53 protein-coding genes and 1 pseudogene (1 of these 54 only partly in view) are annotated in these 55,859 nt (G+C 62.0%); 20 read left to right on the top strand and 34 right to left on the bottom strand.

Features of this window, described 5'->3' with window-relative positions:
• Positions 1-455 precede the first annotated feature (455 nt).
• The 5 genes from AC1D1N_RS06460 to AC1D1N_RS06440 form a co-directional block, all read right to left on the bottom strand.
• On the bottom strand, positions 456-761 hold the full coding sequence (locus tag AC1D1N_RS06460; protein ID WP_477347309.1) for a hypothetical protein: 306 nt from the start codon (positions 759-761) through the stop codon (positions 456-458).
• 475 nt (positions 762-1,236) lie between these two features.
• Entirely contained in the window at positions 1,237-1,500 is a 264-nt protein-coding gene (locus tag AC1D1N_RS06455) for a hypothetical protein (RefSeq protein ID WP_477347307.1), read from the bottom strand.
• A gap of 199 nt (positions 1,501-1,699) precedes the next feature.
• Entirely contained in the window at positions 1,700-2,365 is a 666-nt protein-coding gene (locus AC1D1N_RS06450; RefSeq protein WP_477347306.1) for an SOS response-associated peptidase, read from the bottom strand.
• 28 nt (positions 2,366-2,393) lie between these two features.
• Entirely contained in the window at positions 2,394-2,681 is a 288-nt protein-coding gene (locus AC1D1N_RS06445; RefSeq protein ID WP_477347304.1) for a hypothetical protein, read from the bottom strand.
• A gap of 535 nt (positions 2,682-3,216) precedes the next feature.
• On the bottom strand, positions 3,217-3,420 hold the full coding sequence (locus AC1D1N_RS06440) for a CsbD family protein (RefSeq protein ID WP_112564507.1): 204 nt from the start codon (positions 3,418-3,420) through the stop codon (positions 3,217-3,219).
• A 1,040-nt stretch (positions 3,421-4,460) separates the two neighbouring features.
• Here AC1D1N_RS06440 and AC1D1N_RS06435 point away from each other — a divergent pair.
• Positions 4,461-4,745, top strand: coding sequence for an aldehyde dehydrogenase family protein (locus tag AC1D1N_RS06435; protein ID WP_112564509.1), 285 nt, complete (start codon positions 4,461-4,463; stop codon positions 4,743-4,745).
• A gap of 1,430 nt (positions 4,746-6,175) precedes the next feature.
• Here the strand turns inward: AC1D1N_RS06435 and AC1D1N_RS06430 are convergent.
• Positions 6,176-6,952, bottom strand: coding sequence for an AAA family ATPase (locus AC1D1N_RS06430; protein ID WP_477347302.1), 777 nt, complete (start codon positions 6,950-6,952; stop codon positions 6,176-6,178).
• Between the two features lie 106 nt (positions 6,953-7,058).
• Here AC1D1N_RS06430 and AC1D1N_RS06425 point away from each other — a divergent pair, with 106 nt between their 5' ends.
• Positions 7,059-7,505, top strand: a complete 447-nt coding sequence (locus tag AC1D1N_RS06425) for a hypothetical protein (RefSeq protein WP_477347300.1) — start codon at positions 7,059-7,061, stop codon at positions 7,503-7,505.
• Positions 7,506-7,757: 252 nt separating this feature from the next.
• Here AC1D1N_RS06425 and AC1D1N_RS06420 read toward each other — a convergent pair whose 3' ends face one another.
• The gene (locus AC1D1N_RS06420; protein ID WP_477347298.1) at positions 7,758-7,979 is read right to left on the bottom strand and encodes a hypothetical protein; all 222 of its coding nucleotides are present in this window, start codon (positions 7,977-7,979) and stop codon (positions 7,758-7,760) included.
• 1,384 nt (positions 7,980-9,363) lie between these two features.
• Here AC1D1N_RS06420 and AC1D1N_RS06415 point away from each other — a divergent pair.
• Positions 9,364-9,744: pseudogene (locus tag AC1D1N_RS06415) on the top strand (ATP-dependent DNA ligase); the annotation flags it as partial.
• A gap of 74 nt (positions 9,745-9,818) precedes the next feature.
• Here AC1D1N_RS06415 and AC1D1N_RS06410 read toward each other — a convergent pair.
• Complete coding sequence (locus AC1D1N_RS06410; RefSeq protein ID WP_477347296.1) at positions 9,819-10,595, bottom strand: hypothetical protein; 777 nt, start codon at positions 10,593-10,595, stop codon at positions 9,819-9,821.
• Positions 10,588-11,097 (bottom strand): SOS response-associated peptidase, encoded by a 510-nt coding sequence (locus AC1D1N_RS06405; RefSeq protein ID WP_477347294.1) that lies wholly within the window; start codon positions 11,095-11,097, stop codon positions 10,588-10,590. Before AC1D1N_RS06405 ends, AC1D1N_RS06410 begins: the two co-directional genes overlap by 8 nt.
• Before the next feature lie 513 nt (positions 11,098-11,610).
• Here AC1D1N_RS06405 and AC1D1N_RS06400 point away from each other — a divergent pair.
• From AC1D1N_RS06400 to AC1D1N_RS06390, 3 genes are read left to right on the top strand one after another with little or no spacing between them, the layout of a single operon-like run.
• Positions 11,611-11,985: a DUF2147 domain-containing protein gene (locus AC1D1N_RS06400; protein ID WP_477347292.1), complete on the top strand. Its 375-nt coding sequence runs from the start codon at positions 11,611-11,613 to the stop codon at positions 11,983-11,985.
• A 13-nt stretch (positions 11,986-11,998) separates the two neighbouring features.
• The gene (locus tag AC1D1N_RS06395) at positions 11,999-13,471 is read left to right on the top strand and encodes a cryptochrome/photolyase family protein (RefSeq protein ID WP_477347290.1); all 1,473 of its coding nucleotides are present in this window, start codon (positions 11,999-12,001) and stop codon (positions 13,469-13,471) included.
• On the top strand, positions 13,468-13,878 hold the full coding sequence (locus AC1D1N_RS06390; protein WP_477347288.1) for a DUF2177 family protein: 411 nt from the start codon (positions 13,468-13,470) through the stop codon (positions 13,876-13,878). The genes AC1D1N_RS06395 and AC1D1N_RS06390 overlap by 4 nt, the downstream gene beginning before the upstream one ends.
• On the opposite strand, the gene AC1D1N_RS06385 is transcribed toward AC1D1N_RS06390, so the two are convergent.
• From AC1D1N_RS06385 to AC1D1N_RS06365, 5 genes are read right to left on the bottom strand one after another with little or no spacing between them, the layout of a single operon-like run.
• Entirely contained in the window at positions 13,817-14,449 is a 633-nt protein-coding gene (locus AC1D1N_RS06385; RefSeq protein WP_477347286.1) for a hypothetical protein, read from the bottom strand. The genes AC1D1N_RS06390 and AC1D1N_RS06385 overlap by 62 nt on opposite strands.
• Before the next feature lies 1 nt (position 14,450).
• Complete coding sequence (locus AC1D1N_RS06380; RefSeq protein ID WP_477347284.1) at positions 14,451-15,479, bottom strand: SAM-dependent methyltransferase; 1,029 nt, start codon at positions 15,477-15,479, stop codon at positions 14,451-14,453.
• A gap of 2 nt (positions 15,480-15,481) precedes the next feature.
• Positions 15,482-16,306: a DUF1295 domain-containing protein gene (locus AC1D1N_RS06375; protein ID WP_477347282.1), complete on the bottom strand. Its 825-nt coding sequence runs from the start codon at positions 16,304-16,306 to the stop codon at positions 15,482-15,484.
• Between the two features lie 8 nt (positions 16,307-16,314).
• Positions 16,315-16,959: a ChrR family anti-sigma-E factor gene (locus AC1D1N_RS06370; RefSeq protein ID WP_477347280.1), complete on the bottom strand. Its 645-nt coding sequence runs from the start codon at positions 16,957-16,959 to the stop codon at positions 16,315-16,317.
• Positions 16,956-17,537: a sigma-70 family RNA polymerase sigma factor gene (locus AC1D1N_RS06365; RefSeq protein WP_477347278.1), complete on the bottom strand. Its 582-nt coding sequence runs from the start codon at positions 17,535-17,537 to the stop codon at positions 16,956-16,958. The genes AC1D1N_RS06370 and AC1D1N_RS06365 overlap by 4 nt, the downstream gene beginning before the upstream one ends.
• A gap of 219 nt (positions 17,538-17,756) precedes the next feature.
• Between AC1D1N_RS06365 and AC1D1N_RS06360 the strand changes: the two genes are divergently transcribed.
• The 6 genes from AC1D1N_RS06360 (at position 17,757) to AC1D1N_RS06335 (ending at position 23,167) form a co-directional block, all read left to right on the top strand.
• On the top strand, positions 17,757-19,106 hold the full coding sequence (locus tag AC1D1N_RS06360) for an NAD(P)/FAD-dependent oxidoreductase (protein WP_477347276.1): 1,350 nt from the start codon (positions 17,757-17,759) through the stop codon (positions 19,104-19,106).
• Entirely contained in the window at positions 19,103-19,996 is an 894-nt protein-coding gene (locus AC1D1N_RS06355) for a DUF1365 domain-containing protein (RefSeq protein WP_477347389.1), read from the top strand. The genes AC1D1N_RS06360 and AC1D1N_RS06355 overlap by 4 nt, the downstream gene beginning before the upstream one ends.
• Positions 19,997-20,482 (top strand): TspO/MBR family protein, encoded by a 486-nt coding sequence (locus tag AC1D1N_RS06350; protein ID WP_477345362.1) that lies wholly within the window; start codon positions 19,997-19,999, stop codon positions 20,480-20,482. It begins immediately after the preceding gene.
• Positions 20,483-21,021: 539 nt separating this feature from the next.
• Positions 21,022-21,183, top strand: coding sequence for a hypothetical protein (locus tag AC1D1N_RS06345; protein WP_477347274.1), 162 nt, complete (start codon positions 21,022-21,024; stop codon positions 21,181-21,183).
• A gap of 125 nt (positions 21,184-21,308) precedes the next feature.
• Positions 21,309-21,875 (top strand): OsmC family protein, encoded by a 567-nt coding sequence (locus tag AC1D1N_RS06340; RefSeq protein WP_436257741.1) that lies wholly within the window; start codon positions 21,309-21,311, stop codon positions 21,873-21,875.
• Complete coding sequence (locus tag AC1D1N_RS06335) at positions 21,875-23,167, top strand: NAD(P)-binding domain-containing protein (protein WP_477347271.1); 1,293 nt, start codon at positions 21,875-21,877, stop codon at positions 23,165-23,167. Before AC1D1N_RS06340 ends, AC1D1N_RS06335 begins: the two co-directional genes overlap by 1 nt.
• 20 nt (positions 23,168-23,187) lie before the next feature.
• Here the strand turns inward: AC1D1N_RS06335 and AC1D1N_RS06330 are convergent, their stop codons facing one another.
• The 13 genes from AC1D1N_RS06330 to puuE all read right to left on the bottom strand — a co-directional run bounded on the left by AC1D1N_RS06330 (position 23,188) and on the right by puuE (position 37,755).
• Entirely contained in the window at positions 23,188-24,606 is a 1,419-nt protein-coding gene (locus AC1D1N_RS06330; RefSeq protein ID WP_477347269.1) for a S8 family serine peptidase, read from the bottom strand.
• A complete protein-coding gene (locus AC1D1N_RS06325; RefSeq protein ID WP_477347387.1) occupies positions 24,596-25,264 on the bottom strand; it encodes an anti-sigma factor in 669 nt (222 codons plus the stop codon). The genes AC1D1N_RS06330 and AC1D1N_RS06325 overlap by 11 nt, the downstream gene beginning before the upstream one ends.
• A gap of 14 nt (positions 25,265-25,278) precedes the next feature.
• Complete coding sequence (locus tag AC1D1N_RS06320) at positions 25,279-25,845, bottom strand: sigma-70 family RNA polymerase sigma factor (RefSeq protein WP_352555779.1); 567 nt, start codon at positions 25,843-25,845, stop codon at positions 25,279-25,281.
• Positions 25,846-26,132: 287 nt separating this feature from the next.
• A complete protein-coding gene (locus AC1D1N_RS06315) occupies positions 26,133-26,972 on the bottom strand; it encodes an alkaline phosphatase family protein (protein ID WP_477347267.1) in 840 nt (279 codons plus the stop codon).
• Between the two features lie 95 nt (positions 26,973-27,067).
• Positions 27,068-28,723, bottom strand: a complete 1,656-nt coding sequence (locus AC1D1N_RS06310) for an ABC transporter ATP-binding protein (RefSeq protein WP_112562026.1) — start codon at positions 28,721-28,723, stop codon at positions 27,068-27,070.
• Positions 28,723-29,547 (bottom strand): ABC transporter permease, encoded by an 825-nt coding sequence (locus tag AC1D1N_RS06305; RefSeq protein WP_112562025.1) that lies wholly within the window; start codon positions 29,545-29,547, stop codon positions 28,723-28,725. The genes AC1D1N_RS06310 and AC1D1N_RS06305 overlap by 1 nt, the downstream gene beginning before the upstream one ends.
• Positions 29,548-29,557: 10 nt before the next feature.
• Positions 29,558-30,517 (bottom strand): ABC transporter permease, encoded by a 960-nt coding sequence (locus tag AC1D1N_RS06300; protein ID WP_112562024.1) that lies wholly within the window; start codon positions 30,515-30,517, stop codon positions 29,558-29,560.
• Between the two features lie 16 nt (positions 30,518-30,533).
• Positions 30,534-32,120, bottom strand: coding sequence for an ABC transporter substrate-binding protein (locus AC1D1N_RS06295; RefSeq protein ID WP_436257736.1), 1,587 nt, complete (start codon positions 32,118-32,120; stop codon positions 30,534-30,536).
• Between the two features lie 154 nt (positions 32,121-32,274).
• Positions 32,275-34,260 carry a CocE/NonD family hydrolase gene (locus AC1D1N_RS06290; protein ID WP_477347264.1) on the bottom strand — a complete coding sequence of 662 codons (1,986 nt, stop codon included), beginning with the start codon at positions 34,258-34,260 and terminating at the stop codon, positions 32,275-32,277.
• A 96-nt stretch (positions 34,261-34,356) separates the two neighbouring features.
• The gene (locus tag AC1D1N_RS06285; protein ID WP_436257734.1) at positions 34,357-34,950 is read right to left on the bottom strand and encodes a nucleoside deaminase; all 594 of its coding nucleotides are present in this window, start codon (positions 34,948-34,950) and stop codon (positions 34,357-34,359) included.
• Between the two features lie 5 nt (positions 34,951-34,955).
• Positions 34,956-35,456: an ureidoglycolate lyase gene (locus tag AC1D1N_RS06280; RefSeq protein WP_112562020.1), complete on the bottom strand. Its 501-nt coding sequence runs from the start codon at positions 35,454-35,456 to the stop codon at positions 34,956-34,958.
• Entirely contained in the window at positions 35,453-36,310 is an 858-nt protein-coding gene (locus AC1D1N_RS06275; protein ID WP_436257733.1) for a bifunctional allantoicase/(S)-ureidoglycine aminohydrolase, read from the bottom strand. The genes AC1D1N_RS06280 and AC1D1N_RS06275 overlap by 4 nt, the downstream gene beginning before the upstream one ends.
• A gap of 26 nt (positions 36,311-36,336) precedes the next feature.
• Positions 36,337-37,755: an allantoinase PuuE gene (gene puuE, locus AC1D1N_RS06270; RefSeq protein ID WP_477347261.1), complete on the bottom strand. Its 1,419-nt coding sequence runs from the start codon at positions 37,753-37,755 to the stop codon at positions 36,337-36,339.
• A 199-nt stretch (positions 37,756-37,954) separates the two neighbouring features.
• Between puuE and uraH the strand changes: the two genes are divergently transcribed.
• The 4 genes from uraH to xdhC all read left to right on the top strand — a co-directional run bounded on the left by uraH (position 37,955) and on the right by xdhC (position 43,247).
• The gene (gene uraH / locus AC1D1N_RS06265) at positions 37,955-38,329 is read left to right on the top strand and encodes a hydroxyisourate hydrolase (protein ID WP_192255027.1); all 375 of its coding nucleotides are present in this window, start codon (positions 37,955-37,957) and stop codon (positions 38,327-38,329) included.
• Between the two features lie 3 nt (positions 38,330-38,332).
• Entirely contained in the window at positions 38,333-39,814 is a 1,482-nt protein-coding gene (gene xdhA, locus AC1D1N_RS06260) for a xanthine dehydrogenase small subunit (RefSeq protein ID WP_477347259.1), read from the top strand.
• On the top strand, positions 39,814-42,174 hold the full coding sequence (gene xdhB, locus AC1D1N_RS06255; RefSeq protein ID WP_477347257.1) for a xanthine dehydrogenase molybdopterin binding subunit: 2,361 nt from the start codon (positions 39,814-39,816) through the stop codon (positions 42,172-42,174). The genes xdhA and xdhB overlap by 1 nt, the downstream gene beginning before the upstream one ends.
• Before the next feature lie 62 nt (positions 42,175-42,236).
• Positions 42,237-43,247, top strand: coding sequence for a xanthine dehydrogenase accessory protein XdhC (xdhC, locus tag AC1D1N_RS06250; protein ID WP_477347256.1), 1,011 nt, complete (start codon positions 42,237-42,239; stop codon positions 43,245-43,247).
• 13 nt (positions 43,248-43,260) lie between these two features.
• On the opposite strand, the gene AC1D1N_RS06245 is transcribed toward xdhC, so the two are convergent.
• The 3 genes from AC1D1N_RS06245 to AC1D1N_RS06235 all read right to left on the bottom strand — a co-directional run bounded on the left by AC1D1N_RS06245 (position 43,261) and on the right by AC1D1N_RS06235 (position 46,490).
• Positions 43,261-44,511 carry an LLM class flavin-dependent oxidoreductase gene (locus AC1D1N_RS06245; RefSeq protein ID WP_477347254.1) on the bottom strand — a complete coding sequence of 417 codons (1,251 nt, stop codon included), beginning with the start codon at positions 44,509-44,511 and terminating at the stop codon, positions 43,261-43,263.
• Positions 44,508-45,452: an LLM class flavin-dependent oxidoreductase gene (locus AC1D1N_RS06240; RefSeq protein WP_477347252.1), complete on the bottom strand. Its 945-nt coding sequence runs from the start codon at positions 45,450-45,452 to the stop codon at positions 44,508-44,510. The genes AC1D1N_RS06245 and AC1D1N_RS06240 overlap by 4 nt, the downstream gene beginning before the upstream one ends.
• A gap of 117 nt (positions 45,453-45,569) precedes the next feature.
• Positions 45,570-46,490: a LysR family transcriptional regulator gene (locus tag AC1D1N_RS06235; RefSeq protein WP_436257726.1), complete on the bottom strand. Its 921-nt coding sequence runs from the start codon at positions 46,488-46,490 to the stop codon at positions 45,570-45,572.
• 141 nt (positions 46,491-46,631) lie between these two features.
• Here AC1D1N_RS06235 and AC1D1N_RS06230 point away from each other — a divergent pair, with 141 nt between their 5' ends.
• The 4 genes from AC1D1N_RS06230 to AC1D1N_RS06215 all read left to right on the top strand — a co-directional run bounded on the left by AC1D1N_RS06230 (position 46,632) and on the right by AC1D1N_RS06215 (position 51,271).
• Positions 46,632-47,849 carry a urate hydroxylase PuuD gene (locus AC1D1N_RS06230; RefSeq protein WP_436257725.1) on the top strand — a complete coding sequence of 406 codons (1,218 nt, stop codon included), beginning with the start codon at positions 46,632-46,634 and terminating at the stop codon, positions 47,847-47,849.
• 2 nt (positions 47,850-47,851) lie between these two features.
• On the top strand, positions 47,852-49,168 hold the full coding sequence (gene guaD, locus AC1D1N_RS06225; RefSeq protein WP_477347249.1) for a guanine deaminase: 1,317 nt from the start codon (positions 47,852-47,854) through the stop codon (positions 49,166-49,168).
• A 343-nt stretch (positions 49,169-49,511) separates the two neighbouring features.
• Positions 49,512-50,009 (top strand): heme-degrading domain-containing protein, encoded by a 498-nt coding sequence (locus AC1D1N_RS06220; protein WP_112567441.1) that lies wholly within the window; start codon positions 49,512-49,514, stop codon positions 50,007-50,009.
• Entirely contained in the window at positions 50,006-51,271 is a 1,266-nt protein-coding gene (locus AC1D1N_RS06215) for a glycerate kinase type-2 family protein (protein ID WP_477347247.1), read from the top strand. The genes AC1D1N_RS06220 and AC1D1N_RS06215 overlap by 4 nt, the downstream gene beginning before the upstream one ends.
• 227 nt (positions 51,272-51,498) lie before the next feature.
• Here AC1D1N_RS06215 and AC1D1N_RS06210 read toward each other — a convergent pair whose 3' ends face one another.
• The 4 genes from AC1D1N_RS06210 to AC1D1N_RS06195 all read right to left on the bottom strand — a co-directional run.
• Positions 51,499-52,959 (bottom strand): UdgX family uracil-DNA binding protein, encoded by a 1,461-nt coding sequence (locus AC1D1N_RS06210; RefSeq protein ID WP_477347385.1) that lies wholly within the window; start codon positions 52,957-52,959, stop codon positions 51,499-51,501.
• A 2-nt stretch (positions 52,960-52,961) separates the two neighbouring features.
• Positions 52,962-54,197 carry a putative DNA modification/repair radical SAM protein gene (locus AC1D1N_RS06205; RefSeq protein ID WP_477347245.1) on the bottom strand — a complete coding sequence of 412 codons (1,236 nt, stop codon included), beginning with the start codon at positions 54,195-54,197 and terminating at the stop codon, positions 52,962-52,964.
• Between the two features lie 87 nt (positions 54,198-54,284).
• Positions 54,285-55,670 (bottom strand): glutamine synthetase family protein, encoded by a 1,386-nt coding sequence (locus AC1D1N_RS06200; RefSeq protein WP_477347243.1) that lies wholly within the window; start codon positions 55,668-55,670, stop codon positions 54,285-54,287.
• Positions 55,671-55,732: 62 nt separating this feature from the next.
• Positions 55,733-55,859, bottom strand: partial view of an aspartate aminotransferase family protein gene (locus tag AC1D1N_RS06195; RefSeq protein WP_477347241.1) — the 3' end only. Its footprint extends 1,256 nt past the window's final position; the window shows 127 of its 1,383 coding nt (coding positions 1,257-1,383); the start codon falls outside the window, past its right edge — the gene reads right to left on this strand; its stop codon occupies positions 55,733-55,735.

The following is a 55,859-nucleotide window of genomic DNA, read 5'->3' as shown; positions in this document are numbered from 1 at the left end:
CGACGTTCGTTAGCAAAGTCTTAAGTACGGCAGCGACGTGCGAAGTGTTTCGAAAAGAGACGCTAGTGCGGCATGCAGCTTGCTTCCTGCGAACCGCCAGGAGGCAAACCACATGGTACTTTCACGAGATCGGAACGATGACGATATGATCGTCCAATGCCCTAACTGCAAGCGAATGATGATCCGAAAAGGTCGCCTGATCAAAAGCGCCAAGTCTCTGACATGTGAGGGTTGCGGCAATGAGATCCGCCTGACTTATTCGTACAAAATGGCAATCTTTGAAAACCGCAGGCCACCATCATAGTTTTGTCCGGCCGAATTGCCAAAAGCTCGACGGTTTTGGCTGGAACAGGAAAGTGACGGACGCAAGGGGGGAACCTCGGGTGGCAGGCGCCGGCCAAAAGGTACGCGGAGTCAAAACAAGTAGTTGCAGTGAATGAAAATGGCCGGCGCCATCATGGGATGCGGCCAACCGGCTCGTCGCAGCGGTAGAGTGGGCAGTGGCCATCACGGCTCTGGACATAGGCCGACATCGGCACCTGCGGCCAGTCGCACTCGTTGCCGAACTGCCTGACATAGCGGTCATAGGTGTTCGGGCCGGTGGTCAGAACCACGGCGTGGCGGCTCTGGATCATCTGTTGAAGCTCTCCGCAACTCATCTTGCGCGTATCCGGCCGGGCGTTGGCTAAGCCGGTCGCGGCAAACATGATCGCTGCCGTCACCGAAATAATTCGGTGCGTGGAAATTCGGTGGATGGACATGGGCGTCACCCTCGAACTGATATGTCACGCGAAACTCGCATCCCGGCCGGCGGTTCGGCAACAGCCAGCGGGCTACATTTTTGCGGCGCAAGGCGATTGTATATTCGACAGACCCGGCCGATTAAACGTCTCAGAGGGATATTGGCTCTTCTGAGATGCTGGCGGACGGGCGGCCTAGGCTCGCTTTTAGTCACTTCCGTAAGCGGCGAATGAATTCTCATTCATGGGCTTTTCGTGTGGCCACGGCGACATGGTCAATAGCTCCATCGCCACGTTCTGCGGGACATGAAACGCGCGAAGCAGGGAAAACATCGGAGACCTCTCTTGTGAAGTTCGGTCAATCTCACCTCAGCCAACAGCCACCGCCACCCGTTTCCTGCTAACAGCCGGGGCGCTACTCTGCCGTAGGCGGCCTTACCGGCCCTGTACCGTTCCACTGGATGAATACGGCCTTGGCGGTGATGGTCTCGATGGATCATTCCATATCTGGAACATCGCCACTGACAAAGAGGGTGGTAGGCGGACCATAGTCGCCCAGCGCAGGATCGGCGTCGCGGCTCCACGCGATGACGCCTGCGTGTTTGCCAGCCAATGCCTTGGCAGTTCGTGTTGCGCGTTCCTCGCTCTGCTGGTCGATAGGGCCGAAAGCGGTGAAGAGTTCGCCGTCGTCGGCGCGGTCAAAGGCAACGACGACGATTAGCTTTGGCTTGCTCGTGGTGGGCAAAACGTTGTCGGACATCGTTTCTCCAATAGGGATCGCTGACCGTCTCCGCGATGGGTGCAGAACCAATGCGGCGCCTGCTTTGGCTTAGCGAAGCCCCATCCGCTTCCTTGCCGCATCCCCATCCTCGCAGAAATGATGCTGAATTCCCGGCGCGGTGACGTGCTCCTGCCTGGGCAGTGTGATTTCGTCGCTCATAGCAGCTTGATCGGTTCGATCAGCCCTGATCGTTTGGCTGCTTGTTGATGGCAGCCGCATTGACCTCCCGGCCGACCCGGTAGAACTGTAACTGCCCATTGATGTCATGGCTGAGTATATCCTTCAGGTCGCCGGCTGGCGTTTGGGGATCGAGCCAGGCGTCATAGTAGGTGGGATCAAGAATGAGCGGCTGCCGGTCGTGGACCTGGCTGACGGGCGCCGCAGACGGTTCAGTGATGATCGTACAACTCGTGACGTCCAGATTTGAATTGTAGGACCATAGCCCGGCGAATGAGAATGGCGCGTGGCCGGGCTGGAAAAAGTGCCAAGGGTCTCGCTTCTTGTCAGCTGGTGATATCGTCCACTCGTAGTACCCGTCGGCGGGGATGAGACAACGCTTTGACTTGAAGGCGTCGCGGAAGGCTGGTGTGGAGTCGACGCCTTCAATCCTGGCGTTGAACATCGCGGCCTTGGGCATTTCCTTCGCCCAGAACGGCACCAGCCACCAGCGGCCGGTCCGAAGCTTGTGGTTGCCGTCATCGCCGGCGGTGATGAACGGCACCTCATCGGTAGGCGCTATGTTGTAGCGTGGAGCGTCATTGCGGCCGACCTCAGCCGGCGCCGTCAGCCGGTAGAGGCGGTGGATTTCCGACCACGATAAATATCGGGTGTAGCGACCGCACATGGCGTTGCCCTAATTTAACAGCCCCGCGCTAATTCACAGTCCCGCGCGCCAGGTTGGCATAGGCTGTCTTGAATTCGCGCTCGATCTGGCCTTGCACGATCCGGGACAATTCCATTGCCTCTTCCTCATCGGGCATGAGGCTGACGATCAGATCGGTCATAATCCAGCCGGTCGCAAAGATGGCGCCGTCCGGCGTGAGCTTGTTCGAGATTTTGCACGCCTTCTTGGCCGCTTTCTCGATTTCCGAACGGTCGCGCATGATGTTGGAAGTAAGTTCGTCCTGCCGTCCTTCAGCGGGGTAAAGCACCTCAATCATAACTATTTCTCCCGTTCGCTGTGGCACCAGCCAGCGCTGCTTCGATGCCTCGACCCGCCTCCTGTGGCTATCCTGCCAACAGTGAACAAAATAAGAACAAAAGAGTCAACCCCGCCTTGACGAGATGGGAAAATGCTCCCCACTTCCAGGTATGCCGGAGCAACCAGAAAAGTGGCCGAAGGGCGTCCCTTGGACGTTATTGCATGCCCACGACGCCGGGCAGGTAGCACGCATCCGGTGCGGGCATTGCAACATCAAGCGGTTCTACAAACCGAAAGAGTTGTGCGAGGTGATCGGCAACGTTTCGATTGATCAGGTGCGAGCAAAGGTTCGTTGCGAAAAATGCGGCCGCAATGAATCAATGACCGCGGAGCTGTTCCACCCGGTGGGGCAAGAGCAAGTGATGATCCGGTACCGGCGCCTGGTTGAGATTCGATGGGAGCGGCGGGTGATCTGGAGAGATGAGTGAATTAACAGAAAGGGCGCCCATATCGGCCGCCCTTTGAAATTACAGGTCTTGAATAGAGATCCGGATCTACCAACCTTGCATCGAGTACCAGTCATCGACGTCCCTCCGGACCCGGTCCTTCTCAATACCGTACCTCTCTTGAATCTTTCCTTCGAGCTGATCTCGCTTGCCGGCAATGCGGTCCAGATCGTCGTCAGTCAGCTTGCCCCACTGCTCCTTGACCTTGCCCTTGACCTGCTTCCAGTTACCTTCAACGCGGTTCCAATCCATGGCCGTGGCCTCCTTGGTTACACAGCAGTTGAAACGCCGGCAGCCCGGCTAGGTTCCGCTGGGAGAATCGTGGCTTGACGGAACATTAGCCGCCGCTGATGGTTGAGGCCTGCGGCGGGTGGTGCCTCCATCGCTCGCCGAAGATCGGGCCTCCGATCGGACCGCGTCCTTCCCGAAGAGGCGCGGGCTTTCAAGCTCGCCCAAGGAGCCCCGAATGACCGACAACGCGACCGCATCAGGCCTTTACCGTTGTCCAGGAAATCCGCCATTTGCATGTATCATGGAGGGTTCCAGAGGTAGTTATGTCACCCAGGACACTTATCGTGCGGCGAAGCACAAGCCCGACTTTGACGCGTTGCCGTGGGAGGCCGACTATAGGGCGGCTAACCAGAAGGCCTAGCCTGGTGGGTGCAATTCTCGTTCGGTTGAAAGCGCTGCCAGCGGGATGTGACGAGAATGTTCGGATCGGCTACGCGGACAAGCTCGTCTTTTTGAACAGCATTGGCAGAGGCGAAATGAGATCGCCAGAGCCACGCGCTAAGTTCTGGTTCCTCGAAGGGTTGCGATAGGTCGTAAGGACTAGTTGATCCAATGTAAGCTTCAGCTAATCGTCGACGAGAATTGCAACCTCGTTATCCATTGATGAAAGCTTCTCTCCCGCTGGCTCGAACCAGCGGACTTTTTTATGCATGGCCGGAACGTCCCGTCACCAAGATTGTTGTGACTCACCGGCACATGCTCCCTCAGCGTTTGCCGGTGACCAAGATGAATCCATCATGGTCGGCCCGCGCCGCCTTGACCGAACACGCGGGCCATTCAGTTTTAAAGCCCGTTGGCTTCGATCCGAGGGCTTGTCGCCACCTAACGATCGAACACCGCCGGGGCTGATAGTTGCGCGCTAGTCCCTCGAAGCGGAGGCTCGATGCATATCGGAAGCGAGTGCTACAATTTCAGGTTCTGTTGGAAACCTTTTCTCCTAGTCGACATTGCATTAGCACGGCTGCATTTAAGCAGTCTAACGTCGATCAGGAGGAATTTTCATGAACTCGAAAATGCTCGTTCTGGGCGCATCGCTCGCTCTTATGACCGGCTCGGCTTTCGCCGGAAGTTCCACCGGCACTTCTGCGCTGGATGATCCGGCGAAAATGTCGCCCTTCTTCACCGACGCCGGCATGAAGACCATGAAGTCGGAAGCGGACGCCAAAGCCGCGTGGACGGCCATGAGTGCGGACGACCGGGCCGCCATCCTGAAGGAGTGTGCCGACGAAGCCGTCGCGAAGTCGCACGCAGATTTCTGCAAGATGGCAACGCAGATGGGCAAATAGGCCAACTCAAAAGTCAAGCCCGCTGGCTCGCGCCGGCGGGCTTTTTTTTTTGGTCTGGTTGGAACATCGGACGCGCTCTTGCAGTTGGTTTCTTGCGGTGGGCTGAACGGCTTTCTTGTCCACTGCAGATCGCCCTCCGTGGACGATCGAGGCCCGCTGCCGTCTAACCCCTCAAGGTCCGGCAGCGGGTTTTTTGATGAGCGGACAGGACTACCCCAACTGGCCCGCTGCCACTTCCTGGCGCGAGATTTTTGTGTGCTCCAGGAACCGCACGACGACCGCAAAGTTAATGAGACCGCGGACCGAAGCCTCCGCATCGGCACTGTTTGCGTATTGGGAGTTGCAATGCCTATTTCAGATGACATGCGAGACGAGGATTTGGAATTTGAATGCCCAAACTGCGGCTGTCTGATCGTCAAGAAGGGCTCTTGGCTTAAAGTTATTTCCGCTTTCACCTGCAGCCAATGCGAGACAAGGGTGCGGATTGGGTACCCTGCCAAAGTTGCGCTTTTCGAACGAAAGAAGAAGAGTTCTGATCGGCCCGTCTGATAGACGTCAGTGGGGCTGGCGATTTCGCGCTCGGCCTTCCGCGGCGCGCGTTCGGGGCTGGAAGCCTCAACAATGCGCCAGGTCGGGAGCGTATTCGAGGTCATCCTCCAGGCAATCCAGAACCGTGCAGGCGGATGGGCTTAGGATGATAATCACGGCGGCACGGCAGGGCAGCGCTGGATTTGTGGATTGAGGTGGATCTGTGACCAGCGTCTGGGTCGCATACTGTTTCGTCGGCATCGTGGTGGCACTGGTGGTGTTATGGTCGATGAGGTTGTAGCGGCTCGGATGATCCCGGCTTAGCGGTGAAAGAAGGACCCAGCGAGTGATGGGCTTCACTGTCATCTGGTATGGAAGACAGGGCACTGTGGGCACGGAAATGTTCTATGCCGACAAAGCGGCAAGGGAACACGCTATCGCGATGTTTCCAGACCCGGTAGGGCGATGATGGAATCGGCGCAAAGCCTCGCGAAACGTCCACGGGTCAATGCTCGCAGCGTTCGCCATTTCTGCGGCGTTAGTCGGTTCGGTCATGCCAATCCCAATGCTCTGCGGTAAGCACATAGGGCGAATGCTCGCGGCTTCAAATTACCGAGGGGGTATGGCCGGTGCGGCCTGGGGCTCTCCTTGGGGGTGCAGGCCGCACCGGTCACTGCGGGTTATGATTGGATCGTCCCTCCCGCAGTGCCTAGGCTATAGGCACATTAGTAATGACTCAATTACGACTGAAGTCCCTACCCAGCCGTAGGCGGCCGAACCGACCCTGTGCTGTTTCCACTGACGAACTCAGCCTTCTTCCCGGTGATGGTCAGATTCGATTTCAACCGCTGCACGAGGACTACAGGCTGGCACGAGAAGCGCAGAAGCAGGTCGAGTTAGACCTATACCGGCAACGTGTCGAGAAAGACAACATAGAGCCGCCAGGAGGCGCACAGCGCCCATACGGTGCTGACTGGAGCCAAGACTCGCTTGATGACCTTATCGAAATAATGAGGGTCGACGCTGTTGACTTGTAGCAGGGGCCATCCGTCCTCGCGCAAGCACTCTCCGATCTCCCTTGAGATATCGGCCTGCTTCAAGCCCCTGTCCACGCCAAGCTCGAACAGGAGGACCTCGAGGAGCGGTTGCCGACCATGCCGATCCATAAGACGGCGGCGCAACGTTTCCTGTGGGGCGTCGATCTGGATAAGGAGGTCCGGTCGCGGCAGGAACGCCAGGCAGTGACGGACCATGTCAATGCTTCGCGTTCGCGCCAGCAAAACCAGCGCACACAAAGCCTGGATTAGACCTTCTTCAAAAATGAAGTAATCTTCTGATTCCTGCGCTTTACGCCAGGACTCGCACAGTAGGGCAATGTCTACCTTCATGCGCCATGACCATGTGCGGCTTCGTAGAGGGATTGATGCTAGAAGCCGCGCCGCGACACTGTCCTTTGGCAAGGTCGATAACAAGACAGGAGCGGAGGTGGCAATCTTTCTGCCAATACGCCCAAAGGCATGGCGCGTCTCCGGGCCGTCATCCTGGGCCGACCAATATTCAATCCGGCGGTACCCGTTCACTGTCTTCACGTTGATGCCGTGTTCCGCCATCCCCCGGCAGAGGCTGCGAAGAAGTGTGGTCTTGCCTGCACCAGGCGGCCCAAATAACTCGATGATCATGAATGCCCAAAAGTCCCCGAAGCTTTAGAAAACTAACGCCTATTCGGGGCCGAGCAACTACGACTGAAGTCCCTATCAACCGCGCAAAGGTCTGACGCTGGAAACAATGGACGTGGTCATTCAGTTGGAAATTAGCCGATCGTTAGTCCCTTCATCGTCAGTGAAGTGTTCACCCACCTGCAGCATTGGCGTGGCGGTGATCCTTGATGGGTTTCGTGACCTGCCTGCTGGCAGAATGATGATTTTCCCGCCTGCCCAAAGAATGATCTTGGTCGCAAGTTTGAGAGGAGTGCCAACAATGGACGAGCATTTGCAGGGCAGAATTATTGCCCTTGAACTTTTCATGCGGTCGGAACTTGTGGCCATATCGATGAGCCAGAAAGACCCTGTCAGCCACCTTCTAGCGCTGAAGACCGCTTTGCTTGCCGACTTCCATACATTCGGTCCTGTAGACGCATATAGCCAGAGCGTATTGGACGAAGCACAGGAAGCTCTAATCCACACCTTCCAACAGGCCGAAGTGCGATTGAGGCATGCCAGCCCGCAGCAATGAGAGGAAGCCCGCCTCTTGAGGGCGCAATCGACGAGCTTCCCTTCCCAGACGCTCGGTGAGGGGACCAAGCCAATCAAAACTTCGATGAAAGAGACAAGTTCCAAGGCGGACGAAAAAAGCATCGGCCATCCCTTTGGCGTACATCGCAACTTATGGCTGCACTTTGGAACAGCCGGTTGCGGTACGAAAAACCTGGAGGAACGCCGGTCCCTTCTGCAACCTTTTTTGAGTCGCAACTCGATCAAATTGAAATCATATGGACGGACCGATCCACCGAATAAACGACGCCATTTTGCCTGTGATGGTCTCAATCGATTTCAACAGCGGTCCGTGGACCTCACGAAGGGCGCGGTAGTGCTCGCTGTGGTACGCCAGGAGGGGACCGACGATGCTTTTGTGCAGCGCCTCTGCTGCCACGAGGAAGCGGTCAATCTCGTCCTGCGAAAGCTGTTTTGAAGGTTTGGTCCTGGCCATTGGCGATCTTCGTTGAAGGGTTCGCCGCAACGAGGACGATATTCCTATGTGGCCGAGCGGATGGCAAGCGGTCTAATATTTGGTGCTATGCCGGCATGCTAGACAGTGGAAAACGCCGCCGAGAGGCGAACAGTGAGTTGCGGAAAACGCAACTCTGACGGTGACGGCGTTCTGCCATAACCCGGTCTGTCACTATAAGCAGGCGCTGGACCTTGCGACGCTTCGCAACCGCTTCGGCCCAGATGCGCCGGCAATGGAATGGGATATCAGACCCAAGCTTCGATGCAAGAAATGCAAGGGCAGCGATGTCGGACTGATCTACACGCCAGACACCAGCCTGAACGCCTACGGCGAGGCCAAGGACGGGACTGTCAGAGCCCGCATTTCTTGTATTTGCGGGCACCAACCATCACGCGAAAGTGCTCAGAGTCATCGCCAACACCGTCGTATCAAAGCTCTCAAGGTGGGTTGCGTCGATGATACGGAATGATAGTGAAAACGGGCTTCTCTTGTGCCTCTCTCTGCCGGCGGCGCCACGTTCTACGCGTCCCCAAAAAGAAAGACCCGCCGACCAAAGTCAGCGGGCCATCTCCCTCATACCTGCGCTCGGATTCCAAGGATTGGCCCCCGCCAACAAACCCGGCGCCCCAGCCAACAACCCGGCGCCCCAGCGCTGACGAAGGTTATATTAGCTTGCCAAAAACTTCGCTGTAGCGAACTGGCAACAGTGGCCAGAATTCGCTGATTGCGCCCTTTGCAACTGCTCAATCGCTCCCTGCCGGATCTAACCTCTTCGTCGAGTGGAGAAGGGGTTGGGCCGATAGACCTTAAGGAGGACTAATTGCCCCAAATGTAAGCTTCAGCTAAACTATCTTGCGACGAGAGAATTCAAACCCTTACCCTCGTCAACCTTAGGCCCGCTGCCCCTTGGCGGGCTTTTTTGTTTTCCCAACCTCGTTGAATTCCCCTTTTAGAAACCACGTGCCGTAACCGTTAATTCAACCATTTCTGGTATTTAGATGTGTGTGGAAGCGGCTCCGACACACTGGGCTGGGTAGGGCGTAGCCTGCCGGAGCCGCCTGCGCAGTCGGTTTGGTGATTTGACCGCGCCGTCCTATTTTGGGACAGCGCGGTCAATGATCCGTTAAAATTTTCCGGAACTAATCAAGCGCATGCTAATTAACTCGCCGGGTTGTGGGTGTGTTGATGCTGCGTTTGAAATTCGTCGAGCCTTTGTTGCCGACCCTTGTCGAGAAGCCTCCCGAAGGCGACGACTGGATTCACGAAGTCAAGTTCGACGGTTATCGATCGCAGATTGTGAAAGGATGCCGGCGGGGTCCGCGTCTTCACCCGACGTGGCCTCGACTGGACGTCGAAATACCGCGACATAGCGAAGGCTGCCGGCGAACTCGATGAGGTGCAAAGCGCCATCATTGACGGAGAGATCATCGTTCTAAACGATGCCGGGTTGTCCGACTTCGCTGCGCTGCGCAAGGCGATTACCCAGCGGCAGCATGATCTGTATTTCGTCGCCTTCGACCTTCTGCACCTCAACGGCCACGATTTGCGAGACATGCCGCTGGAAGACCGGCGCGAGATACTGGCCGCGATGATACCAGAAGGGCGCCGCATCCAATTCAGCCAGTCCATGCCAGGCGAGGCCGCGGCAATCTTCGCGGGGCCCCAGCTGAAAGATTACCCTGGAACAGCGCAAGGCTGGTTAGCGATATCGAACTTGTCCCGCGCAAGAGTGGCCGGAAATTGATTGCAGGCCTTCTCAGGCGCCGACGCTCTGGGTGATGCAACGTCGACCGCTGAACGATGGAATGGCCAGCCATGCTAGCGCAGCAGTCCTTCGTCTTCGAACGCGTCCCAGCCCTTCAACTCAGGCGAGGGGGAGTCATCTTTCGGTTTCCTGGAAACGTGAACCTTCGTTCCGATGCCTTTGCCCGCCCGCGTAAGCGCTGCTTTCCCGGCACCGCGTCGCCTGTTCTCTGCAACCTCCTGTGCATCCTCGTCCCGCCAAACGCTTGGGAGATCTCGGTCAAGGATGTCCTCGATGTGCTTTGGATCGAAGATATGAAAGGTAACAGCCTTCGATCTCCCGCGCATCTTCACAGTGCGCGTGCCGATGCTTTGCAGTCGACCGTCTTTCAGCCATTTGTGCCGCTCGCGCGCAGAGATCGTGAGGACATCCTCTGCCTCGCGGGGAAGCACCGGCAGCGCTTCGATGCCCTCAAGCGCCATGGAGATCTTGGTCGAGGCAGCCTTGAACTCGTCTGCATCGTCTTCGCCCATGCACAATGCGATGCGACCAGTCTCAGCTTTGACGTGTTTCCGCACCGCAAACGGCAGACGGGCGCGTAATTCGCGTTCGATCCCCTTCATGCGTACCGACGAGCCGAGTGTCACTGCAGGCGATAATGGCCACTCGGCAATGAGTGCAGGTGATGGTGTTGTGCTTCGTTCTGGCGTCTTCGCATTCGCTTGGCGATGCCGGAATTTATGAAGAAGCAACCTGGCACCTGCTTGCGTCAATGCCTTAAGCGTCGGTACCATGCGTTTCCGGATGCTATTGCGCGCTTGCAGTTTCGTCTTTTTCTCCTGTTTAGCCAATGAATACCTCAGGGGCGGGATCGGGCTGAGCCTTATCCGCTTCCTTCTCGTACGGTTTTGACGCCAGTGAACCGGCTGGAAGCGCCTTCAAAAGCTCGGTCTCGGTTTTGTACGGTGTATTCAATCCGCCCAGCCCTCCGGACGCAGCACCACAATCTGCCGATTGTGGATGGGTACAACGTCTGGTCCCGGCTCCGTCGTCAGCATTGTGAATGTGGGTGGCTTGAGGCAGCGCTTTACTGTTGCCGAGATTGCGGCCCTCGGAGCGGAAGTTGAAGATAGGTCCACCTTTAGGGCCGGATGGCGGAAAGGCAAAGGTCATCCGCGTGAGTTCGATCATATCGCCGGCAGCGCGCATGATCGGGGCGGGATCGTTGATTCGAATGTCGTCCGCCATCGACAAATCCAGGTCGGTCTGATGGCTGGGAATGTCGAGCGCAGGCGATTGCATCATCCGGCAATATTCGGCCCGGGCGATATGCTGCTCGTAGTCATTGCACATGGTTTCCCTATTCGTTTGAGAGAATTCATTGCGTAACATAGTGCACCTTCGGCTGCCCGGTACTGCGGTACGAGATGTCTACCGCTCGATGGGGTCGGCCGCCTTACCATTCACACCAGGGTATGAATGCGTGACGCAACCCACCGGCGACACGTCAGCGAAACATCTGGGTTTGGCATCGACTATTTGTGACAAAGGTGCCGTCGAGACTAGCCCTCGGAGTGGCATGCGATTGTTCGGGTGATGAGGTGCACGTTGGGCTTAAGCGAATATCCGCTTTGCACCTCATCCCGGCCGTTGAAGGCAGCTGCGCCGTTGCCAGAAAGCGGACATCATTGGTAACTGAGCTGGACGTCGCCATACCGAAGCGGTCATTGCGGATGTCTACGTGAACGGACCTGCCAATTGTGCCCCGATGCGTTGTGGCGGGGCGTTTGGCCGCTTCCGCAGATCAAGTGATCCGCGCACACCGTCGCGACGTAGAATGCAGTAAGGCGCACGGAGACCTTGCCGATGAAAGGGATAACTGCATTCGCAGTGGCCACGCTTGTTTCAGCAATGGCGCATGCCGACGTTCTATCCGACGCGCGCGGTGTGTGGTTGAGGGACGACGGCAATGCGCGCGTCAAGATTGCTCCTTGCGGAGAGAAACTGTGCGCAACCAATCTCTGGATCAGGGATACCAGTAAAGGCGAAGACGTTGGCGACAAGCTGATCATGACGCTCAAGCCGAATTCCGGCAGCACGTTGAAGGGGACCGCCTATGACCCCAAGCGAAAGCTCACATTTTCGATGACCCTACGGGTTGCCGGCAAAGGGTTGACGACGCGAGGCTGTGTCATCGGCGGAGTGATCTGCAAAAATACCAGTTGGACGCCGGCAAAGTGAATCGGGCCGCACAATGAATGGCAGGTCAGGTTCGGCGCCGACCATTGTACTGTTTCGACGTGACCTCCGCGTTAGCGACAACGCCGCCCTTGCGGCTGCGGCCGACCGCAATGGACCTGTTCTGGCGCTCTTCATTCTTGACGAAGACATACAGCGAACTAGGCCGATGGGGGCAGCAAGCCGCTGGTGGCTACACCATTCGCTGGTCGCGCTAAGGCAGAGCCTGGAAGTTTCCGGCGTGAAGCTTGTTTTTGCTCGGGGCAGAACACGAGATGTCGTCGCCACGGCCATTGCGGCGAGCGGTGCGGATTGTGTGTACTGGAATCGTCGTTACCAGCCGGCTGAAGCGGCAGTAGACTCGGCGCTGAAGACGAAACTTCGCGAAGCCGGGCTGATCGCGCAAAGCTTCGATGGCGCGCTGCTCCACGAGCCCTCCCTGCTCAAGACTGGCTCAGGCGGATACTACAAAGTCTACACCCCTTTTTGGAAGGCACTGTATAACGGGAGCGCCCTACGCGATCCGATCGATGCCCCGAAATCAATCAACGGCTGGGAGGGCAAGTTCGACGGCCTGTCCCTGCACGACCTCGACCTCCTTCCCAAAACGCTTGATTGGGCGGAAGGGCTTGCAGATCGATGGACCCCTGGCGAAGCCGGTGCTCGGCAACGACTGCAAGCCTTCAACCACGAGGATTTGGCTGACTACGAAAACCCACGCGATATACCCTCCATTCGGGGCACCTCGCGCCTCTCACCCCATTTAGCGTTCGGCGAAGTCACGCCAGTTCAAATATTCGCCGCACTGCAGCGATCGGACGAGGCCGGCGCGACGCAATTCCGCAAGGAAATCGGCTGGCGAGAATTCTCCTATCATCTTCTATTTCACAATCCTCACCTGCACGATCACAGCTTCCGCCCCGAATTCCAGGGGTTCACGTGGCGCCGCGACCGCGGAGCGACAAAGGCCTGGCAGACCGGGATGACGGGTTACCCGATCGTAGATGCAGGCATGCGCGAACTTTGGCGAACTGGGTGGATGCACAACCGCGTGCGCATGATCACCGCCTCCTTTCTTATCAAGGATCTGATGATCGACTGGCGGGAAGGGGAGAGATGGTTCTGGGACACTCTTGTCGACGCGGACCCGGCGAACAATCCCGCAAGTTGGCAGTGGGTAGCCGGATCAGGCGCGGATGCCGCGCCCTTCTTTCGAATCTTCAACCCTGTCCTTCAGGGCGAAAAGTTCGACCCGCATGGCGGCTATGTACGCCGCTATGTTCCGGAGATCGCTGGCTTGCCCGACCGCTACATCCACCGGCCGTGGGAGGCGCCAGCTGCCTTGCTAGCACACGCGAAAATAGAGCTCGGCAAGACTTACCCAAATCCGATCATTGATCATGGCGCCGCACGAGACCGGGCATTGATCCTTTACCAGTCCATAAAAGACAAGGCCAAGATATCGAGTGCAAAGGAAACAGCTTCATGATCCGCTACGCGGTCGCCTATGCAACCACCCTGGTCGCCTTCCTTGCCATTGATGCAGTCTGGCTAACCACGATGTCGCAGCGCCTCTACCGCCGCTATCTCGCGGACATATTGGTGGACGACGTCAATCTCGCGCCGGCTGCCCTGTTCTATCTGATCTACATCGGGGGCATCATCGTCTTTGCTACCGCGCCGGCGTTCTCGACCGGCAAGTGGACGACGGCGGCAGTCTATGGCGCGCTCTATGGGTTCTTCGCCTATGCGACCTACGATCTTACCAACCAGGCAACCGTACGCGGCTGGCCGACTATCATCACGGTGGCCGATATTTGCTGGGGTTCTCTGCTCAGCGCGGTGGCGGCGGTTCTTGGTTTTCTGCTGACCCGCTATTTTCTGCGCGGCGCCTGATGTCGGGCTCCTCAGACTTTGCGACGGCGCCCGACAAAAGCAAGCCGACAAACACGATCAATGTCGCGGCGCTCAAGGCGTTGAGCCCGACCATGCCGCTATTGTCGGCAGCGCTATAGTCGGCCAGTGGCTGACCAAAGACGCGCTCAGGTATGAAGTAGGCCGCAGCGCAGAGCGCAACGACAGCCATCCCGACTGGCCGTTCGCAAGGCCTGAACAAAGCAGCGCCGATCAACGCGCAAGGAACGAGGAATATCTCGACCCCCGACCCGATACCGAACGCCTTGGTGCTGAGGATGCCATTGGCGATGCCTGTCAGCGGCAGCATGAGGCGCCCGGCGAGCGGATATTGCCTGGCAACTGCTGGAACGGCGAGAAAGAAGGGCGTCGACACAAAAGTGAGAAATGACGGCGCGACTTTATCGGCGCCGACCACCGCCCATAGATAGAGAGGGTAGAAGGGCTGGTTCCAGGCGACAACGAGCGCAATCCAGTTAGCGGCAGCTGTCAGCGGATCGTCATGCGCGGCATAGGCGGCGATCCGCTGCCAAAGGCGCGCGAGCCCTGGCATGTCAGCCGGCCGGCCGGAGCAGGTAGTGGCTAACGCCCCACTCCTTGCCCCCGGCATGGCCGAACAGGCCCTCGGTGGCGAAGTAGAACAGCCGCCAGCGCCGACGCCAGAGCGACACATCAGCGCCGTAGACAGACGAAAGGATGGCGTCGATCGGGCCGCGGTTCGCGTCGAAGCGCGCGAGCCAGTCGCGGGCAGTGCGTGCGTATTGCAAACCGCTCCAACGCCAATCGCGCTCGATCGAGAAGCAATCCGGGAATTGGCTGATAAGGTTGTGGCTCGGCATGATGCCACCCGTGAAGAAGTGCTGAGCGATCCAGTCGGCTTCATCGTGATGATTGAAGCGGTAAGGGCTATGGCGATGGTTGAAGATGTGGACGAACAGCCGACCTTCGGGCTGGAGCCAGGTTCGGATACGGTCGAGCAGGTCGCGCCAGTTAGACATGTGCTCGAACATTTCAACCGATACCACGCGGTCGAACCGCGCTGGCGGCTGGAATTCATTCATGTCAGCGGTGATGACCTCGATATTGCGCAGCCCGAGTGCTGCCGCCTCCGCCTGAATGTAAAGTCGTTGCGGCGTCGAATTCGACACCGCCACGATTCGGGCCGAAGGAAAACGCTGCGCCATGAACAGCGTCAGCGAACCCCAGCCGCAGCCGAGTTCGAGGATCGACTGACCGTCGCGAAGCCCTGCATGGTCAACGGTCTGCTCCAGCGCGGCGATCTCCGCCTCGGCCAATGTCTCCCTCCCCGTCGGATACAGGCAGCAAGAATATTTGCGGCGGGGACCAAGCGTCAGCGCGAAAAACGCCGGCGGCAGCTCGTAATGCTGCTCGTTCGCTGCTGCCGTGTGCTCGGCTATGGAGCGGCCAGCCATGTCTTTGGCAAAGCGCCCGTCGTCGACTGAGGGCCCCGCCGCCAGCCGCCGCCGTGTCCGACCGACGAGAACCTCAATGCCGTAGCGGGTGGCGGCGTCTGGCAACGGCGCGCGCTCGACAGCGCGGATTGCGGATGCGATCAGGCTCATCCTCATCTCCTCCAATCGGCGGCAGCCGCCCTTGGTGGGCCTGGCCAGAACGCATTGACGCGCGTCTGGTAGCGGCGAAAAGGCTCGCCACGCGAGCGCAGCATATGAGCCTCAAGCGGCGGGATGCCCGATACATGGACAAGCAGCCAGTACATCAGGACAGGGCCGGCCAGCGTGATCCATCCCCATGCATAGCCACCTGAAGGATCGATGCCGATCACCACATAGGAGAGCCATGCCAGCCATTCGAAGAAATAGTTGGGGTGGCGCGACAGGTGCCAAAGGCCCACATCGCAGACCCGGCTTTTGTTGGCGGGGTCCGCTCGAAAGGCCTTCAACTGGCGGTCGGCCGTCGCCTCGCCGCCTACCGCCAGCAGCATTAGCATTACACCGGCCCAATCATTTGCACCGAAGGCGTAGGCGGGATTGTAGGCAGCGGCTACAATCGACAGCACAAGCAGGAAAGCGGCCGCGGCCTGGACCTGCAGAAACCAAAACAACCTGGCGCGGAAGCTGGAGCCCCATTGTTCCTTCAGCTGACGGTAGCGCGGATCGTCGTGGCCGCTGCGTGCGGTCCGGTTGGCGATATGGAGGCCTAGCCTCAGCGACCAGGCGAGTGCGAGAATGGCGACCAGCCACTGCCGATGCACTGAGCTGTCACCGGTCGAAACGAGAAGTGCCGCCAAAGCGCCGAAGATGCCGACGGCGAATGACCAGATCGCGTCGATCCACCCCGACCGATCCGTTCTCAGTGCAATAGACCACGCCGCCACCATGGTCACCGAAAGACAGATAGCAGCAAGGACGAGGGGGGTAGCGACGCTCATGGAACGTCTCAGCCGCCAAGCAGAGGTTGGATCAATCGTCCAAAGAAGCCACGCAGCCTCATCTGCCCCTCAAGCGCGGCGATGCATATACACTCCCCGCTCTCGTCTACGACCGGCTGATGCTGAACCTCATCGTCAGCCTCATCCAGGTCGCCAGGACCGTAGCGGCCACGCGCGTCGGAAAGCGAGCCCTTCAGCACTTGAGTGTACTCGTAGCCGGAATGGCTATGCTCCGGCATCCTGCGCCCGGCCGCCACCTTCAGCAGCATGACATTTGCTCCAGCATCTTGCGGGACCGTCACCCGGCTCCAGCGCACTCCGGGACCGATCCAGCGCCATGGACCAACGCCGCACCCATCCAGAGCCGCAGGCAGGCGGATGCCGATATCGGCGCGCGGCGGCCTTGGATGCTCCTCCGGCCTTTCGCCGTCGACCTCGATCCTCGCCATCTGCTGGTCCAAGGCATCTTCGCTCATCGCTTGCGGTTCTATTTCGTCGAGGAAAAAGCCGCCTGTGGCTTCGAATTGCGCAATTCGTTCGGCACAGACCGGGCAACCGCCGATATGAACCGCCACAACGATTCGCGGTCCGGCCTCCAGGGCGCCACTGGCTTGGCGGAGCAACGTCTCGTCGCTTGGATGATGATTGATCATTTGAGGTCGTCCAGGATCAGGCGAAGGCGGCTGAGTGCCAGCCGCACGCGCGATTTAACGGTACCGAGCGGGATGCGAAGCTGGCTCGCTATTTCCGATTGAGGTTTGTCGCCGAAGAATGACAGCCGCAGGATATCGGCCTGTTCGGGAGACAACAGGGCAACCGCAGAGCGCACGCGTTCTTCGCGCTCTGTGGCGATCACAGCCGCCTCACCCGAAACCGGGCTGTCGGGCTCGTCCGAGGGGTCGAAAGCGCTGGCAACGGCCGCAGGTCGGCTTTCCCGGCGTAGCCGATCGATCCGCACGTTGCGGCCGATCGTAAATATCCACGTCGAGACCCCGGCGCGCGCCGGATCGTAGTATGAGGCCTTCTTCCAGACCAGCAGCATAGTCTCCTGCGCGATGTCCTCGGCGCTGGAAACCGCCATGCCGGATCGCATCATAAAGGCCTTTAGTCGCGGGGCGTAGAAGCCAAAGAGTAAGGCAAAAGCCGAGCGATCGCGTCGCTCCGCTACCGCGGAGAGCAGACGCTTGGCTTCCTCGGCCGACAGCGACTCCGTATCAGTGCGCATGGTCATCGCTATTTCGATCCTCGTGCGATCGAACGTACGCGAAACCGTGCCGGCAATGAACTCGTATCTCGATGCATACATGCGCCCTGATACGCGCTGCCAGGGCGTTCGGATCACAAGGTCCGCGGCATTCCACCCGACTGTGATCCATGCCGCCCGCGGCCGCGTAGAAGTTGAAGTTAGGATAGGAGGGCAACCCCTTCCACTGGAAACTGGAGCGTGCGTATGACGGCAGCGGGCAAACGCCTGGTCACGGATCGTCCGATGGACATAGCGGTCGTCGGCAGTGGGATATCCGGACTGTCGGCGGCGTGGCTGCTTTCGCAGCGCCACAACGTATCGTTGTTCGAGGCAGATACTCGGCTTGGCGGCCACAGCAACACTGTCAATGCCGGCGGAACCCAGGTGGACACCGGATTCATCGTCTACAATGAGGTAACCTATCCCAATCTGACGGCTCTTTTTGCCCATATAGGTGTGCGCACCAAGCCATCCGAGATGTCCTTTGCGGTTTCGCTGGACGGCGGCCGCCTGGAATATTCCGGGACCGGGTTGGGCGGTCTTCTTGCACATCCCGGCAACGTCACACGCCTACGGTTCTGGCAGATGCTCAGGGAGTTGCTTCGATTCTATCGCGAAGCGCCCTACGACATTTCACGGATCGGCGAGAGCAGCCTTGCCGAGTATCTGGATGCCAAAGGCTATGGTGCAGCATTTCGCGAGGACCACCTGTACCCGATGGCAGCCGCGATCTGGTCGACGCCGGCGGCTGAAGTCGGGAACTACCCGGCCGCCGCCTTTATCCGGTTCTGCGACAATCACGGCTTGCTGAAGTTTGCCGGCCGGCCGATGTGGCGGACGGTTGATGGCGGCAGTCGCAATTACGTCGAGAATTTGGCTGGTCGATTTACCGGCCGGATATTCCTGGGGCGTCGCGTGCGTTGCATTGCGCGGAACTCGGGAGCGGTATGGCTCACCGATATTGACGGCGTCGAGCAACGCTTCGACCAGGTGGTGGTAGCGACCCATGCCAATCAGGCGCTGGCCATGCTTCCCGACGCGAGCCATGAGGAGAAGCAGTTGCTGGGTAGCTTTGGCTACAGTCGAAACGAGGCCGTGCTGCACTCGGATCCCCGCCTCATGCCGCGCAGGAAGCGGGCCTGGTCGAGCTGGAATTACCTTGCCGAAACACGCGGTGAAACCCGCCAGCTCTCGGTCACATATTGGATGAACAGGCTGCAGTCCCTGCCTGACCAACTGCCGCTGTTTGTCACCCTCAACCCCGCTATGGAACCCGAGGCTCGCGCGGTAAAACATAGCGTGATCTACGAGCACCCGGCATTCGACACCTCCGCGATGCGCGCCCAGAAGAAACTTTGGTCGCTCCAAGGGGTCCGCAACACCTGGTTCTGCGGCGCCTATTTCGGTGCCGGTTTTCACGAGGACGGACTGCAGTCCGGCCTTGCCGTGGCCGAGGAGCTGGGTGGCATGCGGCGCCCTTGGGATGTGGTCGACGAATCGGGCAGGATCCACCTTTCGGCAGCCGTTGAGCGGCCTGATCTGGCAGCCGCCTGATGCCAGATGTTCAATCAGCCCTTTATACCGGCAGGGTCATGCACCAGCGCCTGAAACCGCGCCGGCACAGGCTGTCCTACCGTATGTTCTTTCTGCTGCTTGACCTTGATGAGATCGACAGTCTAGCTGCAAGGCTATGGCTCTTCTCGCGCAACCGGTTCAATTTTTTGAGCTTTGCCGACCGGGACCACGGCGACGGTTCCGGCGGCGCGCTCAAGGCCTATGTCGAGCGCCAACTGAACATGGCCGGAATCGAGATCGACGGCGGTGCTGTGCGGCTTCTGTCGATGCCGCGGATGCTGGGCTATGCCTTTAATCCGCTCAGCGTCTATTTCTGCTACCGCTGGCAGGGCGATCTCGCCGCCATCCTCTATGAGGTGAACAATACGTTTGGGCAGCGCCACACGTATCTCATCCCTGTCGAGGATTGCGAACGCCAAGGCGTGGTCGAGCAGCATTGTGTCAAGCGCTTCTATGTCTCGCCTTTCATTGGCATGGGCATCCAATATCGCTTCCGGATCGGCCTGCCCGATGAGGCCGTGTCGCTTCACATAACCGGCAGCGACGGTCAGGGACCTCTGATCGTCGCCAGTTTCTCGGGCAAGCGGCATCCGCTCAGCGACGCGAGGCTGGCGGCTACCTTCTTGGCTTACCCTCTTCTGACGCTGAAGGTCATCGTCGGCATTCACTGGGAGGCGTTGCTTCTCTGGGCAAAGGGAATGCGCCCGCACGAGCGCTCGCATCCCCCGCACCAGCCCGTCACACTTGTCGCCGTGGAGAGGCGGGGGAGATCGGAGCAGATCCCATCGAGCACAGAAAAGCCAAATGCGCATGGCCGACTTCCCCGAGCCGGTCGACCTTGGAGGGCGATGGGCCATAAAGCCGGGTAGATGGACATTGCTTCGATCATCGGACTCGCCTGCTTCATTGCCGCCTGTTTCCTCGCGGCGCTCATGGGCGCGTTGTTTCGCCCCGGCGAATGGTACGAGCGACTGAAGAAGCCGTCGTGGAGGCCCCCGAACAGGCTTTTCGCGCCGGTATGGACGGTCCTCTATCTGATGATAGCGGTTGCCGGGTGGATGATCTGGCGGAAGGCCGGCTTCGCCGGCGCCGGCTTGCCCGTGGCGGTCTATGCATTGCAGCTCATTCTCAACGCCGCGTGGTCGCCGCTCTTCTTCGGTCTGCACCGCCCCGATCTCGGCTTCGTTGATATCGTTCTGGTCTGGATTTCCATCATCGCGACCATCATGCTTTTCTACCCTATCCACTTTGTCGCCGCGCTGCTGCTCGTGCCTTACCTTGTGTGGGTTACGTTCGCCACTGCGCTGAATTTCGCCGTGTGGCGTCTGAATTCGGTTGCGTCGCCGCCAGCATAACCGGGCGTCGAAGATATCGCGCCACCCACCCCCGCCGACTACCCACCCGTTCACCACAAGCTGGTGCCCGGCGCTCTTTTGAAAGGGCCGACATCGGAAGAGATTCACCCACCGTAAGCCTCGTGCACCGCTTGCCCGTACGAATCCACACATAATCTAACGCCAGCGGATACTCCGCCCGGAAGGTCTGACGATGAAGTCGAGTTCACGGGTCGTAACGGCGCCAAATCTCCCCGACATCCCCTAGCGCTGATGGTCACTTTCAAGCGTTCACGGATGACCTACGAAGTGAATGAACAAGAGGTTCAATCTTCGACCCGGCTCTCGCTCTTTTGGCGTTGGCGGGCTGCGAGACTACCGCATCGATCGACACCTGCGATCGAACCTCTGACAGCATAAATGTTTCGAGATGTGCGACCTCTGTTACCAAACGACAGTTTCGGTGCAACCTTGCAGATACAAATGTGGAGCATTTAACAGACCGTTGAGCGGCTGCGTTGGCATAGCCCGAGACACCGAAAGCTCTACAGGAGAAGAACATGTCAGTGTTTGAAACGGTCGCGCGCTATGGGGCGGCCATCAAAAACGCCCGTGAAGCACGAAAGTCCGAACGCGTTCTGAACAGCCTGCCGATGGAAATTCAAAAGGACATTGGCTGGCCGGTTACACCGCGCCAAAAAAGGCTCTCATCCGACAGCTGAGGCCGGTTCTCTGAGCGAAGCCAGGCGATCCCACGCCCACTCCCATGCTGCGTACAACCCGTCCGTGGGAAGACAATGCGTCCGCTGAAAAGTTGGACCCTCATTCATCAACAGGAGTAAGACCTATGAACAAGCACACGGAAATCGCAACCAATGGTGTCAACGTGGCCGCCTTGCTTGGCGCCCGCGAGGCGCTGAAGGATGCCCCCGAGGCCGCCCGCTTCAAGTGGCGCGCGACGAGCGAATGGGTCAAGGGGACCCACAACCGAGCCACAGTCGACGGATTCTTCGGCCTGGGCGCAGAACAGCAGCATCGCCAGACCTACAAGTTCGAGTCCGATCACCCGGAAATCTTTGCGTCCGAGGACAAGGGTGCGACACCCGTCGAATTTGTGCTGGTCGGCCTGGCCGGCTGCCTGACCGCGGGCATCGCGGCTGTTGCGCAAAATCGCAACATCCAGCTCCATTCGGTCAAGGCCACGCTCGAAGCCGGCATGAATATCCAGGGCATCCTCGGCATCGATCCGGACGTGCGCAACGGCTTCGACGGCATCAAAGTGCACTACGACATCGACGCGGACGCCAGCGCGGAAGACATCGCCGCTCTCGTCGCGCAGTCGCAGAAGCGCTCGGCCGTCTTTGACGTGATCACCAACCCGACCGATGTAACGGTCACCTCGAGCAAATCCTGATGAGCGAAAGCGCATCGCGCGGGATCGCCGGCACCGTTGACGTCGTCGTCATCGGTGCCGGTCACTCAGGCCTGGCGATGAGCTATCTGCTGGGCCAGCACTCGCTCAGACATGTGGTTCTCGAGCGAGGCGAAGTCGCGAATAGCTGGCGCACGGAACGCTGGGATTCGCTGCGCTTGCTCACGCCCAACTGGATGGCGCGGCTCCCCGACTACCCATACCAGGGCGACGACCCGGACGGCTACATGAGCGCCGGGCAGATCGCCGATTTCATTTCCGACTACGCCACATACACATCAGCACCGGTTCTAACGCGCACCGCAGTCAACAGAGTTGAGCAGAGCAGCCACGGCTTTCGGGTGGAAACCCAAAATGGGGGCTGGCTGTGCCGAGCCGTGGTGCTCGCCACGGGTGCCTTCAACAAGCCGGTTGTTCCGCGACTGGCCGAGGCCATTCCAGCCGCCATCGAACAACTCTCGGCTCACTCCTACCGCAATCCCGGGCAGCTTGTCCCTGGCGGGGTGCTGGTGGTTGGGGCATCGGCGACAGGTCTGCAATTGGCGCAGGAGATCCAGCTCAGCGGCCGGCCTGTCACGCTCGCGGTGGGCGAACACGTCCGGCTGCCGCGCATCTATCGAGGTCGCGATATTCAATGGTGGATGCTTGCGACGGGCGTGCTCGACCAGCGCATCGAAGAGGCTGACGACCCCGACCGCGCCCGAAGAGTCCCGTCGCCGCAGCTTGTCGGCACATCAGACCGGACCACGCTCGACCTCAATGTCCTGCAGGGGCAAGGCGTTAAAATCGTCGGACGCCTGATGGGCATTCGCGACGCAACAGCCCAGTTTTCAGGAACGCTTCGCAACGTCTGCGCGCTTGCCGACCTGAAGATGAACCGGCTGCTCGCATCGATCGACGAATGGGCAGAGGCGAATGCACCGTCCGGCGTTGGTCCCATCGAGCGCTTTGCCCCCACTGCAATCGACGCGGCGCCGCAACTGAAGCTCAAACTCGGCGAAGACGTTCGCACGGTGCTATGGGCCACCGGTTTTCGGCCGGATTTTTCATGGCTGGATTTGCCGATCTTCGATCGCAAGGGCGACCTGAAGCACGATCGAGGCGTTGCTGACGTTCCAGGGGTCTATGTTGTGGGCCTGCCATATCTGCGTCGCCGGAAATCGAGCTTCATTCACGGCGCCGAAGACGACGCGCGGGAACTAACCGCGCATCTGACCGACTATCTCGACAGGACGATCAAGCGTGAGATGCCACTGCGCGCTGTTGCCACTTGAAGGGGACCGCGCCGCAAAACTCACTGCTTCGCCGCTTCGGCCGCCTTGAGGTCCAGCAGCCCATAGCCGAAATCCTTGTCGCGGCCCTTCGGGCCGAGATCCCGGGCGGTGGCGGCCAACGCCTTTTCGATGTCGTCGGCCGAGCGCTCGGGCGCGGCGTGGATCAAATTGGCGATGGCGCCGGAGACGATCGCGGCGGCAAACGAGGTGCCGGTGACCACGTCCGAGCCGGCGCCGCTCGGCGCCACCATCTCGACGCCGGGCGCCGAGATGAAGACGTAGGCGCCGCGATTGGCCTGCGGCATCAGCCCGTCCTTGGCGTCGGTGGCGGTCACCGCGATGACGCCGAGATAGGCGGCGGGGTAGCCATAGGGCGCTTTCGGCCCGTTGTTGCCGGCCGCCGCAACCAGGATGATGCCAAGCCCGCGCGCATTGCGGCAAGCGGTGGCGAGCAAATCGTTCTTGGGGCCGACGAAGCTCATGTTGATGATGCTGACATTCTGCTCCGCCGCCCAGTCGAGCGCCGAAAGGATGACATCCATGGTCGACCTGCCGTCCTCGAAGGCGCGCGCATGATAGATCCTGGCCCCGGGCGCCATGCCTTCGAGCGCGCCGACACCGGCGATCAGCCCATCGACCGAGGTGCCATGGTCGCGCTTTTCGATCGGCACTTCCGGCATGGCGTCGAACTGGTCGGCAATGACGCCGGACAGCGCCGGATTGGTGTCGTCGATGCCGGTGTCGATGACGGCGACGCGCACGTTCTCGCCGCTGGCTTGCTTGTTGTCGAGCTGGATGCGCTCGAAGGCATAGTTGACGATGCCGGCCGCCTGCTGCAGCGAATAGATATGGTTTGGTTCGCGCCGCTGGGTGCGGCCGTCGGCGGCCAGCTGCGCCAGCACGGTGCCGACCGGGCGGCCGTCGGGAATGCCGAAGCGCACCAGCGTGGTGCCGAGCAGCCGCGACTGGCGCTGCGAGCGCACTTCGAGGCCGAAGGAGGCGGCGATTTGCTGAACGGCGCCGGCGTCACCATCGACAGTCACCAGCACCTCGTCGGGCACGAACGCGCCGGCGATGGCACGCCGCGGCGCGGTCGCGACAAGATCGGTCGGCGAAACGATGGGCCCACCGGCTGGTGGCCCGGCCTGCGTGTCGGCAGGCGGCGCTGACGGCCGTGGCGTCGGCACCGGCGCCGCGGCGGCAGGCGGATTGGGAAACAGGTCGACGATCAGCGCCGGAAGGACAACAGCGCCCTGACCGCCTGCTCCGCCACCCTTGTCGTCCTTGGGGCAGTCGGCTGTCGCCGCACCGGTCGTGTCGGTGCAGTCGGTCTTTGTGCGGCCGGCATTGGAGTCGTTGGTCTGCGCTAAAGCGGGCACGGCGACGATTGTCATCGCCGCCGCAAGGACTGCAAATCGAATGACCGCCTTAGCTGCCATCAACCGGTTTCCTTCCCTCGATCACAGTCTCAGCGAAAGGCTGGGCCGCAATAAGGCCGAGCAACTTGGTATAGTCTGCTCCGGTCTTGGCCGGGAGGGCAATGCGGAAGACGCCCGAAGCGGTCGGCCCGCCGGCGATCTTCAGCCCGTTCTGGTCGAGGAAGGCGGCGATGTCGGACATCCTGGCCTCCGGCTTGAACTTAACCAGCGCGAACGGCAGTTTCGCCAGCTCGTCCTCGGCCCCGGCTATCTCGAAATCATTGCCCTTGCCGCCGGTGTGCACGTAGGACTGCACCACCACCAGCGCCAGCAAGACAGCGGCCGCCGCCCAGGCGACACCGACCGGCACCGCCATGAAGCGATCGAGCGCCTGGGCCAGCCAGGACCGGCCTGCCGGCGCGCGTGCCGGCCCGGCCTCCGCATCGAGGGCCTCGGCAAAGCGGCTGAGCGCATCGGCCGGCGGCCGGATCGCTTCATTGGCGGCAGTGGTGCCGGAGAATTCGGCCTCGGCCTCGCCAAGCGCCGCCATCGCCGCCGGATCGGCCGCCAGCCATTCCTCGACGGCTTCGAGGTCAGAACCTTCCAGCGAGCCGTTCAGGTAGAACGGCAGCAACGTTTCCATTTCGTCGCGGCGCGACATCTTTTCAGCGGCGCTCATATCTTCAGGATTGCTCATGGCCACCCCCTATCGTAACCGGCGGCCTTCAGGGCTTCGCCGAGTTTCTTGCGGGCGTAGAACATTCGGGTCTTGACGGTGGCGACGGGGATGTTGAGCACCTCGCCGATCTCCGTCACCGACTGTCCGTGGTAATAGGCAAGGTCGATCACCGAGCGGTGTTCTTCCGGCAAGGCATCGACGAAGCGCCGCAAGGCGGCGCCCTTGTCTTCCTTCATGGTCGCGACTTCCGGCGTGTCGGCGCTGTCAGGGACCTGCGCCGCATCGTCATCGTCGATCCAGTCTTCCTTTTTCTTGCGTAGCATCGACAGTGCCTTGAAGCGGGCGATGCCGAGCAGCCAGGTCGAGACTTCCGAGCGTCCCTCGAAGCCGGGCGCCTGGCGCCACAGCTCAAGAAAGACCTCGTTTGCGATATCGTCGGCCATCATTTCCGATCCCGTCTGGCGCGCCACGAAGCGGTAGACCCGCGCGTGGTGACGCATGAACAGCAGCCGAACAGCGGCACGGTCGCCCTTCGCGACCCGGTCAACAAGCGCGCGATCAGTCTCGGTCGCTGCCGTCATGGCCGGTCGAGCCGCCTGGCTCCTGTCTGCTCTGTCGCCGATCGGTCCAAAAAGGTTCATCCTTCCGCCAAGGAATTTTGGCGAAGCTAGCCGAAGAGAGGGAGTGTTGCCAGAGCGTCTCCCTTCTCCCCGTCACTATACGGGGAGAAGGTGCCGGCAGGCGGATGAGGGGCGGCATCGGCGCATGTTGTTGATACCGAACGTTCGCGCTGCCCCTCACCCTTACCCTCTCCCCGTATAGTGACGGGGAGAGGGGGTCGCGAACGTTGGCTCAGCGACCGCCTCCGTCACCCCAAAAATGCCTTCGCCTTCATCGTATCCGGCACCGGCACACCCAGCCGCTTCAGCACCGTTGGCGCTAGCTGCAGCTGATCGAGCAAAGTGTCCGCATCCGGTCCATTGCCTTGCCCAAAATAATACAGCGCGAAATCCTGCATTTCGTCGTCATGGCCGCCATGATGGCCGCGGTCGGTCTGGCCGTGGTCGGCGGTGACGATCACCTCGTAGCCGGCTTGCCGCCAGCCCGGCAGGAAGGCGGCCAGCATGCCGTCCATGGCATAGCAGGCATGGTCCATTTCGTGGCAGTCATGGCCGAAGCGGTGGCCCATCGAATCCAGCGTGCAGGTGTGCAGGATGCCGTAGTCGATATCATGGCGCCGGGTCAGCATGGTCAGCGTCGCAAACAGGTCGACGTCGCTTGGGGTCATCTGGTTGCGCAAGTTGTAGCCAGTCATGGTGTGGAAGCGGCCATGCGTGATCGGCCCGTCCGGCTCGTCATATTCCATGTCCTCGACCAGATCGAACGGATAGGAGCGGAAGAATTCGGACCAGTAGGAGTGCGTCACCGCCCCGGTCTTGCCGCCGGCCTTGCTGACCTCGGAGAAAATGTCCGGCTTGTTGACCAGAAAACGGTTCTCGTTGGACAGGATGCCGTGTTCCTGCGGCGTGACCCCGGTGTGGATCGAGGCATAGCAGCAGGCCGAGGTCGACGGCAGCACCGAGCGCATCTTCCAAACCTTCGCCTCGCCCGATTGCACCCAGCCCTCGAGATTGCCCATCAGCCGGCGCCAGTTCCGGTAGGGCACGCCATCGAGGACGATGAGGAGAAGCTTGGTCTTGAGCGCCATCGGCGGCTCCATGCGGTCTTGCGGGAGAGGTCAGCATCCGGGGCGGCCGGCCAGGCCAAGCCCCAGATGTCTTGAGAGAGGCGGAAGCCGGCCGCCTAGTTGCCCGCGCTCGCCATGCGGCGTCCCTTGATCGCCTTTTCCAGCCAGCCGATCTCCATCTCGGGGACGGAGGACAGGAGCAGATCGGTATAGGCGTCGAAGGGCGGCGTCAGCACCTTGCTCTTGGCGCCATAGCGCACCACCTCGCCGCGATACATCACCGCGATCGAATCGGCGATCGACTTCACCGTCGCCAGATCGTGGGTGATGAAGAGGTAGGCGACCTTCTCGTGCTGCTGCAGGTTGAGCAGCAGCTTGAGGATGCCGTTGGCCACCAGCGGGTCGAGTGCCGATGTCACCTCGTCGCAGATGATCAGCTTCGGCTTGGCGGCAAGCGAGCGGGCGATGCAGACGCGCTGCTTCTGGCCGCCGGACAGTTCGGCCGGATAGCGGTCGAGGAAGCCTTTGCCCATCTCGATCTCGTCGAGCAGTTCGGCGACGCGCTTGTCGCGTTCGCGGCCGCGTATGCCGAAATAGAACTCGAGCGGCCGGCCGATGATGGTGCCGACGGTCTGGCGCGGGTTCATCGCCACGTCGGCCATCTGGTAGATCATCTGCAATTGCCGCAGATCCTCCTTCGGCCGGTCGGCAAGCCGGTTGGCAAGCGGCCTGCCGTCGAAGGTGACGGTGCCTTCCTCAGGTGGCAAAAGCCCGGTGATGGCGCGCGCCAGCGTCGACTTGCCGGAGCCGGATTCACCGACGACGGCCAGCGTCTGGCCCGGATAGATGTCGACCGAGACGTTCTTCAGCACCTTGACGTTGCTGCCGCCATAAGCGGCGGTGACGTTCTTGACCGACAGGAACGGCGTCGCGCCGGGCTTCTGCTCGGCGTGCTCGATCTCATGCACCGAAACCAGCGCATTGGTGTATTCCTGGCGCGGTTCCTTGATGATCTGACGGGTGCCGCCCCATTCGACCAGCCTGCCGTGGCGCAGCACCATGATCTCGTCAGAGACCTGGGCGACGACGGCAAGGTCGTGGGTGATGTAGAGCGCCGCGACATGGGTGTCGCGAATGGCGTCCTTGATTGCCGCCAGCACGTCGATCTGCGTCGTGACGTCCAGCGCGGTGGTCGGCTCGTCGAAGACGATCAGGTCGGGCTCCGAGCACAGCGCCATCGCCGTCATGACGCGCTGCAGCTGGCCGCCGGAGACCTGGTGCGGAAAGCGTTCGCCGATGGTTTCGGGGTTAGGCAGGCTGAGTTTCTTGAACAGCGCCACGGCACGTTTCTCGGCCTCGGCCCGTGTCGCCGTGCCGTGCAGCAGCGTGGCTTCCACCACCTGGTCCATCAGCTTGTGCGCCGGATTGAAGGCGGCGGCGGCCGATTGCGCGACGTAGCAGACCTCGCGGCCGCGCAGCTTGCGGAAGCCTTCCTTGCCGCCCTTGAGGATATCGCGGCCGTTGAGCAGCACCTCGCCGCCGGTGATGCGCACGCCGCCGCGGCCATAGCCCATCGACGACAGGCCGATGGTCGACTTGCCGGCGCCGGACTCGCCGATCAGGCCGAGCACCTTACCCTTTTCCAGCGTCAGCGAGACGTCGTGCACCAGCACGATGTTCTTCGGCGCCTCGCCGGGCGGGAACACTGTCGCTTCGATGCGCAGGTTGCGGATATCGAGCAGCAGGCCGGGCTTTGCTTTGGTGTCAGCCATCACCCGCGTCCTCCCTTCAGGCTTGTCGTGCGATTGAGGATCCAGTCGGCGACAAGGTTGACCGAGATAGCCAATGCAGCGATTGCCGCCGCCGGAATGAGCGCGGCGCCGATGCCGAAGACGATGCCGTCCTTGTTTTCCTTGACCATGCCGCCCCAGTCGGCATCCGGCGGTTGTACGCCAAGGCCGAGGAAAGACAGCGTCGACAGGAACAGCACGGCATAGATGAAGCGCAGGCCGAGTTCCGAAACCAGCGGCGACAGCGCGTTGGGCAGGATCTCGCGGAAGATGATCCAGCCGCTGCCTTCGCCGCGCAATTTGGCGGCTTCGACATAGTCCATGACGTTGATGTCGACGGCGACAGCGCGTGACAGCCGATAGACGCGGGTCGAGTCGAGGACGCCCATCACCAGGATCAGCGTCACCAGATTGGTCGGCAGCACCGAGAGCACGACGAGCGCCATAATCAGCGTCGGGATCGACATCAGGAGATCGACGAGGCGCGACAACAGCGTGTCGAACCAGCCGCCGAATACCGCCGCCGAAAAGCCGAGAATGGCGCCGAGCGAGAACGACAGCGCGGTGGCGAGCACGGCGATGAACAGTGTGATGCGGGCGCCATAGATCATGCGCGACAACAGATCGCGGCCGAGATTGTCAGTGCCTAGCAAATGCGCCGCCGTCATCGGTTCCCAGACATCGCCGACGATCTCAGCATTGCTGTAGGGCGCGATCAGCGGCGCGAACACTGCCGCCAGCACGAACATTGTCGTCAGCACGATGCCGATCAGTGCGGGGATGGGGATGCGTCTGATATCGAGCATGCCCGCCCCCTTATTTCGGATGTCTGAGGCGCGGATTGGCGACGATCGCCCCGATGTCCGCAATGATGTTCAGGCTGATATAGACGGCGGCGAAGATCAGGCCGACCGCCTGCACCACCGGCACGTCGCGCTTGGTGACGTGATCGACCAAATATTGCCCCATGCCGGGATAGACGAAGATCACCTCGACCACGACGACGCCGACGATGAGGTAGGCGAGGTTGAGCATGACGACGTTGATGATCGGTGCGATGGCATTGGGGAAAGCGTGCTTGCGGATGACATTGAAGGCCGACAGGCCTTTCAGTTCCGCCGTCTCGACATAGGCCGACTGCATGACGTTGAGGATGGCCGCGCGGGTCATTCGCATCATGTGCGCCAGCACAACCAGCGTCAGCGCGGCGGCCGGCAGGGCGATCGCCTGCATGCGCTCGCCGAATGGCATGCCGTCATAGACCGTGGAAATTGCCGGAAACCATTGATATTTGACGGCAAAGAAGAAGACCAGCACGTAGCCGATGAAGAACTCCGGGAAGGACGTCGAAGCGAGTGCCAGTCCGGAGATCAGCTTGTCGACCCAGCCATTGCGGTAACGCACCGCGATCAGGCCGAGAATGATGGCCAGCGGCACGGCCACGACCGCCGCCCAGAAGGCGAGGAACAGCGTGTTCCACAGCCGCCCCTTGATCGAGGTCGCGATGTCCTGGCCGCTCGACATCGCCGTGCCGAGATCGCCGGTGAGCGCACCGCCGAGCCAGTGGAAGTACCTGATGTAAGCCGGCTGGTTGAGGCCGAGCTGCTCGCGCAGATTGGCGAGCGACTCCGGCGTCGCCGACTGTCCGAGAATGGCTTGCGCGACGTCGCCGGGCAGAATCTGTGTACCGGCGAAGATCAGGACCGAAACGGCCAACAGGAGGACGATGCCCAGCGCAACGCGCTGGGCAATCAGTTTCAAGATGGGTGAGGACATATCCGCAAAGCCGGGCTCAGGCTTCGAGCCAGCACTTTGCCAGCGCGTAGCCGTTCATCAGCTCCTGATGCGGATCGTCGACCCAGCCGCCGACCTTGGCGCCGGTGGCATCGATGAACTGGTTGAACATCGGCAGGATCAGGCCGCCCTCGTCGCGCACCAGGACAGCCATGTCGTGGTACATCTGCTTGCGCTTGGCCTCGTCGAGTTCGGCGCGCGCCGCCAGCACCATCTTGTCGAAATCCGGACGCTTGAAACGGGTATCGTTCCAGTCGGCCGTCGACAGATAGGCCGTCGAGTACATCTGGTCCTGCGTAGAGCGGCCGCCCCAGTAGGAGGCGCAAAAGGGCTGCTTGTTCCAGACCTCGTTCCAGTAGCCGTCGCCGGGCTCGCGCTTGAGCTCGATCTTAATGCCGGCCTTGGCCGCGCTCTGCTGGAAGAGTTGCGACGCGTCGACCGCGCCCGGGAACGCGACGTCCGAGGTCCTGAGCAGCACGGTGCCGTCGTGGCCCGACTTCTTGTAGTGGAACTTGGCCTTGTCGGGATCGTATTTGCGCTGCTCGATCTCGGTGAACAGCGGATAGGACGAATTGATCGGGAAGTCGTTGCCGAGTGAGCCGTAGCCGCGCAGCACCTTGTTCAGCATCTCCTCGCGGTCGATGGCGAGCTTCAGCGCCATCCTGAGGTCGTTGTTGTCGAAGGGAGCCGTGTCGCAATGCATGATGAAGACATAGTGGCCGGGGCCGGCATGGTTGCGGATGGTGACGCCCGGAACGCGCTTGATCAGGTCGACGATCTTCGGCTCGACGCGGTTGATCATGTTGACCTGGCCGCCCTGCAGAGCCGCCGTGCGCGCGGTCGCGTCATTGATGACGACGACTTCGACCTGGTCGGCATGGCCCATCTTGTCGGCCTGCCAGTAATTGGCAAAGCGCTCGCCGACATGGCGCACGCCTGGCTCGTTGGTCGCGACCTTGTACGGGCCGGCCGAGATGCCGGCATCAGGCTTGTCCTTGCCGCCGTTCGGCTGCACGATCAGGTGATAGTCGCTGAGCAGGTAGGGAAGGTCGGCGTTGGCCTCCTTCAGCGTCAGCACCACTTCCTTGCCGCTGGCCTTGATGGTCTCGATGCCCTTCATGTAGCCGAGCGCGCCGGACTTCGACTTCTCGTCGGAATGGCGTTCAAGCGTGGCGGCGACGTCCTCGGCGGTCACGGTCTTGCCGTTGTGGAACTCGACGCCGTCGCGGATTTTCAGCGTCCAAACCTTGGCGTCGTCCGACGAACCGATCTCCTCAGCAATACGGTTCTCGAGCTTGCCTTCCGGTGACAGCTCGACGATCATTTCACCCCAGCACTTGCCGAAGGCGAACGGCACCTGCGTCATCATCAGCGCCGGATCGAGGCTGTTGGTGGATTCGCCGCCGACCAGGCCGGCTTTGATCGTACCGCCCTTGACCGGGCCTTCCGCGCGAGCCGCGCTGGAAAGCAGCATATTGGCGAAGGGTGCCGTGACGCCGAGTGCTGCGGCGCGGCCGAGAAAATCACGACGGCTCAGTTTGCCGGACGCAACACGCCGGCTCAGATATTCGAGTTCGTTTGACATTTGAGTTCCTCACTCTGTGGGTTCGACCTTGTGGTCGTTTTTTGTTTGTTATTACCGGGGGAATAATGACCGGAAGCCAAAGCCGTAAGCAAGACCGAATGCGACATGCCGTGGCGTAAATCGCACGTCGCAACTGGACCAGTCCGATCTGCGCTCAGAGCAGGTCGCGTGGAATCGTCTCTGCGAAATCGCGCTCGAAAACCAGCGTTTCGCCCTCATAGGCTTCGATTCTAGCGCTGACGGTGAAGTTTTGCGCGTCGCAGCGCATTTCGGCCGATGTCTCGGTGCGCACCGACCATTCATTTCGCGACAGGGTCTGCATCCAGTGGGTTTTTCCCAAGGCGGACAACGGGTCGTCGGGATGGATGACCCACGTCTCGCGGGCGATGCTACCATTGGCCAGCCCATGCGCGAGATCGCGCACGGCGCCGAAATCGTCCGTGATCGATAGCGTGACGATACCGGTCTTTTCGTCACGATCGACATGACGCTCGGAATTCGCCGCGCGAACCGTCTCGGTTGCCCAGGGCGTGGCGCCTTCGGGAGACTGGAACGAGGCCTCGTCGCCTTTTGCCAGTGGGCGCAGCGGCAGCCTCAGCGTCGCCGCCGAAAGGTCGAGTTGTACCGACTCGGGCGACGGCCAGATCATCGGCCAGTAGGCGTTGGACACTGCGACGCGCAGGCGGTGTCCAGCCGGAACGCGGTAGGCGCACTGGTCGAGGATAACGCGCGCCGAGACGGTCTCGCCCGGCACCAGCGCCTGCGGGTGTTCATGCGAGTTGCGATGGGTGAGGTTGAGCACACCGTAGGAGATCAACTCCGAAGCGCCATCGGGATGCACGTCGCACAGACGCACCGCGATGTTGGCCTGTGGCCGATCCGACGATATCCGGACCAGAAGCTCCGGCGCGCCAACGATGTCGAGCGCCTCGGCAAGCACAGGCTGATCGAAGCAGACGGACAGCGCGTCGTCCGGCCGCTGGTCGCCCGGCAGCTCCGGGCCGAAGGTGAAGGGAAAATATTCGCCGCCCGCGAGTCCGCAGCTTTGCGGTGTCGCAACGATCGCCGGCTTGGCGCCTGCAGCGATGAGTTCGATCGCCTCGACTTTGATGTTGGGCGACGGCCACTCCTGCTCCGCGATCCAGCGGCCCGGCCGCTCGGGATGCCAGCGCGCCGGCCGCACACTGTCCATCACATAGGCGCGGTAGTCCGGATCGGCCTCGACGCCGGTGTCGACGCCCTTCAGCCAGCGATCCCACCAGCGCAACGCCTCCTGCAGGAAACCGATGGCGGGTTTTGGCCCGGCGTAGTGCGGGTATTTGTGGATCCAAGGCCCGACAATGCCCTTCACCGGCGCATGGATGTTGGTGACGAGGTGCGAAATCGTGTTGCGGTAGCCGTCATGCCAGCCGCCGATCGACAGTACGGCCGCTTTGACAGCGGAATAATCCTCGCAGACCGAACCGCGTTTCCAATAGGCGTCGCGGTGCTGGTGGCTGAGCCACAACGGCAAAAGGAAAGACTGGTTCTCCAGCCGTGTCAGCCACAGATCGCGCCAGCGGTTGTCGACGGCAATCAACGGATCCGGCGGCCGCGACGAGTAGGACAGCATGGTCGAGGCCCAGCCGAAATTTTCCGTCAGCAGGCAGCCGCCCTTGTAGTGGATGTCGTCGGCATAACGGTCGACGGTCGAGCACAGGCTGATGACAGCCTTCAGCGCAGGTGGCTGCTTGGCCGCCACCTGCAGGCAGTTGAAGCCGCCCCAGGAAATACCCATCATGCCGACGCTGCCGTTGCACCAGGGCTGCGCTGCCGCCCAGGCGATGACGTCGCAGGCGTCCTGCAATTCCTGCTCGGAATACTCGTCGTCCATCAGCCCTTCGGAATCGCCATTACCGCGCATGTCGACGCGGATCGAGGCGTAGCCGTGGCCGGCGAAATAGGGATGCGTCAGCTGGTCGCGAAAGATGGTGCCGTCGCGCTTGCGATAGGGCAGATGTTCGAGGATCGCCGGCACCGGATCGTCACCCGCATCTTCCGGCATCCACACCCGCGCCGACAGCCGGCAGCCATCCGGCATGACAATTCCCATATCCGGGAATTCGACGACCTTGCGGGGAAATTCGGTGACGGTTTTCATGGGCTGGCATAACGCCCCGCCAGCCCGCGACTTTCAATCGCCATTCGCGACTGGAGCAGTGAAAAATGCGACCTGGCCGCAGCCCGCTTCACGACCTCAGTTCAGCGGAATGTCGTTCTCGTCCTTGCTGTCCTGGTAGACACCGGACAGTTCGTCATAGCGCGCCGAAATCTTGCCGATCCGCGCCTCCAGCCTTTGACGTTCCGCCTCGGGCAGCGCGCGCACCAGCCTGCGGATGGAAAAGCTCTTCCAGTAGGCGTTCTCGGCATTGTAGCCGCCGGGGTCGAGTGTGAAGACCTCTTTCAGAATCTTCAGGTCGTGCGGAATGGCGAACGAGTCGCGCGAATCCTCGTGGCTGAACAGATAGTAGAAATTGTCGAAGCCGGTCCAGGTGATCGCCGACAGGCAGAGCGAGCACGGCTCGTGCGTGGCGATGAAGATGGCGTCTTTGGTGTCGACACGCTCGGCCTTGGGCATTTCATAAAAACGCTTCAGGCAGTGCACCTCGCCGTGCCAGAGCGGATTTTCCGTCTCGTTGTTGGTCTCGGCCAACACCAGCGAGCGGTCGCCCTTGCGCAGGATCGCGGCGCCGAACAGCTTGTTGCCATGGGCAACGCCGTCAGCCGTCTTCGGCACGATGTCGTACTCGATGACATCGAGCAGGCGGTCGATCAGCGATATGTCGGTCATTTTACTCAGGTCTCGTCGGGGAGATGGATCTCGTAGGGGTGCGAGAAGTGGAATTCTTCGAGGTTGGAGCCATCGCCGCCACGATCGACGATGACGAAGTCCTGGGCTTCGCCGAGCGGCGTCAGCACGCCGTGCCAGAGATTGCGCGGATAGTTGATGCCTTGGCCGGGCGCGGTGATGAAGGCGTGCGGTTCGCCGGGGCCGTCCTTGCCGTCATGGCAGACGACGACCAGGAACGGGCGTGGCGACTGCGGGATGAACGCCTGGCTGCCGAAGGGATGGCGCTCCACCATGGTCAGCTTCAGCGGCAACTCGTAAGGCGTGCCCCGCACCATTGAGATCAGCACGCGGGCATTCAGGCCCGCCGCCTCAGCCGTGGCGAGATCGTGGTAGCGCTCTGCCTTGCCGCCATTGATCGGGTAGTGGTTGTCGCCGCCCATGTCGATCACATCGCCGAAGCCGGCAAAGCTTTCGCGGGTCAGCGGCCGCGCTGTGATGCGGGTCACCGCGCGCGACCGCCAATGCCCGCCCCGCCGAGCTTGGCGTGCCGGTTGACGTCCTTGTAGAGGAGATAGCGGAATTTGCCTGGGCCGCCGGCGTAGCAGGCCTGCGGGCAAAAGGCGCGCAGCCACATGAAGTCGCCGGCCTCGACCTCGACCCAGTCCTGGTTGAGGCGGTAGACGGCCTTGCCCTCCAGCACATAGAGCCCGTGCTCCATCACATGCGTCTCGGCGAACGGAATGACGGCACCGGGCTCGAGCGTGACGATGGTGACATGCATGTCGTGGCGCATGTCGGCCGGATCGACGAAACGGGTCGTCGCCCAGCGGCCCTCGGTGCCGGGCATCGGCGTCGGCGCCACCTGCTGGTCGCTGCTGAAGAAGGCCTCCGGGGCGTCGATGCCGTCGACGGCCTCATAGGCCTTCCTGATCCAATGAAAGCGTACGGCCTCGCGACCTTCGTTGCGCACCGTCCAGCCGCCGGCCGGCGGCAGGAAGGCAAAGCCACCGGCTTGGAGCACGTGCTTCTTGCCGGCGAGCGAAACGGTCAACTCGCCCTCGACCACGAACAGCGCGCCCTCGGCGCCGGCGTCCGGCTCCGGCCGGTCGCTGCCGCCGCCAGGCAGCACCTCGACGATGTACTGAGAAAATGTCTCGGCAAAGCCTGACAGCGGCCTGGCGATGATCCAGGCCCTGGTCTTGTCCCAGAACGGCAGCGGGCTGGTGACAATGTCCTGCATCACCCCTTTGGGGATGACGGCATAGGCCTCGGTGAAGACAGCGCGGCCGGTCAAAAGCTCATTTTGGCCGGGATGGCCGCCATGCGGCGCATAGTAGGTTTTCTGGTCAGTCTTGATCATATCCATGGGGTCCTGACCCTCAGTCATTAGAGCGGGAGCATGTCTTTCAGGCGGAGCAGCGCGATGCGCTCGACCTGTTTGCAGGCGGTGTCGAGTTCGACGCCGCGGCTGTTGCCGATGCGCGCCTCGAACTCGGTGAGGATTTCCTCCTTGGTCTTGCCCCGCACCGCAATGATGAAGGGAAAGCCGAAGGTGGTAACGTAAGCGGCGTTGAGTTTTGAAAACAGCTCGCGCTCCTTGTCGGTCAGCGCGTCGAGGCCGGCGGACGCCTGTTCCCTGGTCGATTCCGCCGTCAGGCGCTTCGCCTTGGCCAGTTTGCCGGCAAGATCGGGATGGGCGTTGAGCACGCCGAGCCGTTCGCTCTCGCTGGCGGCGCGGAAGACGCGGCAGAGCGCATTGTGCAGGCCGCCGGCGCTGTCATGCGCGGGTCCGAGCTCCAGTTCGAAGGCGCGCTCGGCGATCCATGGCGAATGTTCGAACACGCCGCCGAATGTGTGGACGAAGGTTTCGAATTCCATCTTCGAGGGTTTCAGCGCCGCCGGCTGGTAAGGATGGTGCTCCTGCCAGTGCCGGGCGATATCGATGCGCCGCGCCAGCCAGACCTTGTCGTGCGACTTTACATAGTCGACGAAGCGCTTCAGCGCCGCCACGCGGCCAGGCCGACCGACAAGCCGGCAATGCAGGCCGATGTTCATCATGCGCGGCCGCCCGGCTTTGCCCTCGGCATAGAGCGTGTCGAAACTATCCTTGAGATAGGCAAAGAACTGGTCGCCGGAATTGAAGCCCTGCGGCGTGGCGAAGCGCATGTCGTTGGCGTCGAGCGTATAGGGGATGACAAGCTGCGTGCCGCCGCTGTGCTCGAACCAGTAGGGCAGTTCGTCGTCATAGGTGTCCGACACATAGTCGAAACCGCCTTCTTCGGCGACGAGCCGCACCGTGTTGACCGAGGTGCGGCCGGTATACCAGCCGGTCGGCCGCTGCCCGGTCACCTCGTAATGCAGCTTGATCGCCGCTTCGAGGTCGCGGCGCTCGTCCTCGGCGCTATGGTCGCGGTAGTCGATCCATTTCAGCCCGTGCGAGGCCATTTCCCAGCCGGCCTCCTGCATGGCCGCCACCTGATCGGGCGAGCGGGCCAAGGCTGAGGCGACGCCGTAGCAGGTCACCGGCACTTGGGCCTCGCTGAACAGGCGCAGCAGCCGCCAGAAGCCGGCGCGCGCGCCATATTCGTAGATCGATTCCATGTTCCAGTGGCGCTGGCCCACCCATGGCGCGGCGCCGACAATCTCCGACAGGAAGGCTTCCGAGGCCTTGTCGCCGTGCAGCACGCAGTTTTCGCCGCCTTCCTCGTAATTGACGACGAACTGCACCGCCACATGCGCGCCGCCCGGCCATTTCGGATCCGGCGGATTGGCTCCATAGCCGCGCATGTCTCTAGAGTAACGCATTGCCCCTCCCTGCCGGACACCGCCGGAAGTTGTGATCAGGATAGTCGAAAGGGGTGCCTACGCATTCCCTCGAAATTTTTGAAAGTGTTTTTGTGCCGCTCCGCTCGACCGGGACTTATGCATCGCCTTTAATTGGCGCACAATTCATTGCTTTGCTCGATTGTACCGGGCCAGTTCGTTCTGGAAATGGGAGGCGCCAGTGGCAGAAACGTCGAAAGCCGATGGCGGACGTCTGACGACGCATGTGCTCGATACCGCGACCGGCAAGCCGGCGGCGGGCCTGTCGATTGCGCTTTATCACCTCGAGGGTGAGGCTCGGACACATCTGAAGACCGTTGTCACAAATGCCGACGGACGCTGCGATGCGCCGCTGCTGGCAGGCGCGGAGTTTCGCACCGGCGAGTACGAACTGATCTTCGCGGCCGGCGACTATCTGCGCGGCCAGGGAACAAAACTGCCGGAACCGGCCTTCCTCGACAGCGTGCCGATCCGCTTCGGCATGGCTGCAACAGTGCATTATCACGTGCCATTGCTTATCTCTCCCTATGGCTACTCGACCTACAGGGGGAGCTGACGCATGGCCAAGGTCACCATACGCAACGAGATCCGTTTCATCCTCAATGGCAGGGATGTCGCGCTGCCATCAATGGCGCCAGAGACGACCTTGCTCGACTGGCTGCGGCTTGAGCGCTCGCTGCGCGGCACCAAGGAAGGCTGCGCCGAGGGCGATTGCGGCGCCTGCACGGTGCTGGTTGGAAAATTGTCCGCCGGCAGGCTGGTCTATGAAAGCGTCAATGCCTGCATCCGCTTCCTCGGTTCGCTCGACGGCACCCATGTTGTGACGGTCGAACATTTGCGCGGTACGCCCGGCCAGTTGCATCCCGTGCAGCAGGCGATGGTCGATTTCCACGGTTCGCAATGCGGCTTCTGCACGCCGGGCTTCGTCATGTCGCTCTACGGCTTGTGGATGAAGTCGCCGGACCCGTCGAACGCGGCGATCGAAAAGGCGCTGCAAGGCAATCTCTGCCGCTGCACCGGCTATGAGGCGATCATGCGCGCTGCGCGCGCCATCTCCAGCTACGGCAAGGCGGCAAAGGATCCATTGGCGGCCGAGCGCAAGGCAATAACGGCAAGGCTCGAAGCGATGCGTGATGGCGCGCGTGTCGAGATCGGCGCCGGCAAGCAGCGGCTGATCGTGCCGGCCAATGCCGACGATTTCGCCGCCGTGCTGGACAAAGAGCCGAGTGCGACAGTCGTCGCCGGCTCGACCGATGTCGGGCTCTGGGTCACCAAGCATATGCGCGACATCTCGCCGGTAATCTTTATCGGCAATCTCGAGGGGCTGTGTGCAATCTCCGAAGACAATGACGTCATCACCATCGGCGCCGGCGTCACTTACACCGACGCCTTCGCGACGCTGGCCAAGCGCATCCCGGCGCTCGGGCCGTTGTTCGACCGCATCGGCGGCGAGCAGGTGCGCAATATGGGCACGATCGGCGGCAACATCGCCAACGGCTCGCCGATCGGCGACACGCCGCCACCCTTGATCGCGCTTGGCGCGCAGCTGACGCTGCGCAGTGGCAAGAAGCGGCGCACCATCGCGCTCGAGGATTTCTTCATCGCCTATGGCAAGCAGGACCGGCAGCCGGGCGAATTCGTCGAGGCCGTGCATGTTCCGGTGCCGGCCAAGCGCACAAAGTTTGCCGTCTACAAGATCACCAAGCGCCGCGACGAGGACATCACCGCGGCCCTCGGCGCCTTTTTCCTCGACCTGGCCAAGGACGGCACGGTGGCCGACATCTGCATCGCCTATGGCGGCATGGCGGCAACGCCCAAGCGGGCCTTTGGCGTCGAAAAGGCGCTGCTCGGCAAACCGTGGACGGAGGCAACGGTGGAAACGGCGATGGCGGAATATGCCGGCGATTTCACCCCGCTGACCGACATGCGGGCGTCGGCCGAGTACCGGGCGCTGGCGGCGAAGAACCTTTTGCTGCGCTTCTTTGCCGAGACCACCGGCAGCAAGGCGCCGCTCCAGGTGTCACGCAACGAGGCGGCCTGATGAACAAGCACGCTTCTCCCAACCTCAAGGCACAGAAGATTTCCGGCGGCGTCGCCACCGACCAGCGCCATGATTCCGCGCACAAGCATGTCAGCGGCAGCGCCGTCTACATCGACGACATGCCGGAACCGGCAGGCATGCTGCATGGCTGCCTCGGCCTGTCGACGGCGACGCATGCGACCATCACCAAAATGGATCTGTCGGCGGTGCGCTCGGCGCCGGGGGTTGTCGATGTGCTGACGGCAAAAGACGTGCCTGGCGAAAACGACATCTCGCCGACCGGCCGTCATGACGAGCCGGTGCTGGCCGACGACAAGGTGCAATTTTACGGCCAGCCGATCTTCTGCGTCATTGCCAGGACGCGCGAGGAGGCGCGCCGCGCCACGCGGCTGGCCAAGGTCGAATACAGTCAATTGCCTTTCGTCACCGACATCGGTGACCTCGACCCGCGCAAGGACAAACTGGTCACGCCGCCGCTCACCTTGAAGCGCGGCGATGCCGCTGCCGCGATCAAGGCGGCACCGCGCCGGCTGAATGGCAAGATGCGCATTGGCGGCCAGGAGCATTTCTACCTAGAAGGCCATATCGCGGTGGCCATTCCTGGCGAAGACCAGGACGTCACCATCTATTCCTCGACCCAGCATCCGAGCGAAGTGCAGCACATGGTCAGCCATGCGCTGGGCGTGCCGAGCAACGCCATCACGGTGGAAATCCGCCGCATGGGCGGCGGTTTCGGCGGCAAGGAGACGCAAGGCAACCAGTTTGCCGCCCTCGCGGCGATTGCTGCCAAGAAACACCATCGCGCGGTAAAGATCCGGCCCGACCGCGACGACGACATGACCGCCACTGGCAAGCGTCATGACTTCCTCGTCGATTACGAAGTCGGCTTCGACGATGACGGCAACATTTTGGGCGTCGACTTCATGTTCGCGGCGCGCTGCGGCTTTTCCTCGGACCTGTCCGGCCCGGTCACCGACCGTGCGCTGTTCCACTGCGACAACACCTATTTCTGGCCCGCGGTGCATGCGCAGTCGGCGCCGCTCTACACCAACACGGTGTCGAACACGGCGTTTCGCGGCTTCGGCGGCCCGCAAGGCATGGTCGGCGCCGAACGCGTCATCGACGAGGTCGCCTTTGCCGTCGGCAAGGACCCGCTCGAAATCCGCAAGCAGAATTTCTATGGCACCTCTGACCGCGGCACCTCTGACCGCAACATCACGCCCTATCACCAGACGGTCGAGGACAACATCATCCATCGCATCGTCGCCGAACTGGAGGCGAGCGCGGACTATGCAAGCCGCCGCAGGATCATCCAGGCCTTCAACGCCAACAGCCGCTTCATCAAGCGCGGGCTGGCGCTGACGCCGGTGAAATTCGGCATCTCGTTTACCGCGACGCATTACAACCAGGCCGGCGCGCTGGTGCATGTTTATACCGACGGTTCGGTGCATCTGAACCATGGCGGCACCGAGATGGGGCAAGGCCTCTATGTCAAGGTGGCGCAGGTGGTGGCGGAAGAGTTCCAGATCGACCTCGACCAGGTGAAAATAACCGCGACGACCACCGGCAAGGTGCCCAACACGTCGGCCACTGCGGCGTCGTCCGGCACCGACCTCAATGGCATGGCGGCACAGAACGGCGCCCGCCAGATCAAGGATAGGCTGACCGATTTCGCCGCTGAAAAATACCAGGTGCCACGCGACCAGGTGCTGTTCCTGCCCAACCGCGTGCGCATCGGCAACCAGGAGATCGCCTTCACCGACCTTGTCAAGCAGGCCTATATGGCGCGCATCCAGCTGTCGGCGGCGGGGTTTTACAAGACGCCGAAAATCCACTGGAACCGCGACAAGGGCGAGGGCCGTCCGTTCTATTACTTCGCCTATGGCGCTTCGTGCTCGGAAGTCTCGGTCGACACGCTGACCGGCGAATATGTCGTCGAGCGCACCGACATCTTGCATGAGACCGGCCGCTCGCTGAACCGTGCCATCGACCTTGGCCAGATCGAGGGCGGCTTCATCCAGGGAATGGGCTGGCTGACGACGGAAGAGCTGTGGTGGGATGACAACGGCCGGCTGCGCACGCACGCGCCGTCGACCTACAAGATCCCGCTGGCGTCCGACCGGCCGAAGATCTTCAACGTGACGCTGGCCGACTGGCCGGAAGCCAACGAGCCGACGGTGCACCGCTCCAAGGCGGTCGGCGAACCGCCCTTCCCGCTCGGCATGTCGGTGCTGCATGCGCTGTCGGATGCGGTAGCCAGCGTTGCCGACCACAAGATTTGTCCGCGTCTCGACGCCCCGGCGACACCGGAACGGGTGCTGATGGCGATCGAACGGCTGAGAGCCGCCAAATCGGCCTGATCGAGCCAGAACGTGCAAATCCGGCCCGAAAACGCTATGTTTCCCAGGTGGGAATGCAGACGATGAACTCGAAAGTGCAAAGCTTGAAAGCCTTTCTCGGCAGCGCCGGCCGGCTTGCTCTGGTCGAAGTGGCCAGCACCAAAGGCTCGACGCCGCGCGAGAAGGGCGCCTTCATGCTCGTCTCGCAGGCGGCGATTTTCGGCACGATCGGCGGCGGCCAGCTCGAATATATGGCGATCGACAAGGCCAGGCAGATGCTTTTCTCCCCCCTTGAGGGGGAGATGGCCGCAAAGCGGCCAGAGGGGGTCCTCTCAGGAGGCACCGCAAGGGCGTCGCGCACTGCCGCAACGACCCCACCCGGCGGCTTCGCCGCCACCCTCCCCTCGAGGGGGAGGGGAACCCGTATCGAGGTCGATGAAGTCTGCGCCACGCTCGACGTGCCGCTCGGCCCCGAAATCGGCCAGTGCTGCGGCGGCCGCGTCGGGGTGTTGATCAGGCTGGTCGATGCGACGCTGGCGCAAGAACTGGTTGCAGCGGCGGAAGCCGAGGAAACCCACCTGCCGCATGTCTATATCTTCGGCGGCGGCCATGTCGGCCAGGCGCTGGCCTCGACCATCGCACTTCTTCCTGTGCACGGCGTCGTCATCGAGACGCGGGCCGAGGCGTTGGAAGGCATGCCAGAAAACGTCGAGACGCGACTTACGCCGATGCCGGAGGCCGAGATACGCAAAGCGCCTGCCGGCGCCGCCTTCGCCATCCTCACCCACGACCACGCGCTCGATTTCCTCATCGTTGCTGAGGCGCTCAAGCGCGACGATGCGGCCTATGTCGGCATGATCGGCTCGAAGACCAAGAAGGCGACGTTCAGGAACTGGTTCCTGAAATCGGCGGAGGGCACGGAGGCTGAGTTCGCCCGCCTCGTCTCGCCGATCGGCGGCGACGGGGTCAAGGACAAGCGCCCACCGGTGATCGCAGCGCTGGCGGCGGCCGAGATCATGACGGCGCTGGTCGTTCACAACGCGACGTCAAATATCGACCATCCGGTCCAACGAGACAAAGAAATAGCCGGCTAACTTTTCGCCACAGCTACGCCGGCCGCTTCAACCCCAGATGCTCGCGTAGAGTGCTACCCTCGTACTCCCGGCGGAACAGGCCACGCCGCTGCAGTTCCGGCACCACCAGCGTGGCGAACGCATCGAGCTCGCCGGGGAAATATGACGGCATGACATTGAAGCCGTCGGCCCCGCCGCCTTCAAACCGCGCCTGCAACTCGTCGGCGATCTGCGCCGGGGTACCGACGATACGCCAATGGCCGCGCGCGCCGGCGAAATGACGGGCAAGCTGGCGGATGGAAAGGCCGTCGCGGCGCGATTGCTCGACAACCAGCGCCTGGCGGCTCTTCATGCCCTCGGTCTCCGGCAGTTCCGGCATAGGTCCATCGATCGGATAGCGCCAAAGATCGGAGATGCTGAGATAGCTGGACAGCAAGGCAAGACCGACATCGTCGGGGATGAGCGCTTGCAACTCCTCGTGCTTCTCCCGGGCCTCGGCCTCGGTTTTAGCCACCACGGGCGACACACCGGGCATGATCTTGATGTCGTCGGGCTCGCGGCCATAGGCCGCCATGCGGCCCTTGAGGTCGTCGTAGAAGGCCTTCGCCTCTTCGAGGGTCTGCGCCGCCGTGAACACCACATCGGCGGTGCGGGCAGCCAGGTCGCGGCCGACATCCGAGGCGCCGGCCTGTACCATCACCGGTGCGCCCTGCGGCGAGCGCGGCAGGTCGAGCGGGTCGCGAACCGAAAAACTCTGGCCGTCATGGCCGGGAAAGCCTGAGCCTTGCCAGAGTCCGGATACCACCTCGGCGAACTCGCGCGCGCGTTCATAGCGGTCGGCATGCGGCTTGAGGCCCGTCGCGCCGAAATTGGCGGCTTCGATCGGGCTCGCCGATGTGACCAGGTTCCAGCCGGCGCGGCCGCCGCTTAAGTGATCGAGCGACAGGAACGTGCGCGCCAGGCCGTAGGGCTCGTTGTAGCTGGTCGAGGCCGTGGAGACGAGGCCGATGCGGCTGGTCTGGACGGCGAGCGCCGACAGCAGGCTGATCGGTTCGAAGCCGATCGAGCGCGAGGTCTGGCTGGCGATGCCGACATTGGCTTCGCGCAGGCCGGCGGCGTCCTCGCAGAAGATCATGTCGAATTTTGCCGCTTCCGCCGTGCGCGCCAGCTGGATGTAGTGGTCGATGTCGATGCCGGCCGTGACATGCGCCTTGGGATGGCGCCAGGCGGCGATGTGATGGCCCGTCGCCCACAGGAAGGCGCCAAGCTTGATCTGGCGGGTCATTGATCACCTCCGGCAAGTCCGAGGTGTGCGCGCAATGTCGTGCCGCGATAATCCTGGTGAACGAGGCCACGACGCCGCAACTCCGGCAGCACGCGGTCGAAGAAGTCCTCGAGCGCGGAGGGCGGCATCGCGATGTTGAACCCGTCACAGCTCTTCGAGCGGAACGACGCGTCGAGAGTGTCGGCGGTAACATCTGCGCCAACGCTCAGCAGCAGTTTGACCGCGTCCGGATCGCGTCCGCAGACAGCGACGCGACGTTTGAGATCGTCATGGCGTGCTTTGGCTTCCCCTACGGGTCCGTCGAGCAGGATGACATCGGCGGAGCGAGCCGCGATGTCCCGGTCGGCCTCGGAGACATCCGACAGCACCAGCACTGGCGTATCCTGCGGCGAGCGCGCGACGTTCAGCGGTCCGCGCACCGCGAAGAACTCGCCCTTGTGGTCGAGCAGATGCATCTTGTCGGGATCGTGGAAGTGGCCGCCGACCTTGTCGAACAGCAGCGCATCCGCATCCCAGCCCTGCCACAGGCCCTGGACGATGCCGATATATTCTTCGGTGCGGCGACGAAAATCGGCGGCGGAAAACCCCTCGGGACGGCTGAGATTGCCCGCTTCTCGCGAGTTTTGCACCACGGTGGCGTTCCAGCCGGCGCGGCCATGGCTGATGATGTCGAGCGAAGCAAATCGGCGCGCCAGATTGTAGGGCTGGTGGGCGACGGTGGAAGCGGCAGCAACGAGGCCGATCCTGCTCGTCACCGTCGCCAGCGCCGCCAGCAAGGTCGTCGCTTCGAAAGGGCTCTCCGATCCGCCGCTGTCCGGCACGGTATCATCGAGGATAATCACGTCCAGCCCGACAGCCTCCGCCTGCTTGGCAAAGCTGGCGAGGTCGCTGAAGGCGAGCGGCTGCCCGGAAGCAATGTTGAGCGAAACGGCGAGATGCATTGTGGTTTGCTCGTCAGTCGGCGCGGGGCCATCGAGGCGGAGTATGCAAACCTAAAGTCGCTTGCGTGTAAGGCAACCCTTGCGACTGGGCCAACGGCCCATCACGTGCCGGCCAGCCTATTTGCCGGCGAGAAGATCCTTGATTAGCCGCTGGCAGCGCTCGGCCATGAAGTCGAGCAGCAGCCGCACCTTGGGATCCTGCAGCTTCTTGTGCGGATAGACGGCAGCGAACTGCACCGGCGTCGGCGGCGTGCTGGCCAGGATCACCTGCAGCCGCCGGTCGCGAATGAAGGGTTCGACCTCGAAGCGCGGCTTGTTGATGATGCCGCGTCCCGACAGCGCCCAGCCGGTCAGCACATCGCCATCGTCGGTGTCGTAAGGGCCGTGCACTTCGAATTTCTGCGGGCCGTTCGGCGTCTGCAGCGTCCAGACATATTCGCGCGCACCGGAATAGCGCAGCATCAGGCAATCGTGCTTCTTGCCGATCAGTTCCTGCGGCTCCACCGGTTCGCCGCGCGCTTCCAGATATTTCGGCGCTGCCACCAGCACGCGCTCGCATTCCATGATGCCGCGCATTCTCAAGCTGGAATCCTCGATGATGCCGAGCTTGAAGGCGACGTCGATGCCTTCCTTCATGATGTCGATATTGTGGTCGGAGAGCCTGAGGCGCACCTCGATGTCAGGGTATTTGTCGTGGAAGTCCGGAATGCCCGAGGCCACCAGCCGGCGGCCGAGGCCGAGCGGCGCGGTGACCCGGATGGTGCCGCGGGGCTGGCCGGAAAGTGCCGAGACCGCAGCCTCCGCTTCCGTGATCGCCTCAAGCACCTGCTTGGCGCCGGAATAGAACACATTGCCATGTTCGGTCGGCATCAACTGCCGGGTCGTGCGGTTGAACAGCCGCACGCCAAGGTGTTTTTCCAGTTCCTTGATGCGGTTGGAGGCGACCGCCGGCGAAATGCGCATGTCGCGGCCCGCTGCCGACAGATTGCCAAGCTCGACGACGCGGACGAAGACGGCGATGTTGTCGAGATAGGCCATGCCGGTTCGTGGCTCTTTATGTGGCTGCGTGTGTGGTCAGCCTACTATTTTCCATTTTTTTTTGAAAGTCATCGTACACCTCGCCTCTTTTCGTTTGCGTACCACACCGTAAAGTCAGCCAATCGGCAGGGACGATTTCATATGATGGATTTTGCGATTTTCTGGGACTGGCTGAGTTTCGCCGTGCGCTGGCTGCACGTCGTCACCGGCATCGCCTGGATCGGCTCGTCCTTCTATTTCGTCGCGCTCGATCTCGGCCTGCGCCAGCGCCCCGGCATGCCGGTCGGCGCCTTCGGCGAGGAGTGGCAGGTGCATGGCGGCGGCTTCTACCACATCCAGAAATATCTGGTGGCGCCTGCCGAAATGCCCGAGCATCTGACCTGGTTCAAATGGGAATCCTACGCCACCTGGCTGTCAGGCTTCGCCATGCTGTGCGTGGTCTACTATGCCGGCGCCGACTTGTTCCTGATCGATCCCAACGTCCTGCCAATGTCGGTGCCGGTGGGCATATTGCTGTCGATGGCAACCATAGGTGTCGGCTGGGTGGTCTATGATCTTCTGTGCCGCTCGCCGTTGGGAAAAAGCGACACCGGGCTGATGCTGGTGCTCTACGGCGTGCTGGTGTTCATCGCCTGGGGGCTGACGCATCTGTTCGCCGGCCGTGCCGCCTTCCTGCATCTGGGCGCTATCACCGCCACGATCATGTCGGCCAACGTCTTTATGGTGATTATTCCAAACCAGAAGATCGTCGTCGCCGACCTTATCGCCGGCCGCAAGCCCGATCCGAAATACGGCAAGATCGCCAAGCAGCGCTCGCTGCACAACAACTACCTGACCCTGCCCGTGCTGTTCCTGATGCTGTCGAACCACTATCCGCTGGCGTTCGCGACCGAGTTCAACTGGGTCATCGCCTCGCTGGTGTTCATCATCGGCGTGCTGATCCGGCACTATTTCAACACCGTGCACAAGCGTGCCGGCAATCCGCACTGGACCTGGATGGCGGCCGCCGTGCTGTTCATGATCATCATCTGGCTGTCGACGGCGCCGAAAATGCTAACCGGCGAGCCCAAGGCATCCGCCGCGGCGGAGGTCTATATCGCCTCGTCGCATTTCCCGGCGGTGCGCGACACCGTGCTTGGCCGCTGCTCGATGTGCCATGCCGCCGAGCCGGTCTATGAAGGCATCTACCACGCGCCCAAGGGCGTGATGCTCGACACCGATGCCGGCATTGCCGAGCATGCCCGCGAGATCTATCTGCAGGCCGGGCGCAGCCACGCCATGCCGCCGGCCAACATCACCCAGATCAGCGACAAGGAGCGGGCGATGCTGGTCGCCTGGTTCGAAGGCGCAGGAAAATAAGCATGACCTCCACACTTCTGCGCGGCCGCACGCTGAGCTTTTTGCGCTGGCCCGAAGCCATCGACGATCATGCTGCCTGGCGCTACGAGGAGGATGGCGGCCTGCTGATCCGCGACGGACGGATCGTCGCCGCAGGCGCCTATGCGCAGGTCGAGAAACAAGCGGGCGAAGGCGTAAAGAAAATCGACCACCGGCCGCATCTGCTGCTGCCGGGCTTCATCGACGCGCATGCGCATTTTCCGCAGATGCAGGTGATCGCTTCCTACGGCGCCGAGCTGCTCGACTGGCTGAACACCTACACGTTTCCCGAAGAGACCAAATTTTCCAACGCCCAGCACGGCCGCCGCATTGCGCGGTTGTTCCTCGACGAGATGGTGCGCCATGGCACGACGACGGTCGCCGCCTACTGTTCGGTGCACAAGGCCTCCGCCGAAGCCTTCTTCGCGGAGTCGCATGCGCGCGGCATGCTCAACATTGCCGGCAAGGTGATGATGGACCGCAATGCGCCCGCCGGCGTGCTCGACACGCCGCAATCCGGCTATGACGATACCAAGGCGCTGATTGCGGAGTGGCACGGCAAGGGGCGCCAGCTTTATGCGATCACGCCGCGCTTCGCCATCACCTCCTCGCCGGAGCAACTGGAAATGGCCGGCACGCTCTGCCGCGAACATCCCGATTTGCACATGCAGACGCATCTGTCGGAAAACCACGCCGAGATCGCTTTTACCCAAAAGCTCTATCCGCAGGCGCGCGACTATACCGACGTCTACGAGATGTACGGGCTGCTGGGGCCAAAGAGCCTGTTCGGCCACTGCATCCATTTGTCGGAGCGCGAGGCCGATGCGCTGTCGGACTCGGGCTCGGTGGCGGTGTTCTGTCCGACCTCCAACCTGTTCCTCGGCTCCGGCCTGTTCGACTACCAGCGCTTCCGCCGCCGCGACAAACCGCTGCGCATCGCCGCCGCCACCGATGTCGGCGGCGGCACCAATTACTCCATGCTGCGCACCATGGACGAAGGCTACAAGGTGATCGCGCTGAATGGCGAGAAGCTGAACCCGTTCCAGTCCTTCTGGCAGATCACGCTCGGCAACGCCGAAGCGTTGTCGGTGGCAGGCAAGGTCGGCACGCTGAATGAAGGCACCGACGCCGACATCACCGTGCTCGACGCCCGCGCCACGCCGGCGATGCGGCTGCGGATGGAGACGGTCGAAACGCTGGCCGAGGAACTGTTCCTGCTGCAGACGCTGGGTGACGATCGCGCGGTGCGTGAGGTCTATGTTGCGGGAAGGCCCGCGAAGAGCGACATGATTGCGGGGTAAGACCCGCCCCCAGGGGAGGGACCGCAGCTCGACGGAGTGGGGTCGATCTTTGCGCTGGACAAGATGATGATTGCGCCTGGTTGCCAAGTGGTTCCCCCACTCCGTCGCCGCTTCGCGGCGCCACCTCTCCCCCCGGAGGGAGAGGAAGGACCTCTGTTTCACAGGACGGGCGCCGGTTCGGACAGCTTGGCGCCCTTCCTACCCCGTCGATCGCGGGAGAGGTGTCGAGCGAAGCTCGACGGAGTGGGGGTCGACGCTGGCGGGGAGGACGACCGCCGCAACGGGAGCTTGACCGAGCAGTCCTTGTCGTACACACGACGTGTGACGATTTCGGAGAAAGAAAATGGCCGCTGCGGACGACATCGCGCTGATCCAGAAACAGGAAGAGACGCTGGTCTTTCCGGCCTTCGACGAGGCAGTGGCCTTCAAGATCGGCGTCGCGATCCGCAAGCGGGCGCTGGCTGACCATTTGCCGATCATCGTCGACATAAGGCTGTGGGACCGGCCGCTGTTCTATGCCGCGATGCCGGGCTCGAATGCCTCCAACCCCGACTGGGCGCGGCGCAAGATCAATGTCGTCAAGCGCTACCTCAAAAGCACCTACCGCCTGGTGCTGGAGCAGCAGCGGCCGGACCGCACTTTCAAGATCGGCGAAGGGCTGGACATTGTCGACTATGTGCTGGCCGGAGGCGGTTTTCCGGTGACGGTCAAAGGCGCCGGCGTCATTGGCGCGATTACGGTCTCCGGCCTGCCGGAGCGCCAGGACCATGGCGTCGTCGTCGATGCGCTGTGCGATCATCTCGGCGTCGACAAGCGTGGACTGGCGCTGGCCGCGGAATGATCGTGCTCGAACCCAAATCCTTCCTCATCTCCATCTTCGACGCCGCCGTTGCTGCCGCCGATCCCGAACGCACGATCCGGGATCATCTGCCGGCGAAACCTAGAGGCCGCACCATCGTCATCGGCGCCGGCAAAGGTTCGGCGCAGATGGCGGCGGCGTTCGAGAAGGTCTGGGACGGTCCGATCGAAGGGCTGGTCGTCACCCGCTACGGCTACGGCGCCAAATGCGAGCGCATCGAGATCATCGAGGCGGCGCATCCGGTGCCTGATGCCGCCGGGCTTGAGGCTTCGCGGCGCCTGCTGGAGAAGGTGCAGGGGCTGACCTCAGACGATCTGGTCGTGGCGCTGATTTCGGGCGGCGGCTCGGCGCTGCTGCCGTCGCCGGCCGCCGGCCTGACACTGGCCGACGAGATCGCGGTCAACGAGGCGCTGCTGGCCTCCGGCGCGCCGATCGCTGCCATGAACACCATCCGCAAACATGTCTCGACCATCAAGGGCGGTCGCCTGGCCGCCGCCGCTTACCCTGCCAAGGTCGTGTCGCTGGTCGTCTCCGACATTCCCGGTGACAACCCGGCGCTGGTCGCTTCCGGCCCAACCGTGCCCGACACCGGCAGCCGTGCCGATGCGCAGGGTTCGATTGCGGCCTATGGCATGAAATTGCCGGACGCCGTCATGGCACACATCAATTCGCCGGAGGCTGATGCGCCTAGTCCCGACGATCCGCGCTTTGCCGGCAATGAAGTGCATCTGATTGCCTCGGCTGGCGTGTCACTGGAGGCGGCTGCTGCTGAAGCAAAACGCCAGGGGATCGAAGCCGTCATCCTTTCCGATTCCATCGAAGGAGAAGCGCGCGAGGTCGGCGGCGTCCATTCCGCCATCGCGCGCGAAGTGGCGACGCGCAACCGGCCGTTTTCGAAGCCGGTGCTGATCCTGTCGGGCGGTGAAACCACGGTCACCTTGCGGGCCAAGGGCAAGGGCGGCCGCAACTCCGAATTCCTGCTCGCCTTCGCCATTGGCATCAGCGGTGCGGACAATATCCATGCACTGGCCGCGGACACCGACGGCATAGACGGCTCCGAAGACAATGCCGGCGCCTTCGCCGACGGCTCGACCGTCTCGCGTATGCGCGCCGCCGGCGTCGACGCCAAGGCGATGCTTGCGGGGAACAATGCCTGGACGGCGTTCAATGCGGTTGACGATCTTTTCGTGCCAGGGCCGACCGGTACCAATGTCAACGATCTCCGGGCCATTCTGATCCGGTAGAGCACGTCGCGTTACCTGTCTGAACAAGAGTCGGCGCTGCCCCTCATCCGCCTGCCGGCACCTTCTCCCCGTATAGTGACGGGGAGAAGGAAACTGGCCGCGCCTTCGCGCTCTTCTTGCGACGTTGACGATTTGCGAAAGCCGCGGTGACAGCGTCTTTCTCCCCGTCACTATACGGGGAGAAATGCCCGGCAGGGCAATGAGGGGCGGCGCCGACCGTCGCCTGATTAAGCCGCCATCAGTCGCTTGACCTGCTTCATGTCCTGCAAAAACCGCTCGCGCTCGGCCTCTTTCTCCGCCGGCTCCTGAATGCGCAGGATGAAGGATGGGTGGATGGTGATGAACACCCTCAGTCCATCGTCCCGTTCGATCACCTGGCCCCGCATCTTTGTCACCGGGATCGCCTTGCCCAGCAGCGACAAGGCCGCCGTTGCGCCAAGCGCCACGGCAAGGTGCGGCTTGATCAGGTCCAACTCCCTGCCGATCCACCAGCGGCAGGCCTGAACCTCGCCGGCATTCGGCTTGGAGTGGATGCGGCGCTTGCCGCGCGGCTCGAATTTGAAGTGTTTCACGGCATTGGTGACGTAGGCTTTTTGCCGGTTGACACCGGCATCGTCCAGGATCGCATCGAACACCTTGCCCGCCGGACCGACGAAAGGTTTGCCGGCGAGATCCTCCTGGTCGCCCGGCTGTTCGCCGACGAAGACCACCTTGGCGTTGTCAGGCCCCTCGCCGAACACGGTCTGTGTCGCGTCGCGCCACAGTGGACAACGGCGGCACCCCTTTGCGGCTTCGCGCAACTCGGAAAGGGTGTTGGCGTCATCATCCGGCGCCTCGGCCGGCTCGCGCTTTGGCCAATGTTTCGCCTGCACCTTGGCGTGGTGCGGCGCGGGCGTTGTCGGTTGTCTGGCAATCATGTCCCTAGCGGCCTCGTCCGCTCCCGCGATCAGATCTGGAATGAGCGAGGCCTCGGGAAGGTTCCGCCAATATTTCTTCGGCATCTCCTTTTGCATGGCCTTCACCTTCAGCCGCGCCGGGTTGAAGATGTTCTCGAAATAGGTCAGCCACAGCGCCTCGGTGTCGTCTTCGGTCGGCGCGTCGCCCTTGGCGGCGCCCGGACCGATGGCCAGCCTTTCGCCGTCCCAGTCGGCGGAGGCGTAAGGCGTTAGAATGGTCCAGCGCATACCCGTAAAACGCCTGACGAAGAAATCCGCGTTGCGCTCGACGATGAAATGGTCCGGCTCGAACCAGGCGACATAGCGCTCCTCATTGCCATCGCCGATCTTGCGGAAGCGAACGAAGGCGTGCATCTTGTGGCTGTCGCGCCGCACCGCCTTTTCCATCGCTTCGAGCCGCCTGGTGTCGGGATCCGACGCGATCGCCAGCAGCTTCGGCTCGGTGCGCAGACGCCAAAGCATGCGGTAGAGAAAGGCAAACCGGTCGGGGTCAGAGTGGCAGAAGGCGGTTTCGGCATGGGCGATGAACTCGCGCGGTACGGTGAGTTGCGCGCCCTCCGCCACGGAAGGCAAATCGGCTTGCTCGAAGCCCGCTTCCAAGCCCCAGGCGATGTCCTCAGGCCGTATCTCGTTCAGCGCCAGCCGTCGCGCCGCATCTCGCCAACCGGCGAAATCGGTCTGGCTAACTAATCGCACGCTGTATCGAGCAAGATTGAGTTGAGCCGGCTGCATGGTCAAAACAGCGACAGCTGTTCGCAAGCGTGCACGATCTTGCCGCGCAGGCCGGCTTTGTCCGTCAGTCCGCCAGGCGACCAGCCCTCGGCGATGATGAAGGGCCGCAGCTTGGCGATCGAGTGGCAGATGCGTCCGACATCCTCCAATCGCAGCCGCCGGTGGCGGCGAGTCTCCAGGATCTTCGCCACCACCTTGGTGCCGAGGCCGGGCACGCGGAGCAGTGCCTCGCGGTCGGCGCGGTTGATGTCGACCGGAAACCGGCCCCGGTTGCGCAGCGCCCAGGCGAGCTTCGGGTCGATGGCGAGGTCGAGCATGCCGTCGCTGCTGCCGGCGAGGATTTCCGGCTGCGAGAAGCCATAGAAGCGCATCAGCCAGTCGGCCTGATAGAGCCGGTGTTCGCGCATCAGTGGCGGCTTTTTCAGCGGCAGCGATGATGACGAATCCGGAATCGGGCTGAACGCCGAGTAATAGACCCGCCGCAGATGATAGCTGCCATAGAGCCGCGCGCTGGCGTGCAATATGCCATCGTCTGACGTCTTGTCGGCGCCGACGATCATCTGCGTCGATTGTCCACCCGGTGCAAAGCGTTCGCGCTTCTTGGTCCGCAGCGTCGGCTCGGCCTTTTCCTCCATCTTGCGACGCAGCCTGGCCATGGAAAGGCGGATCGTCTCCGGCTTCTTTTCCGGCGCCAGTTTTTTCACGCCCTCATCGGTCGGCAGTTCGACATTGATCGACAGCCGGTCGGCATAGAGCCCCGCCTGCTCGACAAGTTCGGCCGAGCTTTCCGGAATGGTCTTCAGATGGATATAGCCGGAAAACTTCTCCTCCAGCCGCAGCCGCCGCGCCACCTCGACCATCTCGGCCATGGTCTCGTCCGGCGATCGGATGACGCCGGAGGATAGGAACAGGCCCTCTATGTAGTTGCGCCGATAAAAGTCCATGGTCAGCTTCACCACCTCGTCAATGCCGAAGCGGGCGCGCCGCACATTGGAAGACGAGCGGTTGATGCAGTAGCTGCAATCGTAGATGCAGAAATTGGTGAGCAGGATTTTCAGCAGCGAAATGCAGCGGCCGTCCGGTGCGTAGGAATGACAGATTCCCATGCCTTCGGTGGAGCCGATGCCGCCGGATTTCAGCGAATCCTTCTTCGCCGAGCCTGACGAGGCGCAAGAGGCATCGTATTTGGCGGCGTCGGACAGGATGGCCAGCTTTTCACGGACGGTGAGTGCACTCATATGTTCATGATATGTTCTGAGCAGTCCGAGCGCTACCTCATTTGATGCAGGCGGCGAAAAAGTGATCGCCGCCGGACCATTAAGCCATCAAACCTCGTGGAGGTAGAGGTGGTAGTCCAGCTCGCTGACGGTGCGGGCGACGCGCAGATATTCGGACTGCTTGATCGCCACGAAAGTGCGGTGCAGATCCTCGCCCAGCGCCTCTTTCAGGAAGCTCGACGCCCGCGCCGCCTCGATCGCGGCGCGCCAGTCTACCGGCATGGTCGTGCGCGTGACGGCTGCTTCATAGCCGTTGCCGGTCGTCTCGGGGCCGGGGTCGAGACCTTCGTCCAGTCCCTTGACGATGCCGGCCAGCACGGTTGCGGCGATCAGGTAGGGATTGGCGTCGACGCCCGACGGCCGGTGCTCGATGCGCCGGTTCTTCGCATCGCCAGCCGGCACGCGCAGCGCCACCGAGCGGTTGTTGACGCCCCAGGTCGGCGCCACCGGCGCATAGGATTGCGAGACGAAGCGGCGCCACGAATTGGCGTGCGGCGCAAACACCAGCATCGATTCCGCCATGGTCTGGATCAGGCCGCCGAGCCCCTGCAGCAGCGGCAGCGACCAGCTTTCGCCGCCGGCCTCGGCAAAGACGTTTCGGCCTGCCTTGTCCTGCAGCGAGACATGGAAATGCATGCCGGAGCCGGCGTATTTTTCGATCGGCTTGGCCATGAAGCAGGCGGTGACGCCGTGGCGGCGCGCCTGCGCCCGCACCAGCCGCTTCAGCATGACGAGGTCGTCGGCCGCCCGCATCACATCCTTGCGGTAGTTCAGCGTCAGTTCGTACTGGCCGGGCGCATATTCGGAAATCACCGTCTCGGCCGGAATGCCTTGCGCCTTGGCCGCTGCATAGATGTCGGAAAACAGCGGCTCCATGCCATGCAGATGGTCGACGGAATAGACCTCGGTCTTGGCCGAGCGGCGACCGTCGAGCACGGCGTCGGCCGGCTTCACCTTGCCGTCGGCGTCGCGCTCATTGGCAAGCAGGAAAAATTCGAGTTCGAAGGCGCCGGCGGGGTAGAGGCCCTTGGCTGCCAATATGTCGACCTGCCGGGCCAGCGCCAGCCGCGGGTCCGACGACATTGGCTGTCCGTCGAGATGGTACATCGCCATCAGCAACTGGCCGCGCGGCGGGCTCGTGCCATAGAGCGGCACCAGCGTGCCGGGGATCGGCCATGCCCTGAGGTCGCCGTCGCCGGTCGTCCAGATCAGCCCGGTCTCGTGCACATCCTCGCCGGTGATGTCGAGGCCGAGGATAGAGATCGGCATGTGACGGCCGCCCTCATAAATGCTTTTCAGCTCATGCCGACGCACGATCTTGCCGCGACCGACCCCATTGGCGTCGGTCAAGACGATGTCAAAGGCCTCGATTTCAGGATGAGCGTCGAGAAAGGCTTGCGCCTCGGCGGGCGTCGAGCCCGAAGGTGAAGTCATGATTGCTGTACTCAAGGTTTGCTTGGCAGGCCGTTCGTTAGCCGCCCATTCAGTCGCTTGTCTCATGCCGTCAGCCTTGCCGCAACCGTGGCGAAGGCGGTGATCAGCCGGTTGACCTGGGCGCCGGTGGTGGCCGGCGAGATCAGCATCATGTTGTGGAAGGGTGCGATCAGCACGCCCTGGTTGACC

Source organism: Mesorhizobium sp. P2_B5 (assembly GCF_056404775.1).
The sequence above is the reverse complement of the archived record's forward strand: the minus strand, read 5'-3'. Positions and strand labels throughout refer to the sequence as shown.

Excerpts from the sequence above, each read along its gene's own strand:
- AC1D1N_RS06460 (WP_477347309.1), bottom strand. The coding sequence starts at position 761 with ATGTCCATCCACCGAATTTCCACGCACCGAATTATTTCGGTGACGGCA.
- AC1D1N_RS06455 (WP_477347307.1), bottom strand. The coding sequence starts at position 1,500 with ATGTCCGACAACGTTTTGCCCACCACGAGCAAGCCAAAGCTAATCGTC.
- AC1D1N_RS06450 (WP_477347306.1), bottom strand. The coding sequence starts at position 2,365 with ATGTGCGGTCGCTACACCCGATATTTATCGTGGTCGGAAATCCACCGC.
- AC1D1N_RS06445 (WP_477347304.1), bottom strand. The coding sequence starts at position 2,681 with ATGATTGAGGTGCTTTACCCCGCTGAAGGACGGCAGGACGAACTTACT.
- AC1D1N_RS06440 (WP_112564507.1), bottom strand. The coding sequence starts at position 3,420 with ATGGATTGGAACCGCGTTGAAGGTAACTGGAAGCAGGTCAAGGGCAAG.
- AC1D1N_RS06435 (WP_112564509.1), top strand. The coding sequence starts at position 4,461 with ATGAACTCGAAAATGCTCGTTCTGGGCGCATCGCTCGCTCTTATGACC.
- AC1D1N_RS06430 (WP_477347302.1), bottom strand. The coding sequence starts at position 6,952 with ATGATCATCGAGTTATTTGGGCCGCCTGGTGCAGGCAAGACCACACTT.
- AC1D1N_RS06425 (WP_477347300.1), top strand. The coding sequence starts at position 7,059 with ATGGACGTGGTCATTCAGTTGGAAATTAGCCGATCGTTAGTCCCTTCA.
- AC1D1N_RS06420 (WP_477347298.1), bottom strand. The coding sequence starts at position 7,979 with ATGGCCAGGACCAAACCTTCAAAACAGCTTTCGCAGGACGAGATTGAC.
- AC1D1N_RS06405 (WP_477347294.1), bottom strand. The coding sequence starts at position 11,097 with ATGTGCAATGACTACGAGCAGCATATCGCCCGGGCCGAATATTGCCGG.
- AC1D1N_RS06400 (WP_477347292.1), top strand. The coding sequence starts at position 11,611 with ATGAAAGGGATAACTGCATTCGCAGTGGCCACGCTTGTTTCAGCAATG.
- AC1D1N_RS06395 (WP_477347290.1), top strand. The coding sequence starts at position 11,999 with ATGAATGGCAGGTCAGGTTCGGCGCCGACCATTGTACTGTTTCGACGT.
- AC1D1N_RS06390 (WP_477347288.1), top strand. The coding sequence starts at position 13,468 with ATGATCCGCTACGCGGTCGCCTATGCAACCACCCTGGTCGCCTTCCTT.
- AC1D1N_RS06385 (WP_477347286.1), bottom strand. The coding sequence starts at position 14,449 with ATGCCAGGGCTCGCGCGCCTTTGGCAGCGGATCGCCGCCTATGCCGCG.
- AC1D1N_RS06380 (WP_477347284.1), bottom strand. The coding sequence starts at position 15,479 with ATGAGCCTGATCGCATCCGCAATCCGCGCTGTCGAGCGCGCGCCGTTG.
- AC1D1N_RS06375 (WP_477347282.1), bottom strand. The coding sequence starts at position 16,306 with ATGAGCGTCGCTACCCCCCTCGTCCTTGCTGCTATCTGTCTTTCGGTG.
- AC1D1N_RS06370 (WP_477347280.1), bottom strand. The coding sequence starts at position 16,959 with ATGATCAATCATCATCCAAGCGACGAGACGTTGCTCCGCCAAGCCAGT.
- AC1D1N_RS06365 (WP_477347278.1), bottom strand. The coding sequence starts at position 17,537 with ATGACCATGCGCACTGATACGGAGTCGCTGTCGGCCGAGGAAGCCAAG.
- AC1D1N_RS06360 (WP_477347276.1), top strand. The coding sequence starts at position 17,757 with ATGACGGCAGCGGGCAAACGCCTGGTCACGGATCGTCCGATGGACATA.
- AC1D1N_RS06350 (WP_477345362.1), top strand. The coding sequence starts at position 19,997 with ATGGACATTGCTTCGATCATCGGACTCGCCTGCTTCATTGCCGCCTGT.
- AC1D1N_RS06345 (WP_477347274.1), top strand. The coding sequence starts at position 21,022 with ATGTCAGTGTTTGAAACGGTCGCGCGCTATGGGGCGGCCATCAAAAAC.
- AC1D1N_RS06340 (WP_436257741.1), top strand. The coding sequence starts at position 21,309 with ATGAACAAGCACACGGAAATCGCAACCAATGGTGTCAACGTGGCCGCC.
- AC1D1N_RS06335 (WP_477347271.1), top strand. The coding sequence starts at position 21,875 with ATGAGCGAAAGCGCATCGCGCGGGATCGCCGGCACCGTTGACGTCGTC.
- AC1D1N_RS06330 (WP_477347269.1), bottom strand. The coding sequence starts at position 24,606 with ATGGCAGCTAAGGCGGTCATTCGATTTGCAGTCCTTGCGGCGGCGATG.
- AC1D1N_RS06325 (WP_477347387.1), bottom strand. The coding sequence starts at position 25,264 with ATGAGCGCCGCTGAAAAGATGTCGCGCCGCGACGAAATGGAAACGTTG.
- AC1D1N_RS06320 (WP_352555779.1), bottom strand. The coding sequence starts at position 25,845 with ATGACGGCAGCGACCGAGACTGATCGCGCGCTTGTTGACCGGGTCGCG.
- AC1D1N_RS06315 (WP_477347267.1), bottom strand. The coding sequence starts at position 26,972 with ATGGCGCTCAAGACCAAGCTTCTCCTCATCGTCCTCGATGGCGTGCCC.
- AC1D1N_RS06310 (WP_112562026.1), bottom strand. The coding sequence starts at position 28,723 with ATGGCTGACACCAAAGCAAAGCCCGGCCTGCTGCTCGATATCCGCAAC.
- AC1D1N_RS06305 (WP_112562025.1), bottom strand. The coding sequence starts at position 29,547 with ATGCTCGATATCAGACGCATCCCCATCCCCGCACTGATCGGCATCGTG.
- AC1D1N_RS06300 (WP_112562024.1), bottom strand. The coding sequence starts at position 30,517 with ATGTCCTCACCCATCTTGAAACTGATTGCCCAGCGCGTTGCGCTGGGC.
- AC1D1N_RS06295 (WP_436257736.1), bottom strand. The coding sequence starts at position 32,120 with ATGTCAAACGAACTCGAATATCTGAGCCGGCGTGTTGCGTCCGGCAAA.
- AC1D1N_RS06290 (WP_477347264.1), bottom strand. The coding sequence starts at position 34,260 with ATGAAAACCGTCACCGAATTTCCCCGCAAGGTCGTCGAATTCCCGGAT.
- AC1D1N_RS06285 (WP_436257734.1), bottom strand. The coding sequence starts at position 34,950 with ATGACCGACATATCGCTGATCGACCGCCTGCTCGATGTCATCGAGTAC.
- AC1D1N_RS06275 (WP_436257733.1), bottom strand. The coding sequence starts at position 36,310 with ATGATCAAGACTGACCAGAAAACCTACTATGCGCCGCATGGCGGCCAT.
- puuE (WP_477347261.1), bottom strand. The coding sequence starts at position 37,755 with ATGCGTTACTCTAGAGACATGCGCGGCTATGGAGCCAATCCGCCGGAT.
- xdhA (WP_477347259.1), top strand. The coding sequence starts at position 38,333 with ATGGCCAAGGTCACCATACGCAACGAGATCCGTTTCATCCTCAATGGC.
- xdhB (WP_477347257.1), top strand. The coding sequence starts at position 39,814 with ATGAACAAGCACGCTTCTCCCAACCTCAAGGCACAGAAGATTTCCGGC.
- xdhC (WP_477347256.1), top strand. The coding sequence starts at position 42,237 with ATGAACTCGAAAGTGCAAAGCTTGAAAGCCTTTCTCGGCAGCGCCGGC.
- AC1D1N_RS06245 (WP_477347254.1), bottom strand. The coding sequence starts at position 44,511 with ATGACCCGCCAGATCAAGCTTGGCGCCTTCCTGTGGGCGACGGGCCAT.
- AC1D1N_RS06240 (WP_477347252.1), bottom strand. The coding sequence starts at position 45,452 with ATGCATCTCGCCGTTTCGCTCAACATTGCTTCCGGGCAGCCGCTCGCC.
- AC1D1N_RS06235 (WP_436257726.1), bottom strand. The coding sequence starts at position 46,490 with ATGGCCTATCTCGACAACATCGCCGTCTTCGTCCGCGTCGTCGAGCTT.
- AC1D1N_RS06230 (WP_436257725.1), top strand. The coding sequence starts at position 46,632 with ATGATGGATTTTGCGATTTTCTGGGACTGGCTGAGTTTCGCCGTGCGC.
- guaD (WP_477347249.1), top strand. The coding sequence starts at position 47,852 with ATGACCTCCACACTTCTGCGCGGCCGCACGCTGAGCTTTTTGCGCTGG.
- AC1D1N_RS06220 (WP_112567441.1), top strand. The coding sequence starts at position 49,512 with ATGGCCGCTGCGGACGACATCGCGCTGATCCAGAAACAGGAAGAGACG.
- AC1D1N_RS06215 (WP_477347247.1), top strand. The coding sequence starts at position 50,006 with ATGATCGTGCTCGAACCCAAATCCTTCCTCATCTCCATCTTCGACGCC.
- AC1D1N_RS06210 (WP_477347385.1), bottom strand. The coding sequence starts at position 52,959 with ATGCAGCCGGCTCAACTCAATCTTGCTCGATACAGCGTGCGATTAGTT.
- AC1D1N_RS06205 (WP_477347245.1), bottom strand. The coding sequence starts at position 54,197 with ATGAGTGCACTCACCGTCCGTGAAAAGCTGGCCATCCTGTCCGACGCC.
- AC1D1N_RS06200 (WP_477347243.1), bottom strand. The coding sequence starts at position 55,670 with ATGACTTCACCTTCGGGCTCGACGCCCGCCGAGGCGCAAGCCTTTCTC.